Here is a 55,769-nt window from a genome sequence, read left to right on the forward strand (position 1 = left end):
GGCCGGGCGGGCGGTGTGGGGAACGAGCGCGTCCGACGAGACCGCCGCGCAGGCCCGCACCGACGGGTTCGACGTGGGCACCGACACCGATGCCGCGCTGCGCCGCGCCGCCGAGGCCGACGCGCTCGTCGTGCTCGCGGTGCCGCTGCCGGCGCTGCCGCCCGTGCTGCGCCGGGTGGACGCCGTGGCCCCGACCTGCCGGCTGACCGACGCCGTGAGCGTCAAGGTCGCCGTGGCCGATGCCGTCGCGCGCCTGGCCCCGCGCGCCCGCTACGTGGGCGGGCACCCGATGGCCGGCACCACCGAGTCGGGCTGGTCCGCGGGCAACGCCGACCTGTTCACCGACGCCGCGTGGGTGGTGGCCGCCGACGACGGCGCCGAGCCCGCCGTGTGGGCCGACGTCGCCGAGCTGGCCTGGGCGTGCGGGTCGCGGGTGGTGCCGGCCGCGACCGACGAGCACGACCTCGCCGTGGCGCGCGTGTCGCACCTGCCCCACCTGCTCGCCGCGGTGCTCGCGTCCGTCGGCGCCGCGGGCGACGACGACCTGCCGCTCGCGCTGGCCGCCTCCTCCTTCGCCGACGGCACGCGCGTGGCCGGCACCCGCCCCGAGCTCGTGCTCGCGATGTGCGAGGGCAACCGGGACGCGCTGCTCGCCGCCGTGGACGACGCGCTGGGCCGACTCGGGGCGATGCGGGGCGCGCTCGCCTCCACCGGCGGCCTCGCGGCCACCGTTCGGGCAGGGCACGAGGGGCGCCTGCGCTGGGCGGCGGCCCGTGACCCGCAGCTGTTGCGGGTCCGCCGCGGCACGGCGCCGGACGAGCTGCGCGCGATCGGCCGCCGTGGCGACGCCGTCGTCGGCTGGGCGGGATGAGCGGAAGCACCAGGGGCGAAATCACCGGCGGCGTCGCCGGCGCCTCTGCTAGCGTCGGCGACGTGCGGCACCACTACTTCCTCTGAGAGGCCGAACGCGGCGGCCCCGGCACCCGATCACGGGTTGCGGGCCGCTGTTGCGTGTTCGGCCCTGATCGCATATCTCACGGGTCCGCCCCGGCCGTCGTGCTCGCGGGTGCGGTCCGCTCTCGGAGGAACCGTGTCCACCGTCATCCATCTACCCGCGCGCGCCCGCTCCCACCTGCGCGCCACCGACCTGCACGTCGTCCGCGGCGGTCGCCCCGTGCTCACCGGGGTCGACCTCAGCGTGTCGGCGGGCGAGCGGCTCGGCGTCGTCGGCGAGAACGGCCGCGGCAAGACCACCCTGCTGCAGGCGCTCGCCGGCACCCTCGCCGCCGATTCCGGCTCCGTGCACCGCGTCGGCACGGTGGGCGTCGCCGACCAGGAGATCGCGGTCGGGGCGGACCGCTCCGCACCGGTGCTCGGGTCCGCGAGCGACCCTTCGGTCGGCGACCTCATCGACGTCGAGCTCGCCGGCGTGCGCGCCGTTCTGCAGCGGTTCGACGCCGCCGTCGCGGCGCTGAGCGAGGAGCGGCCGGGCGCCGAGCAGGAGTACACCGACGCGCTCACGGCCGCCGAGGCGATCGACGCCTGGGACGCCGACCGGCGCGTGGACCTCTCGCTCGCGGCGCTCGGCGCGGTCCACTACCGCGCACGACCGCTCCACACCCTGTCGATGGGTCAGCGCTACCGGATCCGGCTGGCCTGCCTGCTGGGTGCCCGCCACGACCTGCTGCTGCTCGACGAGCCGACCAACCACCTCGACGCGGGCGGCCTCGCCCACCTCACGGCGCGACTGCGCGAGCACCCGGGCGGGGTCGTCCTGGTGAGCCACGACCGGGCCCTGCTCGCCGAAGTCGCCACCGCGGTGCTCGACCTCGACCCGACCCACGACGGCCGCCCGCGCACCTACGCGGGCGGCTACGCCGGCTACCGGGAGGGGCACGCCGCCGAGCGGGAGCGCTGGGCGGCCGAGCACCGGGAGCAGCTGCGCGAGCGGCAACGCCTCTCCGACGACCTGTCGACGGCGCAGAACCGGCTCTCCACCGGGTGGCGCCCGGACAAGGGCACCGGCAAGCACACGCGCGCGACCCGGGCCCCCGGGCTGGTGCGGGCCGTGCACCGGCGGCGCGCCGACCTCGAGGCGCACGCCGTCTCGGCCCCGGAGCCCCCGCAGCGGTTCGCCGCGCCACCGCTGCCCGCGCTCCCGGGCGCGACCCTGCTGGACGCGGCCGACGTGACGGTCGCGGGGCGGCTGGACGTCCCGCAGTCGCTGTCGGTGCGGTCGGGCGACCGGCTCGTGGTGACCGGCCCGAACGGGTCCGGGAAGTCGAGCCTGCTCGCCGCGCTGGCCGGGAGGCTCGAGCCGAGCACCGGGTGGGTGCACCGGTCGCGGTCGGCCCGCACCGGGCTGCTCGCGCAGGAGTCACCGTCACCGGCGCGGCGGCGGGCGATCGACGTGTACGACGCGGCGATCGGGCGGCTCGTCAGCGCGGGCCGGGTCGCCGAGGACGACGTGGTCGGGCTGGGCGCGCTCGGCCTGCTCCCGTCCCGGGACGCGCGCCGGCCGGTCGCCGAGCTGTCGGTGGGCCAGCAGCGCCGCCTCGACCTCGCCGTGCTGCTGGCCGCCCGGCCACACGTCGTGCTGCTCGACGAGCCGACCAACCACCTCTCGATCGCCCTGGTGGACGAGCTCACCGAGGCGATGGCCGCCACCGCCGCGGCCGTCGTGATCGCCACCCACGACCGGCAGCTGCTCCGCGACACCGCCGGCTGGCCCCACCGGTCCCTGTGAGGACCGGGGGCGGCCGATCAGCCGCGGGTGGAACTCAACCGACGGCGGGTTCGAGGCGGCGGGCCAGGCCCGGGTAGCTCTCGACGACACCGTCGCCGTCCACCACGAGGTCGGCGGCGAAATCGCCCCAGCGGAAGCCGACCTCGGCGCGACCGGTGCCCTCGTCCAGCACGGACAGGGTGCGGTAGGTCTGCTCGACCACCCGGACCTCCAGCTCCGGCAGCGACACGAAGACCACCGGCAGCGTCTGCTCGCCCGCCTCCCGGTGCAGGCCGAGCCTGCGGATGGGCAGCGTGTTGAACATCGGACTGAAGGCGAGGTCGACGTCGGCGGCGCCCGCGCAGTCGTCGCGGGTGCCACCGGTGCCGGTGCCGGTGTCGAGCAGCCACACCCCGTCGTCGGTGCGGTTGATCGTCAGGTGCCGCTCGCGCTCGGCCGTGGCGCTGGTGACCGAGAGCCGCTCGAGCGTGCCGTCCTCACCGACCACCAGGCGGTAGGACGCGGTGAAGCCGCCGCTCGGCTCGACGCGGACCAGCCGCCCGAGTGCCCGGAACCCGCCGGTGCCCGGCAACATCCGCGTGCCCTCGAGCCCGTGGCCGTCCTCGGCCTGCCACGTCAGCATCGTCGTCACCGGGACCACCGTAGACGAGCCCGGCGCCGATGGTGACCCTGAGTCATGCGCACTGGCCGCAAGCCTGCCTCCCCCTCGCCGGACGTGTCCCGATCGTGATCCACACCATCGTGCACCCGGACCGGTGGAGGGCACTAGTGCTCGGGGTGCACGTGTTCGGGGTCCAGGTCGTCGCGCACGCCGCGGAACACGGGCTGGCGCAGCCGCCCGCCGTCGGTCCATCCGGAGTGGCCGACCTCGACGACCATGACCGGCTCGCACCAGCGGGCCCCGGCCGTCTCGGCCCGGGGCAACGGTCCGGCGAACGGCGGCCCGGCCGTCTCCACCAACCGTTCCCGCAGGACGCGCTGCACGAGCTCGCCGGCCAGGCCGGAGCCGACGCGGCCCGTGTAGCGCAGACCGCCGCCGTCCGGCACGCCCAGCAGCAGGGCACCGATGCGCCCCGCGCTGCTGCGTTCCGGGCGCCAGCCGCCCACGACGCACGTCTGGGTCTGCCGGTGCGTCACCTTCGTCCAGCTCGGGCTCCGCTGACCGGGCCGGTAGACGCCGTCGCGGCGCTTGGCGACGATCCCCTCCATCCCGCGCTCGCGCGTTGCCTCGAACAGGGCCCCACCGTCGGTATAGGTCGGGGACAGCGAGAGCACGGGTACGGCGGCGAGATCGAGCCGTTCCAGCGTGCCGCGCCGCTCGACGAGGGAGCGGCCCAGCAGCGGCACGCCGTAGAGGCGGAGCACGTCGAAGACCATGAACGTGACGGGCCGGGCCTGGGCGACGCGCGGCGCGACGGGCCCGTGCATCCGGTCGGCCAGCGCGGCGAAGCTCGGCACGCCGTTCTCGAGCAGCACCACCTCGCCGTCGAGCAGCACGTCGGGAGCGATGCGCGTCAGGTCCGCGAGCTCCGGGAAGTTCGCGGTGACGTCGCGCTCGCTGCGGCTGGACAGCCGCACCTGCCCGTCGGCGACGTCGGCGAGCAGCCGCATGCCGTCCCACTTCACCTCGAACAGCCATTCCGGACCGTCCGGAAGGGCTCCAGGGGTGGCGAGCATGGGCTGCACGCAGCCATGCTGACACCTGGGAGTCGCGATTCGCGGAAGGAACGGGGGCTCGCATGCGCGCGATGTGGAGCGGCGCGGTGTCGTTCGGACTGGTCAGCGTGCCGGTGAAGGCGTATTCGGCCACGACCAACCACGACATCCGCTTCCACCAGGTGCACGCGGCCGACGGTGGGCGGATCAAGTACAAGCGCACCTGCTCGATCGACGGCGAGGAGGTCCAGTACGCCGACATCGTCAAGGGCTACGAGACCGAGGACGGCGAGCTGATCACCCTCGACGAGGACGACCTCGACTCGCTGCCCACGAAGTCGGGGCACGAGATCGACGTCGTCGAGTTCGTGCCCGCGGACCAGATCGACCCGCTCCTGTTCGACAAGAGCTACTACCTCGAACCGGACGCCAAGGCCGCCAAGCCGTACGCGCTGCTGCGCGAGGCGCTCGTGCAGACCGACCGGATGGCGGTCGTCAAGGTCGCGTTGCGCCAGCGGGAGAGCATCGCGCTGCTGCGCGTGCGGGACAAGGCGATCGTGCTGCAGACGATGCTGTGGCCCGACGAGGTGCGTGAGCCCGAGTTCGACGTCCTCGACGCCGAGGTCGAGCTGCGGCCGCAGGAGCTGACGATGGCCGCGTCGCTCGTCGAGAGCCTGGGGGCCGAGTTCGACCCGTCGCAGTTCCACGACGAGTACCGCGACGCGGTCGTCGACCTCATCGAGCGCAAGCGCACCACCGGCGACACCCGGCCCGCCCCGGCCGCGGAGAAGCGCGACGAGGGCCCGGACAGCATGACCGACCTGCTCAGCGCCCTGCAGGCCAGCGTGGAGGCCGCGAGGGCGGGCGCCAAGCAGGAGGAACCGGCTCCGAAGAAGGCGCCGGCGCGCAAACAGGCGACGAAGAAGAAGGACGAGGCGGAGGAGCCCGCCCCCCGCAAGAGGACCCGCAAGCCCGCCTGAACCGCGGATCCGCAGAACCAACGGCACTTTCGTCGCTACCTGGCCGACGAAAGTGCCGTTCGTTGGGGGAATCAGGGGCCCAGCGCGTTCTCCGGTGGCTGCTCGTCCGCACCCAGGGCGTCGAACAGGGCGCTCGCGCGCTTCTTGTCCCAGTTCACCACGCCGTCGCGGACGGGGACCGTGGTCGAGATCCCGTCGGACAGGCCCCGCATCGCCAGGCCGAGCTGGGCGAGGTGCCAGACGTGGGTGCCCTCGTCCACCGCCACCGAGTTGGAGAGGCCGCTCGCGAGCGGCACGATCCGGAACGGGTTCAGCAGCGTGCCGGGGCTGGTGGCCTTGTCCAGCAACGCGGAGATGAAGGCGCGCTGGCGTTCCACGCGGCCGAAGTCGGAGCTGGCGGTGGCGCGGGTGCGCACGTAGCCCAGGGCGGTGGCCTCGTCCAGGGTCTGGCAGCCCTCCTCGATGTCCAGCGCCGCCTTGGGGTCCTCGATGGCCTCGGGGACGCACATCTCGACACCACCGACCGCGTCGACCACGGAGACGATGCCGAGGAAGCCGATCTCGATGTAGTGGTCGACGTGCAGGCCCGTGGCGCCCTCCACGGTGCTCACGAGCAGCTCGGGCCCGCCGCCGTCGGCGCCACCGCCCCGCCCGTAGGCTGAGTTGATCTTGTGGCGGCCGTGGCCGGGGATGTCGACCATCGAGTCGCGCGGGAGGCTCACCAGGGTGGTGGGCCCGCTGCCGGTGTGCAGCAGCATGATCGTGTCGGTGAGCTCGGACTCCGGTGCACCGGTGGCGTACTCGTCGCGCTGCTCCGGGGTGAGGTTGGCGCGGCTGTCCGACCCGACGATCAGCCAGTTCGTGCCCTCCGAGGACGTAGCGCTGTCAGAAGGCAGCGCGGCCACGCGCGCGAGCGTGGTGTCGACGTAGACCGCGAAGCCGAGCGCCAGCACCACCAGCAGCACCAGCACGTTGCGGATCCGGCGCCCCCAGCGCGGGCGGGGCCGGACCGGGCGCGGTCGGGGTGGCCGTCGCGTCGGCGGCGCGCCCGCCCCACCCTTCGGCCCCCGCTGCGCCGGCAACATCCGCGTGCGCTGCAGCGGACGCGGTCGGCGCGGGGGCACCTGCTGCGGAGGCGGGTACGGCGGCCGCTGTTGCGGCGGCGGGTAGGGCGGGGGCTGCGCGCCGGAACCGGGCGGGCGGGGGCGCTGCGGCTGCCCCCACCCGGGACCACCACCGCGACGCGGAGGCGGCCCGGGCGGCCGACCCGGCGGCGGTACGCCGCGGCCTCGGTACTCGTCCATGCTCACCACCATCCCCGTTGCCCCGGGCCGCCGTCACGACGTACCGGTCCTGCACCCAATAAGGACGCACGACCGGGTGGTCCGGTTCCACGGGTGCCCCGACCCGGCGCCTGGCGGGCGTCACGAGGAGAGCAGCGGCTCCCCCTCGAAGACCCCGAGCTCCTCGCAGTAGAACTCGATGCCGACGCCGTTGGGGTCGCGGATGTACAGGCTGTTCTCGATGCCGCGGTCCGGGCCGAGATAGGAGATGCCCGCGCCGTCCAGCCGCTTCCGCGCGGCGGCGAACTCCTCAGGAGACGTGGACAACGCCAGGTGCTGCACGGCGCCGATCGTCTCGCTGAAATCGGGGTGCTCGTGGCCCGGGAAGTCGAAGAACCCGAGCAGGTTGCGGTTGCCGATGTCGAAGAAGAAGTGGCTCGAGCCGGCGTAGTCGCGGTTCTCCACCAGCTCGACCAGCGGGAACCCGAGAAGCTCCTGGTAGAACCGGATCGTCTCCTCGACGTCACGGCAGATCAGCGCGAGGTGGTGGACCCCGCGCACCGTCGAACCCGGGCGGGCCGTGGCCTCGGCCAGGTAGCGCTGCTTGAGCTCGGCCCGGCGGGCCCGGACCGCCTCCAGCTCGGGTCCCTGCGGTTGCGGCATCGGATCGTCCTCTCGTCGTCGGTCCTGCCGGACCGGAGTACCACCGGCAACGGTAGTTGCACCTACAACATTCCGGGTCGCGACGGGTGCGGCCGCACCCCGGCGGGTATCCGGGCGCGTGATCGACCGCTTCGACGGCTGGATCGCCGGCCTCGGCACGGCGTCGGGGCTGCGCGCCGTCGTCGGGCACTGGCCACGCTCGCCGATCGGCGCCTTCACCGACGTGATGGTGGAGCGCGCGGACGGGCACCGGGTGCTGCTCGCCCCGTCCGCCGAGGTGGCGGAGTTCGTCAACGGCACGTACGCCTTCGACGAGGTGCGCGTCGGGCCGGTGCGTGCCCGCGTCGACGGCGACCGGTGGCAGGTCGACTCGGGTCCGCTCGTGCTCGCCTTCACGGTCGGACGGCGGACTCCCCTCGGGCGGCTGCTGCACGCCGTCCCGCGGCGGCTCGCGACCCATCCCCGGTGGATCGCCGCCATCGACGTGGCGGCCCGCGCCGTGCTGCCCGGCGTGCGCACCCGGGGCAGCGCCGGCGCCGGGCGCCAGGAGTTCTACGGCGCCCTCGACCTGCACGCCGTGTCCGCCGCGACCGTCGGCTGGGAGGGTGCCGACCAGGGCGACCTCGCCCCGGTGGCGCCGCCGGTCCGCTTCGGCTTCGGCTCGACCCCGCGCCGCCCGTCGCTCACCCGGATCGTGACGCTCGTGCGGGAGGTCTAGCCGGTGCAGACCTTCCTCCCCTACCCCGACTTCGCCGCCAGCGCCGCGGTGCTCGACGACCGCAGGCTCGGCAAGCAGCGCGTGGAGGCCCTGCAGGTGCTGCGGGCGCTGACCCGACCGACCTACGGCTGGAAGCACCACCCGGCCGTCCGGATGTGGGCGGGCTTCCCCGACGGCGTCGCCGCGTACGGCCTCGCCGTATGCGCGGAATGGACGGGTCGCGGCCGCGCCGACACCTGCGCGGCGACGATCGGCGCCGACCTCGCCGTCGCCGGGCGGCCGGCGCCGCGGACGCAGGTCGAGCTCGCGCGGGTCTGCGGTCTGCCGGACTGGCTCGGCGACGATCGCGTGCACCGCAGCCACCGCAGTGCCCTCGTGCGCAAGGACCCCGAGTTCTACGGCCCGCTGTTCCCCGACGCGGACCCCGAGCAGGACTACGTGTGGCCGGTCTGACCCGAGCCCGGCACGGCTGGGACGATCCGGCCGGGAGGTCCGACGCGCGCGCACCGCGTCGTCGACGAACATCGTCTGCTGCAGGGGGAACGGGTTTCCGAGCGCATGAGCAAGCCACGGTTGTTCGCCCTCGTCGGCGCGGTCTTCGGTCTCGTCGGGGTCGCATCCCTCATCGCCGGGCTCGTGCTCACCGCGTCCGCGGCGAGCTTCCTGGCGTCCGCCGAACGGACCAGGGGAACCGTCGTCGAGCTGAGCGGCGGGTCCGACCGCGACCACGTCCGGTACCCGAGGATCGAGTACACGGTCAGGGGGAAGCAGTACTCGATGACGAGCTCGACGGGCACCGCTCCACCGGCCTACCGGCGAGGCGAGACCGTACCGATCGCCGTCGACCCGGACGACCCCCACGACGCGCGGATCGCGGACTTCCTCTCGTCGTTCCTCCCGGCGACGATCCTCGGCGGGACGGGAATCCTCCTCAGCCCGATCGGCGCGGTACTGCTGCTCAAGGCGCGCAAGACGGCGCGGCAACGCGCGTGGCTCGAGCGGGAGGGCCGGGCGGAGTGGGCGCAGATCTCGGAGGTGGACCGCGACCACACGGTCAGGCTGCGCGGCCGGCACCCCTACGTCGTGCGCGCCACCTGGTACGACGCCCGCACCGGCCGGACCCACACGGCCACGAGCGACTACTTCCGCCACGACCCCGGCCCGAGCCTGCGGGGCCGGACCCACGTCCGCGTGCTCTACGACCCGAACGACCCGGACCGCAACCTGCTCGACCTGAACCCGGCGCGCTGAGATCAGAGCCAGCGCGGCGGCGCGGGGACCGGAGCCGGGGAGCCGTCGGGAGCACGCCCCTCGAGCCGCTCCGGGCCCGCCCGACCCACCAGCCAGCCGAGCACGTCCGCCGCGGCGCCGAGGACGACGGCCGGCGCGTCGCTGTGCGGCCCGAGCGACCAGGACTGCTCCCGGTCGCCCGGGGCGAGCCGGGCCGCGGGACAGCCCTCGGCGGTGGACAGCGTGCCCACGGCGTCGTCGAGCAGGGTGTCCACGACGTCGGGTGGGAAGTCGGCGACGGTGAGGCCCGCGTCCAGGTCCACGGCGTGCAGCCACACCTCCCGCACGCGCATCCACGGGATCTCGGCCGCGGGCACCGGCCGGCCGGCCGCGCTGCGCACCTGCGCCTCCCAGGCCTGCGGGCCGAGCGCAGCGAGCGCGGCGTCGAGTGCTTCCGCGGTGGCCACGAGCTCGTCGCGCAGCGCGTCGGCGGGCCGCTGCGCCGACGACTCGATCTCCGCGGCGCGGTGCTCGCGCGAGGGGTACATCGGTGTCTCGACACCGGTGCGGGCCCAGCGGGCGAGACGGGTGAGCGCTTCGGCGTTGCGGGCGACGTGCGCCACGACGTGGGCGCGGGACCAGCCCGGAAGCGCGCTCGGGACGCCGAGGGCGTCGTCGGGCAGCGCGTCGACCGCGCGCACGAGCAACTCGGTGCCCGCGCCCATCCAGGGCAGGGTCACCGCGACGTCCCGCCGGTCCACGCGTTCTCGCCTCCTCCGGGCCACAACGGTGCGGATCTTACGGCGCGCAGCGGTCAGCCACCGGCCAGCGGATCCGCGCCGTGCCGCGGGCGGCGCAGCTCGAAGAGGCCGTGGCGCCGCGCGGCGCGCCGCCCACGCGCGCCGGCGACCAGGCCGAGGCCTGCGCGCAGGGCGCTGGCCGCGTCGAGGGTGGCATCGCGCGCCGCCGCGGAGAGCGCCGTGAAGCTGGCATAGCCGTGCACGAGGCCGGGGAACCGGCGGGCCACCACCGGGACGCCCGCGTCGCGCAGCCGGGCGGCGAGCTCCTCGCCCTCGTCGCGGAGCGGGTCGAAGCCGGCCGTGGCGAGGTAGACCGGCGGCATCCCGCTCAGGTCCTCGGCGCGCAGGAGCGCTCCCCGCGTGTCGTGGGTGGGCACGCCGTCGGGCAGGTACATGCGCTCCAGCTCCTGCAGGAGCTGGGCGGTCAGGCCGAAGCCGTTGCCGAACAACTCGCGCGAGCCGCCGGTGCGCCCCACGTCGGTGACCGGGTAGAGCGCGAGGACGAACGCCGGCACCGGGCCGCCGAGCACCGCCTGCTGCTGCGCCACGACCAGCGCGAGGTTCGCGCCGGCGCTGTCCCCGCCGACCGCGATCAGCCCCGGGTCGGCGCCGAAGCCCGCGGCGTCGCGGTGCACCGCGCGGAACGCCGCGATCGCGTCCTCCAGCGCCGCCGGGTACGGGTCCTCGGGCGCGAGCCGGTAGTCGACCGACAGCACGCGCACCCCGGACTGGGCGGCGAGCAGCCGGCACAGCGGATCGGTGGAGGCGACGCTGCCCATCACGAAACCGCCGCCGTGGAAGAAGACGACCATCGACCGCGTCTCGGGCACGGCGGGCGGGGTGTACAGCCGCGCGGGCAGGTGCCCGATCTCGCCGGGCACCTGCAGGTCACGGGTCTCGATGTCGTCGAGGAGGCTGTCGGCCACCAGGTCGGCGGCAAGATCGGCCTGGCGGCGCTGCTCGGCGAGGGTGGCCCGGTCGATGGTGGCGCCGTCGCCGCTGCCCAGCCGGTCGATGCGGCCGAACAGCTGCAGGTCGAGATCGAGCTCCTGCCCGTCGACCCGGATGGTGCGGCCCGCGAGAACCCGCTTGAACGGCCGCGGCAGCCCGAACACGACGCGGAGGCCCCACCGCAGCGCCTGCACCCGCAGCTTCTCCCCCAGCACGTCCGCACGGTACGCCGTGTTGTCTGCCTCCGCTCCGCTCCGGCGGCTCGCGGGCCCTTCAGGCACCGCCCCGCTCGCTCCGGGGGGGTGGCTACTTCATGGCGCCCGCGTTCAGACCGTCCTGGATGCGGCGCTGGAACGCGATGTACACCGCGAGCACCGGGAGCAGGGCGATCACCAGGCCGGCGAACAGCGCGCTCCAGTCGCTGCGGTAGCCCTGGTTCGCGGCCAGCACCGCGAGGCCCTGGGACAGCACGTACCGGTCCTGGTCGGGCATGAGCACCAGCGGCAGCAGGAACTGGTTCCACAGGCCCAGGAAGTTCAGGATGCCGATGCTGATCATCCCGGGGCGGGCCAGCGGCAGCATGATCTTGAAGAACGCGCCGGCGTGCGAGCAGCCGTCCAGCATCGCCGCCTCGACGAGCGCCCTCGGCAGCGTCCGGAAGAAGCCGGTGAGGAAGAAGACGGTGAACGGCAGCGCGTACGCCGTGTAGACCAGGATCAGCCCGTGGTAGGTGCCGAGCATCCCCAGGTTCTGGACCACGAAGAACAGCGGCACCAGCGCCAGGAAGATCGGGAACGTCATCCCCGTGATGAACGTGTAGTAGATGACGTCCCGCCCGCGGAACTCGTACTGCGCGAGCACGTAGGCCACCATCGCGCCGAGCAGCATCACCAGCACCACGGCCGCGCAGACCACGATGGCGCTGTTGAGGAAGTAGCGGCCGATGTTGGCGGTGGTCCAGGCGCGGACGAAGTTCTCGAAATGCCACTCCGACGGCAGGGTCCACGGGCTGGTGAAGATCTCGCGGTCGGACTTGAAGGCCGTCAGCGCCGCCCACAGCAGCGGCACCATGGCCAGCACCGTCCACAGCACGAGGAACCCGTGCGAGAAGACGTTCAGCGTGCGCTCGGTGCCCGACGGGCCGTCGTGGGGGGTCCGGCGGTCGCGCCGCAGCGGCGGTCGCGACGGGGCCGGAGCCGATGCCGGTGTGTCGATGCTCATCTGTGCCGCCTCCTCAGTACTCGACCCGCTCGCGGCGGCCCATCCGCAGGAAGGGGACCGCCAGCACCAACGTCACCAGGCAGAGCGCGACCCCGATCGCCGACGCGTAGCCGAACCGGCCGTCGGTGAAGGCGGCGCGGTAGAGGTACTGCGCCACCACCTCGGTGGACCCGTCCGGCCCGCCGTCGGGAAGGATCACCTGCAGCAACGCGAAGCCGTCGAGCATCAGGATCCCGAGGTAGACGTACGAGGTCTTGAGCGTGTCGGTGATCATCGGCAGCGTGATGCTGCGGAACGTGCGGAACCGGCCGGCGCCGTCGAGCACCGCGGCCTCGAACACGTCGGTGGGCAGCGACTTCATCGCCGCGCTGAACACCACGTAGTAGAAACCGACGTAGATCCAGATCAGGACGGCCATCACGGCCGGCAGTGCGAACGTCGTGTCCCCGAGCCACGCGCGGGTCAGCCACTCGAAGCCGGCCACGCGCAGCAGCCCGTTGAGCAGCCCGGCCTGCGGGTTGTAGAAGAACCCGAACAGCACGCCCGCGATCACCAGCGGCACGACGTGCGGGAAGAAGAACACCACCTGGTAGAAGCGCGAGCCCCGGACGCCACCGCGTCCGGCACCGCGCCGTCCCCCCAGCGTGGTCATGCTGGCGAGGAACAGCGCGATGCCGAGCGTCACGAGCGGCACCACGATCAGCATCTGCAGGTTGTGCGACATCGCCCGCCAGAAGCGGCCGTCGCCCGCCAGCTCCGCGTAGTTCCCCAGACCGATGAAGTTGCGGTCGGAGGAGAAGCCGCTCCAGTCCGTCATCGAGATGGAGAACGCCTGCACGTACGGCGAGATCACGAAGACGATGTAGAGCAGCAACGGGACCGCGAGGAAGCTCGCGATGAACCGGTACTTGCCGTAGCGCATGGCGACCTCGGTGCTCTCGATCCGCTGTTCAGCGGCTGTACTTGGTGACGTTCGCGTCGGCGGCGAGGCGGTCGGTCTCCGCCTGCATCGCGGCGAGGAACCCGTCCGCCTTGCTGCGGCCGGCGAGCAGGTTGCCCAGCTCGGTCTTCAGCAGCTGGCTGTAGGGCGAGTACCAGGTCCGGAACTGCCAGGTGAAGACGTCCTCGCCGGCCGCGTCGAGACCGGCGGACAGCGACTCGAGCGCCGGGGTCTTCTGGATCCCGTCGGTGGCGCCGCGCACCCCGGGCACGGAGGCGGTGAGCTCGGCGAACCGGCCCGCGCCCTCCTTGGACAGCATCAGGCGCAGGTACTCCATCCCGCCGTTGACGTTCGCCGCGCGCGCCGGCACCAGGAACGCCTCCGCGGGCTGCGTGCGCAGGGCCGTGACGGGCATGGCCGCGCTCGCGTCGAGCGCCGGCACCGGCGCCATCGTCATCCCGAAGTCCGGCGGCGCGATGCCCTTCATCTCGTTCTCCAGCCAGGACCCGGAGACGTAGAAGGCCGCCTGGCCCTGCGTCCACGCGGTCTGCGCCTCGGTGTGCTTGAGGCCCTCGGAGCCGGGCATGAAGTAGCCCTTGGCCACCATCTCCTCGAGACCCTGCGTCGCCGCGAGCACCGTGTCCTGCGTCCACGAGCCCGGCTCGAGGTTGTCGATCTTGCGCACGACATCCATGCCGCCCTGCTTGATCGCCGCGCCGAGGTTGAGGTCGAGGACGTAGTCGGCGGCGTTGGTGCCCCCGTAGGCGAACGGGGAGATCCCCGCGGCCTTGACCTGCTCGCACAGCGCGGTCATCTCGTCCCACGTGGTGGGGACCGCCCAGCCGTTCTGCTCGAACAGCGGCTTCGAGTACCACATCGCGTAGGTCTCGTAGACGTAGTTGAGGATCAGGAACTGGTCGCCGAACGTGCCCTGCTCGATCACGCCGGGCAGCAGCGTGTCGCGCACCTTCACGTTCGGGTCGTCCCACGAGGGGGCGTCGAGCAGCAGTCCGAGGTCGGCGAGCTGCCCCTCGGACACGAGCGTGGCGTACTCGATCTTCTGAGCGCCCGAGTCGTCCAGCACGTCCGGCGGGCTGCCGGCCACGAAGCGCGGCTGCATCTCCTGCGCGATCTGCGTGGTGGCCGTGTGCGTGACCTCGGCCTCCGGGTAGCGCTTGGTGTACAGCTCCTGGTGGAACTTCGCGTACTCCTCGCCGTACCCGCCGTTGAAGATGACGACGTCGAGACCGGCATCGGCCGCCACACCCAGCGGGTTCTCCGCGCTCACGTCCCCTTGGACGGCGGTCGAGCCGCCGCCCCCGCTCGTCGCACACGACGAGAGCACCCCGGCTCCCGGCACGGCGAGCAGCCCTGCGGCCGCGAGCCGCTGCAGGAACCTCCTGCGGTCCAGTCCGGCGGAACGGGCCCTGTTCATGACTGCCTCCTCATCGAGATCAGTGGGATCGACGGCCGCGGCGGGCCGGACGTGCGTCAGGCGGGACGGCGGATGCGGCCTGCGTAGCGCGCTTCGAGCGCGTCGTTGTGGGCGTCACCCTCCGGGACGTTGGCCGAGAGGTAGACGGGAGGAGCCTCACCTGCGTCGAGCATCGTGCGCACCACCTCGGCCACGACCATCTGCGCCAGCAACGCGGCGGTGATCGACGAGACGGCGCAGACCGCGACCTCGCCCGCCTGCAGCGCGGCGTCGCCGTACGGGGCACCGTTGTCGAGGACGACGTCGGCCAGCTCGAACAGGCGCAGGCCGGACGGGTGCCGCGAGACGACCCGGCTCGTGTGCGCCATGGACGTGATGACGATCAGCGGGTGACCGTGCTCCTTCACGGCGTGCGCGAGCTCGACCACGGAGCCGTTGCCGCCGGAGTTGGAGGCCATGACGAACACGTCGGACGGCGAGACGCCCGCGAGGTCGTAGAGCCTGCGCCCGACCGCCGGATCGCGCTCGAGGTGCTCGGTGAACAGCAGCTCCGGCGGTTCGCCCCCGAGCAGCACCAGGTCCCGCAGGGCGATCATGTTCGTCGGGACGAGGCCCCCGGCGCGCCCGCTGATCTCCATCGCCAGAGCCTGGGAGTGCCCGGTGCCGAAGGCCTGCACGACCCCGCCCGCGCGCAGCCCTTCGACCACCAGGCCCGCCGCCGCCACCACGCCGTCCGCCTGCTCCCGCGCGACCCGGGCGACCGCCTCCTCGGCGGCGGCGGCGAACGCCGCGGCCGAGATGTGGGCCGTACTCGTGTCGGCGGTCATCACGCTCCTCCGGATGTGGTGTCGGCGGGGGTTTCGGTGCCACGGCCACGGGACCGCGGCTCGTACGGGGAGCGGTGCGGGACCACGGCGTCTGCCGTGCGCACCCAGGTGTGGGTGGCGCGCTCGTGGGTGCGCTGCGCGACGGCGAGGTAGAGCAGGTCCAGCACGAGGAACTGCGAGTGCCGGGCCGACATCTCCCCCGAGCTGTACGAGATCTCCCGCACCGAGGTGCACAGCAGGTGGTCGGCGACCTCGGCGATCGGCGAGGTCGAGAAGTTCGTGATCGCCACGGTCGTCGCGCCGCTGGTCCTGGCCTGCGCCAGCATCTCCACCGTCTCCGTGGAGCGTCCGCTGTGCGAGAGTGCGATGGCGACGTCGTCGGGTCCGAGGAGGGCGGCACTGGCGAGCCCGTTGTGCACGTCCGACCAGGTCCAGGACGCGAAGCCGATGCGGTGCATCCGCATCTGCGTGTCCTTCAGGACGGCGGCGCTGCCACCCACGCCGTAGAGGTCGACGCGGTGTGCGGCGACGACCGCGTCGACCACGGTCTCGACCGCGCGCAGGTCGAGACCGGCGGCCGTCTCGTGCATGGCCTGCAGGTCCACCGCGAGCAGCGTGCGCAGCACGCGGTCGATCGGGTCGGTGGGCAGCACGTCGGCGGCGAGGCCGACCTCCCACCCGGCCTGGTCGGCCCGGCCGATGTCGGTGGCGATGCCGACCCGCAGCTCCGTGTAACCGGTGAGGCCGAGGCTGCGGCAGAAGCGGGTGACCGTGGCAGGTGACGTGCCGCTGCGTTCGCCGAGCTCGACGATCGTGGCCCGCGACGCCCACCCGGGGTCCTCCAGGATCGCGTTCCCCACCTGGCGCAGGGCACCTGCGAGGCCGGGGAGCACGCTGCGCAGGTGCACCAGCAGCTGGCCGGTCCCCGCCTCGAGGGGCGGTTCCGATCCGGCTGTCACGGCCATCGAGAAACCTTTCACACGCGGACGGGGTGGGTGAAAATTTCCCCCAGAGCGGGTGAACTGTCAAGACTTCGGTAAGACGTTCCTACAACGAAGAGGTCACGGCTGCGGGCCCGGAGCCGGGCGGAGGCGATCAGACGCCGTGGACCGGCGGGGGCGCGCTCCGGCCCCCGCCGACGTCCTGACCGGCGGGCTCAGGTCCGCGCGCCCGCCTCGGTGGCGCCGCGGTTGCGCGCCGCCGCCCAACCGCCCAGCAGCAGCACGCCCACCAGGACCACCGTGTTGTGCGCGTACTTCGCCGCCGGCGCGACATCGCCCAGCGGCTCGGCGAGGAACCCGGTCAGGGCACCCGCCACGAGCGCGCCGGTCACGAGCGCGACGACGTGGCGCCCGGCCCACCGGTCCGACCGGGCGAGGTGTCCGACCCCGAGCGCAGACGCGGTGAGCACCGCGACGGTGGCCGCGACGCCCGTCCACGTTCCGGGCAGGAACTGGACGGCGAGCGCCGCGACCAGCGCCGGCAGGCCGACGACGGGCGGCGCCGGCACCCGGGCCCGCGTGGGCGAGGGCCGGCGGCGGCCCAGCACGACCGCCCCGGCGGTCAGCAGCGCGGCAACGGTTGCGGCCCCGGCGATCTGCCCGGCCGAGGCGTGGTCGGACTCGGTGGCGAGATGGTCGGCGAGCACGAGCGCGGCCGCCGCCAGGTACAGCACGGCCACCACGACAAGGCCCGGAACGCGCAGCCACGGCCGTCGCGACGACGCCGGGCGCAGGGACTCCACGAGCGCGATCGGGATACCGAAGCTCCAGATCGCGTGCCCGGCGACGAACGTCAACGCCGGGTAGACACCCATCCCGAGCGGCGCGACGAACGTGGGCAGCAACATCTCGTCCCAGTACTCGATGTCGCGGTACGAGCCGCTGAACATCGACTGGTCCACGATTCCGGCCTGGACCACCCCGAACGCCGTCGCGAGCGCGAGGATCCCCGGCCACCGCACGCCCAGCCGGCGGGCCGCCTCCCGGATCAGGAGGGCCGGGCCGCCGTAGAGCGGCGCGAGGATCAGCAGGCCGCCGAGCAGCACGAGCGGGTCACCCGTGCTGCTGTCGTACCCCACGAGGTACTCCGCGCAGAGCGGCGCGAGCAGCAGCAGCCCGACGGCGAGCGGCAGGCGGACGCGGCGCGGGTCGACCGGGCGGGTCACTGCGGAGCCAGCCGCGCGGCGGCGGCGACCGCCACCCCGAGTGCCGCGACGGCGAGGTTCGCGTACAGCTCGTAGCCGTGCAGCGCGTCGACGCCGGGGATCACGAGCCGGTTGACGACGTTGAGGAACCCGAGGATCGGCTGGTGGCCGAGCAGCCGGTCGATCGTCCCGCTGGCACCCACGGCCACCAGTACGACCCCGACGAACTGCAGGACGCTGCGCATGGCCGCCGACGCTACGACCGGCCGGCGGGGCCGCGGATCGGTCGCCGGGCGCGACTGCCGGGGCGGCGGGACCACGGGTGGCGGGGCACGCTCCGACCGAAGTATCGACCCCGTCGTCCTCGGTATCCGGCCGTGCCGCTGCGGGCCTCCCCGGCCACGGGCGACCGTAGGCTCGCAGCCACGATGGACCACTCCGGCGCGACACCCCGACCCCGGCGCAGCGTGCGCGACTGGGCCGTGGACATCGCGATCTTCCTGCTCGCGGTGGTGTTCGGGCTGTTCCTGGCCGAGCAGCGGCTCGCGGCCCTCCCGGAGCCCGCCTGGTTGTACGACGTCGACCAGGTCGTCGGCGTGCTCGGCTGCGCGGCGCTGTGGCTGCGCCGCAGGTGGCCGGTCCACCTCGCCGTGGCGCTGCTGGCGGTCTCGACGTTCTCCGAGCTGGTGGCGGGCGCGATGCTGGCGAGCCTGTTCACCGTGGCGGTGCACCGGGCTCCGCGCACATCCGGCTGCGTCTTCGGGCTGAGCGTGGTCAGCGCGACCTGCTACCTGGTGCTGCGCCCCGAGGAGCCCCCGCTCCTGCTCCTCGCGCTGGGCGTCGCGATGCAGGGCGCGGCCGTGGGGTGGGGCCTCGCCGTCCGGCGCCAGCGCCAGCTGGTGGTCCGGGCGCAGGAGGAGGCCCGGCTGCGGGCCGAGCAGGCGCAGATGGAGGCCCGCGAGACCGTCGCCCGCGAGATGCACGACGTGCTGGGCCACCGGCTGTCGCTGCTCAGCGTGCACGCCGGGGCGCTGGAGTTCCGTCCCGACGCGCCCGCCGAGGACGTCGCCCGCACGGCCCGGGTGATCCGCGAGAGCGCCCACCAGGCGCTGCAGGACCTGCGCGAGGTCATCGGCGTGCTGCGCGCCCCGGTGGGCGAGCTGCCCCAGCCCACCGTGGCCGACGTACCCGACCTGGTGGCGGAGTCGCGCCGCGCGGGCATGCGGGTGGACCTGCGCCACGAGATCGACGTCGCGGTCCCGGAGACAGCGGGGCGCACGGCCTACCGCGTGGTGCAGGAGGCGCTGACCAACGCCCGCAAGCACGCGCACGGAGCGCAGGTGCGGGTCGCGGTGACCGGCGCCGCGGGCACCGGCCTGGCCGTCGAGGTCGTCAACGACTCACCTGCCGGGCCGCGCCCTGCCGGGGAGCCGGGGCAGGGGATCACCGGGCTGACCGAGCGCGTCGCGCTGGCGGGCGGACGGCTGGAGCACGGGCCGACGGGGACGGGCGGCTGGCGCCTCGCCGCCTGGCTACCGTGGCCGGCGTGACCACCGTGGAACCGGTCGGCGTGCTGATCGTCGACGACGACCCGCTGGTGCGGGCGGGCCTCGCGATGATGCTCGGCGGGGTGCCGGAGATCCTCGTGGTCGGCGAGGCGGGTGACGGCGCGGAGGTGCCCGCGCTCGTCGACCGGCTGGCCCCGGACGTGGTGCTGATGGACATCCGGATGCCCGGCGTCGACGGCCTCACGGCCACCGAGCACCTCCGCGCCCGCCCCTGCGCTCCCGAGGTGATCGTGCTGACCACGTTCGACGCCGACCGGCACGTCCTGCGCGCGCTGCGGGCCGGTGCCGCCGGGTTCCTGCTGAAGGACACCCCGCCCGGGGAGATCGTCACCGCGGTGCGGCACGTGGCCCAGGGCAGGCCGGTGCTCTCCCCCGCCGTGACGCGGCGGCTGATCACCCGCGTCGCCGACAGCGACCACGACCGGCGCCGGGCCCGCGCCCGGGTGCTCCTCGCGCAGCTCAACGACCGGGAACGCGACGTGGCCGTCGCGGTCGGCGAGGGCCGATCGAACGCCGAGATCGGGGCCGCGCTGCACCTCGCGCTGCCCACGGTGAAGACGCACGTCTCGAACGTCCTCTCCAAGCTCGATCTCAACAACCGCGTCCAGATCGCGCTGCTCGCCCACGACGCCGGCCTCCTCGACCGGCCGTGAGTCAGCGGGGGGTGACCGCCCGGCCGACCGCGCCGATGTCGTGGACGTGGTGGCGGGCCTCGTGCAGGGCGTGGCGCACCAGCCAGCGGGCGGTGCGTTCCTCGTCGGGGCGCCTGCGGCCCACCCGCTCCCAGTCGGTGGTGGCCGCGATCTCGTCGAGGAACCCCGCGAGGTGGGCGTCCAGCTCGGCGAGCACCGCGTCGAGGTCGGCCTCGTTGTGCCGGAACCGCACGGTGCGCAGGTCGTTCAGCATCGGCTCGTGCACGGGCGTGTCCTCGGTGCGCGTGCGGTGCAGCCGGATCGTGGACGTCGCGAACACGTCGCGCACGTGGCAGGCGTACTCGACCACCGACCACGTCCGCGGCGCGGGGCGCACGCGCCGCAGCGCAGGCGCCACGGCGGACACGGCGGCGCGCACCTCCTCGGGCACCCCGCGCAGGGCGGCGGTGGCGGACTCCACCGAGGTGTCGGCGTAGGACATCGGGCAGTCGGCGCAGACGTGGTCCTCGCCCGCGAGCGGGGGCACCCGGGCCGGGTCCATCCGATCCTCCTCGACTCCGTCGGCTGATCGTCTGCGCGCGTAAGCTACGCCCCCGTGACGGTCGGCACCTCGCAACTGGGCATCGGCCTCGCCGCCGTCGCCCGTCCCGCCTACATCACGTCCGGCCGCGCGGCCGACCTCGGCTCGCACCGGGACGTCGACGAGCTGCGCGGCCGCACCGACGCGGTCCTCGACGCGGCGTACGCCGCCGGGATCCGCTACGTCGACGTGGCCCGCTCCTACGGGCGCGCCGAGGAGTTCCTGGCCGGCTGGCTGCAGCGCCGTCCCGAGATCGACGACGTCGAGATCGGGTCGAAGTGGGGCTACCGGTACGTGGGCGGGTGGCAGGTCGAGGCGTCGGTGCACGAGGTGAAGGACCACTCGCTCGAGGCCTTCACCGAGCAGCTCGCCGAGACCGCGGCGCTGCTCGGCCCGCGCCTGGCGATCTACCACGTGCACTCGGCCACTCCCGACACCGGCGTCCTCGACGACGCCGCGCTGCACAGGGCGCTCGCCGGGCTGCGCGACCGCGGCGTGCGGGTGGGTGTCTCCACCTCCGGGCCGGCGCAGGCGGAGACGGTCCGGCGCGCCCTGGAGATCCGGGTCGGCGGGGCGCCGCTGTTCACCTCGATCCAGTCCACCTGGAACGTGTTGGAGACCTCGGTCGGGCCGGCGCTGGCCGAGGCGGCCGACGCGGGCGCGCGTGTGATCATCAAGGAGGCGGTGGCGAACGGGCGGCTCACCCCGGGTGCCCCCGACTCCCCACCCGCCGTGGTGGCGCTCGCCGCCGAGCTCGGGGTGCCGCTGGACCAGCTGGCGATCGCGGCCGCCCTCGCCCAGCCGTGGGCCTGGCGCGTGCTCTCCGGGGCGGTCGACCCGCTGCAGGTCACGAGCAACGCGGCGGCGACCGCTGTCGCGCTCTCACCCACCGTGCTGTCGACGCTCGGCGAGCTCGCCGAGGAGCCCGGCACGTACTGGTCGTCCCGCTCCGCCCGCCCCTGGAGCTGACCCGCGGCCGTCGAGCACCGCGAGACGTACACCGCTCACGTACAGCTCGTAACGATCATTGCCGTCGCGTGGACAACGTCGGTGGCGTGTGCGATGTTGCGCTCACCCGTAGGAGTGATCGCGCTCGCCGCCGAGCGCCGCTCCCCAGCAGGAGGTGCCATGGCCGTCACCACCAGGAGCCGGACCACGCCGGCACGCCGCCGTCTCCGGACCGTCGTCGCGGCGGCCGGGGTGCTCGCCCTCGCCGCGTGCGGCAGCAGCGAGCCCGAGGTCCCCGGAGCCGACGGGTCGCTGTCCATCGCGACCGGCGGCACCGGCGGCGTCTACTACCCCTACGGGGGTGGCATGGGCACGGTCCTCTCGGAGAACCTCGAGGGCGTCACCGCCACCGTGCAGGAGACCAACGCCTCGGTCGACAACATCCTGCTGGTGCAGGACGGCGGCGCGGACATCGCCTTCGCCCTGGGCGACACCACGGCCGACGCCGTGGCCGGGGTCGCGCAGTTCGAGGGCCGCGAGGTCACGATCTGCACGCTCGGCAAGCTCTACGACAACTTCACGCAGGCCGTCACCACGAGCGGCACCGGGATCCGCTCGGTCGCGGACATGCGCGGGAAGCGGGTGTCGGTCGGCTCGCCGGGCTCGGGCACCGAGGTGATCGCGCTGCGGCTGCTGGAGGCGGCAGGCCTGAACCCCGACACCGACATCCAACGCAGCCAGCTGGGCGTCGGCGAGACGGCGCAGGCGCTGCGCGACGGCACCATCGACGCCGGATTCTGGTCGGGCGGGCTGCCCACCGGGGCGCTGGTCGACCTCGCGAGCACCGGGCAGATGGTGCTGATCCCCACCGCCGAGTACACCGAGGCCCTGGCGCAGCAGTTCGGCCCGTACTACCAGACCGCGGAGATCCCGGCGGGCACCTACCAGGGCCAGACCGAGCCGAGCCCGCAGGTCGTGGTGCCCAACGTGCTGGTCGTGCGTTCGGACATGCCCGAGCAGCTCCAGCAGGACATCACGCGCACGATCTTCGAGAACGAGGACCGGCTCACCACCGTGCACCCGGCCGCCGCGGACCTCGACGCCACCACGGCGGGCGACGTGGGCTTCGTCGACGTGTGCCCCGGCGCCCGGGCCTACTTCGACCAGGCGACGGGCTGACCGGGCACCTGCCGTGCGAGCACTGGCCGTCGCCGTATTCGCTGCGGGCCTGCTCACCGCGGGCTGCGCGGCGTCGGGCCCGGCCGTCACCGTGCGCGACGCCGGCGGTGCGCTGCTCACGCGCGTGCCGGCGCCCGGCGGCGCGTTCGCGGTGAGCTACCGCAACTCGCTCTACGGCACGCTCGCCGAGGAGCGCTACCGGGTGCAGGACGACGGCGGGTTCCGGCTCGTCCAGCTGGCCGCCGACCAGCTCGCGGTGCTCGAGGAGTACTACGCCGTGCCGGGCCCGGTGGATGCGGCGCCGGACGGCGACCGGCGCAACTGGGTCGCCCAGCCGGCGCAGCACCCGGTGTTCGGCGACCTCTCCATCGCCGCCACCGCGCTCGGCGAGCGCACCCTGCACGTCCCCGGTCACCCGCCGGTGCCCCTGCCGCCGCTGACCGGCGCGTCGGGGGTCACCGTCGTTCTCGACGTCGAGGAGAGCCGATGACCGCACGACCCGACGGCGACGAGGCCCGCGCCGACCCTCCCGGCGATGCGACGTTCGACGAGGAGGCGCTGCTCGCCGAGTACGAGACGGAGAAGCCGGCACGCCGACTCTCCGGGATCCCGCTGCGGGTCGTGCACGTGCTCGGGGCGGTGCTGTCGCTGTACGGGCTGTACTGGGTGTTCAACCCGATGCCCGCGCAGCAGTACCTGCCCTCGTTCCTGGGGCTCGGGCTGGCACTGACGTTCATGGTCTACCGCGGCTGGGGCCGCTCGCAGCCGGCCCGCACCGACGGGCGCGCGGACAACCCGCACGTGCTCGACTGGGCGCTGGCGGTGGCGTCGATCGTCCCGTTCGCCTACATCGTGGCCGACTGGGACTCGTTCTTCCGCCGGGCCGTCGTGCCCACCGACCTCGACCTCGTGATGGGCACCCTCGCCATCGTGCTGACGCTCGAGGCCGCGCGGCGCACCGTGGGCCTGCTGGTGCCGCTGGTGGTGGTCGCCTTCCTCGGCTACGCCGCCTTCGGGTCGTACGTCCCGGGGATGTTCGCCACGTCGAGCTACGACTGGGAGCGGCTGGTCGGGCACAACGTCATGGGCACCCAGGGCCTGTTCGGCGTGCCGATGGACGTCGCGGCCACCTACATCATCCTGTTCACGGTCTACGGCGCGGTGCTGACGGCGTCGGGGGCCACACGGTTCTTCATCGACCTGGCGTTCGCCGCGTTCGGGCAGTCCGGCGCCGGCCCGGGCCGGACCGTCACGCTGGCCGGGTTCCTGCTCGGCACGGTGTCCGGATCCGGCGTGGCCACCACGGTGACGCTCGGCGGGGTGACCTGGCCGCTGCTGCGCAAGGCCGGCTACCCGAAGGAGAACGGCGGCGCGGTGCTGGCGGCCGCGGGCATCGGCGCGATCCTGTCCCCGCCCACGCTCGGCGCGGCGGCGTTCATCATCGCGGAGCTGCTGAGCGTCTCCTACCTGCAGGTGCTGATCTGGGCGACGATCCCCACGCTGCTCTACTACCTCGGGATCATCCTGGCCGTCGAGATGGACGCCCGGCGCTACCGCACCCACGCGATCGACCTGGACGTCCGGCCCGCGGGCGCGCTGCTGCTGCGCTTCGGCTACCACTTCAGCTCGCTGGCCGCGATCGTCGTGTTCATGACGCTGGGGCTGACGCCGTTCCGCGCCGTCGTCTACGCCACCGTGCTCGCGTTCGTGCTGAGCTTCCTCGACCGCAGTTGCCGGATGACCCCGCGCCGCGTCTTCGACGCGCTCGCGGCGGGCGCGAGCGGCGCGCTCTCGATCATCCCGGTGATGGCGGCGGCCGGGATCATCGTCGGCGTCATGACGCTCACCGGCCTCGGGCTCAAGCTCGCCGGGATCATCGTGACGCTGGCGGGCGGCAACCTGGCACTGACGGCGGTGTTCTCCGCGATCGCGGTGACCCTGCTCGGGCTCGCGGTGCCGGTGACGGCGAGCTTCATCATCTCGTGGGTGATCATCGGGCCCGCCCTGCAGGACGTCGGGGTGCCCGCATTCGCCGCCGCGATGTTCATCTTCTACTACGCGGTGCTGTCGGAGGTGTCCCCGCCGACGGCGCTCTCCCCGTTCGCCGCCTCGGCGATCACCGGCGGCAAGCCCGTGCGCACCATGTGGCTCACCTGGAAGTACACGCTCCCGGCGTTCCTCGTGCCGTTCGTCGTGGTGCTCTCCCCGCAGGGCGTGGGCCTGCTGCTCTCGGGCGGCGTCGGCACGGTCGTGGTCGCGACGCTCACGGCGGCCGCCGCCGTCGCCTCGCTGGCGGTGGTCACCGGCGCCTGGCTGGTGGGCCCGGCGGGCGTGCCGGAACGCGTGCTGTTCGGCGTCGCCGCCATCGCCCTGCTGGTGATGGCCCCGATCGCGATCGGGATCGGGATCGGGGCCGCCGTGGCCGGCGTGCTGGTCCACCTGCTGCGCCGCCGCAGGGCGCGGGCCGCCACCGCAGGCGGCTGACCCGGCGAAGGAAAGCGAAGCGCTACCGAGCGAAAGTCGAACGACGGCGCTTTCGTAGTCGCTCGTTGACGGTTCAGGCCCTGTTTCCTAAGGTCATCGCCGGGGTGACTGCGGTCACCCGGTGGAGAGGTGGGGCCGGGTGGCGGGCATCGCGGAGCACGAGCGCCAGCAGCAGGTGCTGCGCCTGCTCGACGTCGACGGCCGGGTGAGCGTGGCCGACCTCGTGCACCGCTTCGGCGTCACCGCCGTGACCATCCGCAAGGACCTCGAGGTGCTCGAGCGCCGGCAACTGCTCGCCCGCGTGCGCGGGGGCGCCGTGTCGGCCGACGGGGCCGACGAAGGCGCCTTCGAGATGCGGCTGCGCCACGGCACCCAGGCGAAGGCGGCCATCGCGCGCGCCGCCGCCGCGCTCGTGCCCGACGGTGCCGCGATCGCCCTGGACTGCAGCACCACCTGCTACCACCTCGCTCAGGAGTTGCGCGGCCGGCGCAACCTCATCGTCGTCACCAACGGCCTGCGCGCGGCCGAACTGCTCAGCGACTCCGGCGTCACCGTCGTGCTGCCCGGCGGCACGCTGCGGCGCTCGTCGTGGTCGGTGGTGGGCGATTTCGGCGACTTCGTCGGGAGCCGGGGCCGGCTCGCGATGGGGTTCTTCGGCGTCCGCGGGCTCTCGCGCGAGCACGGGCTCATGGAGCTCACGGTCGAGGAGACCACCGTCAAGCGCCGGCTGGCCGCGGCCTGCAACGAGGTGTACGCGCTCTTCGACTCCTCCAAGGTCGGCCGCTTCGCCCTGCACAGCTTCGCGCCGTCCCAGCGGATCACCGCTCTCTACACGGACGAGGGCGCCGATCCCGACGCGCTCGCGGGCTTCGCCGAGGTGGGCGTGGCCGTCCACCGGGTGCCCGTCGCCCACGCGCACACCACGACCGGAACGTCCGCCTGACCACAGGCGCAGAGGAAGGAGCGACGATGCTCAACAGGCGCATCACCGCGGCGCTCGCCGTGGCCGCGGCGGGAGTACTGGCCCTCGCGGGCTGCACGCAGCAGAACCCCGGCGGAGGGGGCGGGGAGGGAGGCGGCGAGGACCAGGTCAGCGTCGCGTTCGTGCCCAAGCTGCAGGGCATCCCCTACTTCGAGGCGATGAACACGGGCGGGCAGAAGGCCGCTCAGGAGCTGGGCATCGAGTGGATCTACCGGGGCGCCTCGACGGCGGACCCGGGCGCGCAGACCGAGATCGTCAACTCCCTGATCCAGCAGCGGGTGGACGTCCTCGTGGTCGCGCCGAACGACCCCGACTCGATGGCCCCGGTGCTGCAGGAGGCCGCCGACGCCGGCATCAAGGTGATGACCGCCGACACCGACGCCCCGAACTCGGTGCGCGAGGCGTTCGTGAACCAGGCCTCGCCGGAAGGCGTCGGGACGGCGCTCACCGACTCGCTGCTCGAGGCGATGGGCGGATCGGGCAAGTACGCGATCGTGTCCTGCGGCCAGACCGCCGCGAACCTCAACTCCTGGATCGAGGTCCAGCGCCAGGTGACCGCGGAGAAGTACCCGGGCGCGGAGATCGTCGACGTCGTGTACGCGGGCGAGGACGAGGCGCAGGGCGTCGCGATGGCGAAGGACCTGATGAACGCCCACCCGGACCTGACGGGGCTCGTCGGCGAGTGCACCGCGTCGGCGCCTGCGGTGGCCAAGGCCGTCACCGAGGCCGGGAAGATCGGGCAGGTCTTCACCGTCGGGCTGGGCACGCCGCAGTCGATGAAGCAGTACCTGGAGAACGGCTCGTCGTCCGCGGCGATCCTGTGGGACGTCGAGCAGCTGGGCTACCTGACCGCGTGGGCGGGCCTGCAGCTGGCCTCCGGCACCCCGTTCCAGCCGACGAACGAGGTGAACGCGGAGCTGCCCGCCGTCGCGTGGGACGAGGCGAGCAAGGAGCTGCTGCTCGGCGACCCGCTGCGGATCACCACGGACAACGTCGACCAGTACCAGTACTGATGGCTCGCGCACTGCTTTCGCTGCGGGGCGTGCAGAAGCGCTACGGCGGGGTGCGTGCGCTGCGCGGCGTGGACCTCGACGTTCTCGCCGGCGAGGTGCACGCCCTCGTCGGCGAGAACGGCGCGGGCAAGTCGACCCTGATCAAGATCGTCTCCGGCGCCGAGGTCGCGGACGAGGGCACGGTGGAGATCGACGGCACCCCGCTGTCCGGCGGCAGCACGCAGGCGGCCATGGAGTCGGGGATCGCCACCGTCTACCAGGAGCCGCACCTGTTCGGCGAGCTCACGGTGGCCGAGAACGTGTTCCTCGGCCGGGAGCTGCGGGCGCGGGGGCGGGTGGACTGGGCGGCCCAGCGCACCCGGGTCGGCGAGCTGTTGGCGCAGATCGGCCTGGACCCGGGCATGGGCGACGTCCGCATCGCCGACCTGCCCGTGGCCGAGCAGCAGCTCGTCTCCATCGCCAAGTCGTTCGCGCACTCGGCGAAGATCCTGATCCTCGACGAGCCGTCGGCGATCCTCACCGATCGGGAGATCGACGTGCTGTTCGGCGTCGTGCGCAACCTGCGCGACGCCGGCGTCGGCATCGTCTACATCTCCCACCGGCTCGACGAGCTGGCGCAGATCAGCGACCGCGTCACCGTGCTGCGCGACGGCGAGGTCGTGGCCACCGAGCCGACCGGGGCACTGTCCGTGCGGCAGGTGGCGGAGCTGATGGTCGGTCACGAGCTGGGCGCCGCCACCGCCGACCGGCCGGCGCCGGCGGGTGACCCGGTGCTGGCCGTGGCCGGGCTCGGGCGCGGCGGCGCGTTCGCCGGCCTGGACCTGGCGGTGCGCCCGGCCGAGGTCGTCGCGCTCTACGGGCTGGTGGGCTCGGGCACCGGTGCGATCGCCCGCGCGCTCTACGGCGTGGATCCCGCCGACGAGGGCAGCGTGCACGTCGACGGGCGGCGCGTCCGGCTGCAGTCGCCGGGCGACGCCGCGGCGGCCGGCGTCGCGATGCTGCCCGGCAACCGCAAGCAGCAGGGCGTGTTCGCGAACAAGTCGATCGCCTTCAACATCTCCAGCGCCCACCTGAAGCACCTCGCGAAGCTCGGGTTCTGGTTCGACCGCGGGCGTGAGAAGTCCATCGCGCAGGATTTCCTGCGCCGGATCTCGATCAAGGCTCCCGACGTGGGCACCGCGGTCGGCGCGCTGTCCGGGGGCAACCAGCAGAAGGTCGTGCTCGCCCGCCAGCTCGTGCGCGCCCCCCGGGTGCTGGTCCTGGAGGAGCCCACCCAGGGCGTCGACGTGGGCGCGAAGGAGGAGATCCACCGGCTGGTGCTGGAGCTCGCCGACGGCGGCAGCGCCGTTCTCGTCATCTCGACCGATCTCGCGGAGGTGCTGCAGCTCGCCGACCGCGTGCTGGTGGTCCGCAAGGGCAGCGTGGTGCGGGAGTTCCCGCGCGGCGCGGGCCAGGCCGAGGTGCTCGCGGCGGCGGCGGGCGACGACGGCGGGCAACCGGTGGAGCCCGACGTGCAGGAGGTGCACCGGTGACCACCACGACCGCGGCCCCGCCCGCGGCCCGCCGCAGGCTGCGGGTGCGCGCGATCGAAGGTCAGGAGCTCGCGCTCATCGGCGTGACAGGGCTGCTGTGGATCGTGCTCTCGCTCGCCACGGACACGTTCCTCACCACGGGCAACGTGGCGAACGTCCTGTTCACGGTGGCGCCGATCGCGCTGGTCGGGATCGGCATGACGGCCGTGATCGTCACCGCCGGGATCGACGTCTCGGTGGGCAGCCAGGCGGCCGTGGTGATGGTGGTGGTCGCGCTGCTCCTGCGCGACGCCGGGCTCGCCTTCCTGCCCGCAGTGGCCGTCGCCGTCGTCACCGGGCTGGTGCTGGGCCTCGTCAACGGGCTGATCGTGGCCTACGGCGGCATCCACCCGATCATCGTCACGTTCGGCACGCTCAACATCTACCGGTTCGTCGCGCTGCAGATCTTCGGCAGCGAGCAGGTGGCAGGCGTGCCCGACACGCTGGGCGTGCTCGGCGGCGGCACGGAGGCCAGGCTGCTGGGCGTGCCCACCGCCTGGTGGCTCACGCTGGTCCTGGCCGCCGCCATGTGGTGCTACATGCGGCTCTGGGCCACCGGCCGGCACCTCTACGCGGTGGGTGGTGACGCGTTCGCCGCGCGCCTGGCCGGCGTGCGGGTGCGGCGGCGCCAGATCAGCGCGTACGTCCTCACCGGCGCGTGCGTCGGGCTCGCGGCGTGCGTGCTGATCGGCAGCGGCGGGCTGGTGCAGCAGAACGTGGGTACCGGCCTGGAGCTGGAGGTGATCGCCGCCGTCGTGATCGGGGGCACGAGCATCATCGGCGGCCGCGGCACCGTGCTGGGCACCCTGCTCGGCGCGCTGCTGGTCGGCACCGTCTCCAACGCCGTCACGCTGCTGAGCTGGCCCACCGAGCTCGCGCAGCTGTTCATCGGCGTGTTCATCCTCGTGGCGGTCGGCGTCGACCTGCTGCGCGAGCGGCGGAGGAGCGCGCGATGACCGAGACACAGACAGCCCCTGCTCCCGCCGCGGATCGCGGTGAGAGCCTCGCCGCGCGGGTACTGCGGATCGCGTTGACCGAGCGGGTGGTGCTGCTCGCGGTGCTGCTCGTCGTCGTGGTCGTGTGGTTCCGCGTGCTCGGCGCGGGCGGCTACCTCGTCGCCCCCTACGACGTGGGCTACCTCGGCAACGCGCTCGAGTCGATGGTGCCGTTCGCGCTGTTGGCGATCGCGGAGCTGTTCGTCATCGTGTCCGGTCGCGGCGGCATCGACCTCTCGGTCGGGGCCATCGTGTCGCTGGCCGGGATGGCGTTCGGGTTGATGGTCGGGGTCTGGGGGTGGCCGCTGCTGCCCGCGATCGTCGGCTGCGTCGCCGTGGGCGGCCTGCTCGGCGCCGTCAACGGGGCGCTGGTGGCCTACCTGCGGTTCCCGGCGCTGATCGCGACGCTCGCGACGTACTACGCGTACAGCTCGCTGGCGCTGGTCAGCAACGCGAACGCACCCATCTCCACACCGCCGGTCGTCGACCTGCACTCGCTCACCAGCAACGTCCGGCTCCCGCTGCTCCCCCCGGTCCCGCTGCACGTGTTCACGATCCTGCTGCCCTGCGCGGTGCTGGCCTGGGTGGTGGTCTCGCGCTCGACCTACGGTCGGTCGCTGTACGCGGTGGGCACCAACGACGTCGCCGCCGCGTACGCGACGCAGCCGGTGGCACGCACCCGGTTCACCGCGTTCGTGGTGTCCGGGCTGCTCTCGGGCGTGGTCGCCGTGGTGACGGTGGCCCAGTTCGCGTCCGCCCGGCCCGACGCCGGCATCGTCGGCAACGGGATGGCACTGCCCGCGATCACGGTGGCGGTGCTGGGCGGGGTCGCCATCCAGGGCGGCATCGGGCGCGTCGGCGGGGTGCTCGTGGCGGCGCTGCTGGTCACGTGGCTCAACGCCGGGATGCTGCTGGCGTTCCCCGAGGGCTCCGCGGGCAGCCGCTACCAGCTGCTCGCGCTCGGGCTGGTGCTCGTACTGTCCGCGCTGCTCAACACGCTCGCGTTGCGTCGGTACGGGAGGTTGTCGTGACGTTCACGCACCAGCCGGCCGACGTGCCGGCGGAGCTGGTGGCGCTCACCCGCCGCCTCGGCGACCCGGCGGCCGACCTCGTGGTCCTCGCCGAGGGCAACACCTCGGTCCGGCTGCCCGGCGACCGGTTCGCGGTGAAGGCCAGCGGGTCGCGGATGGACCTCGCCGAGGCGGGCGACTTCGTCGTCGGAGACCTGCCGGAGCTGGTCGAGGTGCTGGAGCGCGGCGGCACCGACCAGGAGACGCTGTCGCGGCTGCTGTCGGCCGTTCCCGTGCGTGAGCGGACGGAGGCAATCAGACACAGGGCGTCGATCGAGACGCTCGTGCACGTCGTCGCCCTGGCCGCCGGCGCCGACTGGGTGGCGCACACGCACCCGACGGCGATCGTCGGGCTGCTGGCCGTGTCGGAGGCACGGGAGCTGTGGGAGGCGCCGCTCTTCCCGGACGAGGCCGTGGTGCTCGGCGAGCCGGTGTGGGTGCCCTACGCCGCGCCGGGCATCGCGCTCGGCGCGGGTGTGCACGCCGCCGTGCGCGAGCGGCTCGACCGCGACGGCGCCCCACCGCGCCTGGTCCTGCTCGGCAACCACGGCATCGTCGCGCTCGGCGCCAGCGCGGCCGAGGTCGAGACGATCACGACGATGGCGGTGAAGGCCGCGCGGGTCCGCGCGGTGGCGCTCGGCGCCGGCACACCCGCCCCGCTGGGGATCGATCACGCCCGCGAGCTCGCCGGACGTCCCGACGAGGCAGCTCGCCGCACGCTACTGGGAGGCACCCGCACATGAACCCGCTCGGCATCCACGCGCTCGTCTGGGCCGGTGGCTGGTCGCACGAGGAGTGCGAGCACGCCGTGCGCAGCACCCGCGAGGCCGGCTACGACATCCTCGAGATCCCGGCGCTGGACCCCGCCTCGATCGACATCCCGCACACGAAGGCGGTGCTCGCCGGGCACGGCGTCCGCGGGGTCTGCTCGCTGGGCCTCGACCTGGACGCCGACATCTCCTCCCCCGACCCGGACGTGGTCGCCCGGGGGCAGGCCCGGCTCGCGGACGCCCTGGCCGTCGTCACCGGGATCGGCGGTGACTACCTGGGCGGCGCCGTCTTCTCCGCCCTGGCCAAGTACGACCGCCCGCTCGATCCGCGCGGGCGCGAGAACATGATCGCCGGCCTGCGCACCCTCGCCCGCGAAGCCGCCGGCCACGGCGTCACCGTGGGGCTGGAGCCGGTGAACCGCTACGAGTCGAACGCGATCAACACCGTGGCCGACGCCCTGGCCGTGATCGACGAGGTCGGCGAGCCGAACGTCGTGGTCCACCTGGACGTCTACCACGCCAACATCGAGGAGACCGACTTCGTCTCCCCCGTCCGCGAGGCCGGCTCACGGTTGGGCTACGTGCACATCGGCGAGTCCCACCGCGGCTACCTGGGCACCGGCACGATCGACTTCCCCGCGTTCTTCGGGGCACTGCGCGACACGGGCTACTCCGGACCCGTGACGTTCGAGTCGTTCTCACGGGCGGTGGTGTCGGCGGACCTGTCGGACCGGTTGGCGGTCTGGCGCGACCTGTGGAGCGACGGGATGGACCTGGCGACGCACGCCCGTCGCTTCATCACGGACGCGCTCACCGGCTGAAGATCCCGAGTATCGGTTGCTCATTGTTGTGATCACAGCAATGGACAACCGATAGTCGAGATCATGGAACCGTAGGCAGCCCGGCATCGTCAGTGCCGGGCATGTCCATCGATCTCGCCCGGCCGTTCCGCGGGTCCACTGCCGTCGCTGCCGGGTTGTTGACCTGGGGTGAGCTGCGCGGGCCACGGTTCCAGAAACTCTTCCCCGACGTCTACGCTCCCGCGCACCTCGAACCGACCCTCGTGCTGCGTTCCGTGGCCGCGGCCGTCCTGGTCGAGGGGCGCGGAGTGCTCGCCGGCTACTCGGCCGCCGAACTGCTCGACGCGTCCTGCGGCCCGGCGGACGCCCCGGCCGAGGTGTTGATGCTGCGTCCCGGTGGGCAGAGCTACCGGTACCCCAGCCTGCGCGTGCACCGTGATCTCGTCGACCCGACGGAAACGACCGACGTCGACGGCTGCGCGGTCACGAACGCCGCCCGCACCGCGTTCGACCTCGCCCGCTGGGTGTCGTCCCTCGTCGAGAAGGTCGTGGCGGTGGACGTGCTGGCGTACAAGCGCGGCATTGCGCTCGACGACCTCGTCCGGCTGCGGCTGACGCACCCCGGCGCATGGGGTGCGCGACACCTGACCGCCGTCCTTCGCCACGCCACCGACCTCGCGGAATCGCCGATGGAGACGCGCATCCGGATGGCGTTGTTGGCCGCCGGGCTGCCGCTGCCGACCCTCCAGTTCGAGGTTCAGGCGGGTGGCAAGGTGCGCCGGCTCGATCTGGCCTACCCCGAGGTGAAGCTCGCGATCGAGTACGACGGCGAGGACCACCGCCGGAAGGACCGCGCACGCCGCGACCTCGAGCGCGAGGCCGCCCTCGTCGCACTCGGCTGGCTGATCCTCCGCTCGACGCGGGCATCGTTCACCGGCGTCCGGACCTGGTAGCCCGCGCGGTGGAGTCCGAGCTGCGCCGCCGCGGCCTCCACGTCTCATGATCCGATACTTGAGATCTTCCCTCGCCGGTGGGGTGGAGATCCCCCGCGCGCGGGAGGGCCGCCGGGCCGGGGGCCGTGAGGCTGGTCGGATGACACTGCCAGCCGTGGTTCCCGCTCACCACCGGGACGGGCGGCCCGTTCCGCGGTGGGCTGTCGTGGCCGCGCACCTCGTCCCGCTCACCACCCTGCCGTCCGCGCTGTGGCGGATCCCGCTCTCGTTCGGCTTCCCGATGGGGGTGGTCGGCGTGCACCTGCAGTGGTGGGAGCCGTACTACTTCGTGGCGCTCAGCCTGGTGACCGAAGGCGTGGCACTGCTGACGCTCGGGCTCGTCCAGCCGTGGGGTGAGCGGGTGCCCGGCTGGGTCCCGCTGCTGGGTGGCCGCCGGGTGCCGCCGCTCGCCGCCGTGGTGCCCGCGGCGCTGGGGGCCGTGGCGCTGCAGCTGATCTGGGCGTTCGCCTTCCGCGACTTCCCACACCTGGGCGACTTCCACTTCGCCCACGAGGGCTGGAGGCTGCTCATGGTCGCCTGCTACGCGCCGCTGCTGCTGTGGGCGCCGCTCCTCGCCGCGGTCACCGTGGCCTACTACCGGCGCCGGTGCCGGGGCTGAGCTGCGGGAAGGTATCGGCCGCCACCGCGAGGAAGCCGGCCAGCACCGGGGACTCGTTCCCGGGCCGCCAGCACAGCGCCACCGGCACCTGCAGGTCCGCACCGGTCACCGGGCGGAAGGCGACGCCCTCGAAGTGCAGCCACTCGGCCGAGGCCGGCAGCAGGGCAACGCCCACGGCGGCGGCAACGAGGGCCACCACGGTGTAGGTGTCCTGGGCCTCCTGCACCACCCGCGGCCAGAACCCGACGGACGCGCAGCCGCGCACCGCGGTGTCGCGCAGGTGGGAGCCCTGCCGGTCGGGGTAGCTGACGAAGTTCTCCTCGGCCAGCTCGACCAGCGGCACCGATGTCCGGGCGGCGAGCGGGTGCTCGTCCGGGAGCACGGCCACCAGGTCCTCGTCGAGCAGGGCGCGGCTCTCGAGCGACGCGGGCACGGGCGCCCGCAGCAACCCGACGTCGATGCCGCCGTCGAGCAACGCGCTGATCTGCGCGCCGCTGAACACCGAGGGGTGCAGCTCGAGGCGGACCAGCGGGTAGCGCGCGCGGTAGGCCCGGGTCATCCGCGGCAGCAATCGCCAGGTCGTCGCGCCGGTGAGGCCCACGCGGATCTCGCCGCGCTCGCCCTGCTCGGTGAGCAGCACCGACTCACGGGCCCGGTCGGCCTCGGTGAGGACCCGGCGGGCGTGCTCGAGGAAGACCGCACCGGCGTTGGTGAGCCGGACCTGACGGGTGGTGCGTTCCAGCAGCTGGACGCCCAGATCGCGCTCCAGGTGCTTGATCTGCTGGCTGAACGGGGGTTGCGCGATGTGCAGCCGAGCCGCGGCCCGCCCGAAGTGCAGCTCCTCCGCCACCGCGACGAAGGCGCGCAGGTGCCGCAGCTCCATGATCAGCTCCGATCCGGGATAGAGACGCGTCTCGTCTCAGTCGTGCCGCCATCTTGTATTGGACCGGAAGAGCCCGCACTGCCTACTGTCCGTGCACACGTTCGGCCTCAAGGGAGAGGTGCCGATGGCGCAGTCGCGCACAGTTCGAGGGCAGTTGCACCGGATCGGGCCGCTGCTCGTGCTCGCCGTCGGGGTGGGCGCGATCGTCGGCGCGGTCGGGCTCTCGCTGGGCGAGCTCACCGCTCCGGGCCCCGGGTTGTGGCCCTTCGTCGTCGCGCTGCTGCTCACCGGCACGGCGCTGGTCCTGGTGGTGATCGACGACCCCGAGGACTACGAGCCCTGGACGGGCGGCACCGCACGCATCGCGGGCGGGATCGCCGGGCTGGCGGTCTTCGTGGTGGCGTTCGAGGCGATCGGCTTCCTGCTCCCGGCGTTCCTGATGCTGCTGCTCTGGCTGCGGGTCTTCGGCCGCGAGTCGTGGCGCTGGGCGCTCGGGCTGGCCCTCGCCGGGTCGCTGGGCCTGTACCTGCTGTTCGACCAGGCGCTGGGCGTCCCGTTCCCGGACGACGTCGTCGCCGGTCTGGTGGGTGGCTGACGTGGGCATCCTGGACGGGATCGCGCAGGGGTTCGCCGTCGCACTGGACCCCGTCAACATCCTCTACGTCTTCGTCGGCGTGCTCATCGGCACGATCATCGGCGTGCTGCCGGGGCTCGGACCGACGGCGACGATCGCGCTGCTGCTGCCACTGACCTACGAGATCGAGCCGCACACGGCCGTGATCCTGCTGGCCGGCATCTACTACGGCTCGATGTACGGCGGCACGATCACCTCGGTGCTGCTGCGGCTGCCCGGCGAGGCGGCGTCGGTCGTCACCACGTTCGACGGCTACGAGATGGCCAAGCAGGGCCGCGCCGGGCCCGCGCTGGGGATCGCCGCGATCGGGTCGTTCGTCGGCGGCGTGCTCGCGGTCGTCGGGCTCGCGCTGCTCGCGCCCCCGCTGGCCGCGCTGGCCGTGTCGTTCGGGCCGCCGGAGTACGTGGCGCTGACCGCGCTGGGCATCCTGCTGGTGACCTACCTCGGCACGGGCTCCGCGCTGAAGAGCCTGAGCATGGCGGCGCTCGGCCTGCTGCTGGCCACCGTCGGGCAGGACCCGATCGCCGGGACGACCCGTTACACGTTCGGGCAGGTGGCGCTGTTCGACGGGTTCGACTTCGTGGCCGTCGCGATGGGGCTGTTCGGGGTCGGCGAGATCCTGCACAGCCTCGAGCGCACGGAGAAGGTCCAGGCCGTCACGCAGAAGATCAAGCACATCTGGCCGAGCCGGAAGGACGTGCGCGAGTCGGCCGGGGCGATCGGGCGCGGCAGCGTGCTCGGCTTCCTGATCGGGGTGCTGCCGGGCGGTGGCGGGGTGGTCTCCTCGCTCGCCTCCTACGCGCTGGAGAAGCGGCGCGCGAAGGACCCGAGCCGGTTCGGCCGCGGCGCCATCCAGGGCGTGGCGGGCCCGGAGACGGCCAACAACGCCTCGTCGACCTCGGCGTTCATCCCGCTGCTCACCCTCGGCATCCCCGCCAACGTCGTGCTCGCGCTGATCTTCGGGGCGCTGCTGGTGCAGGGCATCACCCCGGGGCCGCAGCTCATCGACCAGCACCCGGAGATCTTCTGGGGCGTGATCGCGTCGATGTTCGTCGGCAACCTCATGCTGCTGGTGCTCAACATCCCGCTGGTCGGGGTGTTCGTGCAGATCCTGCGCGTGCGCGCCGGGATCCTCGCCGCGTTCGCCCTGCTCGTGACGATGGCCGGCGTCTTCTCGATCAACAACGACGCCACCGACATGTGGGTCGTCCTCGCGTTCGGCCTGCTGGGCTGGCTGATGAAGAAGACGGGGTTCGAACCCGGGCCGCTCGTGCTGGCGTTCGTGCTCGGGCCGATCCTCGAGCGGGCGTTCCGGCAGTCGATGCTGATCTCCGGCGGCAGCCTGGACGTGTTCGTCACGCGTCCGATCTCGGGCGGGCTGCTCGCCCTCATGGCGTTGATCGTCGTGGTCAGCATCGTGACCGCCCGCCGCCGCGCTCGCGTGCTGCACCGGCACGACGCCCCCACCACCCCCACCGACGACGAACTCGCGCCCGCCGAGGGAGACCGATGAACCGCCTACGCCTGCTCGCCGCCACGCTCGCCGCGGCCCTACTGCTCGCCGCCTGCGGCGGGCAGGGTTCCGAGGAACCGGAGGCGTTCCCGTCCGAGCAGATCCGGCTGATCGTCCCGTACACCGCGGGCGGGCCCACCGACATCGCCGCCCGCTCGCTCGGCCGCTTCATGGAGGGCTCACTGGGCCAGACGGTCGTGGTGGAGAACCTGCCCGGCGCCTCCGGCTCGACGGCCTACCAGGAGCTGCTCTCCGCCGACCCCGACGGCTACACGATCTCGATGACGGCGCTGCCGACGGCGGTGCTCAACTACCTCACCAACGACGTCGGCTACACGCGTGAGGACTTCGCACCGGTCGGTGTGATCACGCAGGTGCCGTCGGCGATCGTGGTCCCGGCCGCGTCCCCCTACGCCGACCTCGAGTCGCTGTTCGCGGCAGCGCGCACCGATCCCACGCTCGTCAGCGTGGGCACGCCGGGCGCCACCAACACCCACGCCGCGGAGACGCGCCGCATCACCCAGGTCCACGGGGTGCCGCTCACCGTCGTGCCGTTCAACGGCAACCAGGAGGTGCTCGGAGCGCTGCTGGGCGGCAACGTCGTGGCCGGGTTCGTGAACGTCTCGCAGGACATGCTCCCCGCGATCGAGTCGGGGCAGCTGCGCGTGCTCGCGGTGGGCACCGAGAACCGGCTGCCGTACCTGGACGGCCCGACGTTCGTGGAGCAGGGCTACGCGGAGATCACCCAGAGCACCACCACGTTCGGCGTGATCGCCCCGGCCGGCACGCCGCAGCCGGTGATCGCCCGGCTCGAGGAGGCGATGCGCGCCGCCTCGGCCGACCCGGAGACCCGGCAAGGGCTCGACGAGCGCTACGTGCCCGAGCAGTTCCTCGGCGCGGCCGACCTCGCGGCGCTGTTCACCGAGACCGAAGAGACCTTCAAGGGAGTGGCGAGTGGCTGACAACATGCCGGCGAACGGAGCCAACGCGCTGGTCGACGCGCTGCGCGAGCTGGGTGTCGAGCTGGCGTTCGGGCTGCCCGGCGTGCACAACCTCCCCGTGTGGGAGGCGTGCGCCCACGCCGGCATCCGGCTCGTCGGCGTGCGGCACGAGCAGGCCGCGGCCTACGCCGCCGACGGGTACGCGCGCGCGACGGGGCGGCTCGGCGTGGCCGTCGTGACCACCGGCCCGGGTGCGGCCAACACGCTCGGCGCCACCGGCGAGGCCATGACCTCCGGCGCGCCGGTCCTGGTGATCGCCACCGACATCCCGTCGACGCTGCGGCGGCCCGGCGTCTACCGCGGCGTGCTGCACGAGACGCGCGACCAGGCCGCCATGTTCGCGCCGGTGACGAAAGCGGCCACGACCACCGCGTCCGCCGACGACCTGCACGCCGACGTCCTGCGTGCCGGGCGGGAGGCGTTGCGGGCGCCCACCGGGCCGGTCTACCTGGGGATCCCGACCGACCTGCTCTCCGCACCGGTCACCGAGCGCACTCCCGCGCCGGACGGCCCGCCGGAGCTCCCGGACGCGGACCTCGACGCCGCGCTCGCGCTGGTCGAGCGCGCGGAGCGGCCGCTGCTCTGGGTCGGTGGCGGGGCCTTGCGCGCCGGTGCCGGCGACGCGGTCGGCCGGCTGGCGCAGCGGCTCGCCGCGCCCGTCGTCACGACCTACAACGGCCGCGGCGTGCTGCCGCCCGACCACCCGTGCCTGGCACCGGCCACCACCCACGTCCCCGCCGTCGGGGCGCTGTGGGACGAGGCCGATCTCGTGATCGCGATCGGCAGCGACCTCGACGGGATGACCACCCAGAACTGGCGGATGCCGCAGCCGCCCGCCCTGCTGGCGATCAACGTCGACGCCGCGGACGCCGCGAAGAACTACCGACCCGACCACGTCCTCGTGGGCGACGCGCGCAGCGTCACCGAGCGGCTGGCCGACGCGGTGCCGGCCCGGGACGGGCTGGACGTGCTGTCGGTGCAGACCGCGTCGCTGCGCGCGCACGTGCAGACCCTGGTCCGCGAGGAGGAACCGCAGGCCGCGCTGCTGCTCGACGCGTTCGACCGGCTGCTGCCGCGCGACGCCACGGTGCTCGCGGACATGTGCATCGCCGGCTACTGGGTGGCCGGCTTCCACCGCGTGCCCGGGCCGCGACGCCTGGCGTACCCGATGGGCTGGGGCACGCTCGGGTTCGCGTTCCCCGCCGCACTCGGGGCGGCGGCCACCGGCACCGGCCGGGCGGTCGCCATCGTCGGCGACGGCGGGTTCCTCTTCGCGTGCGGCGAGCTGGCCACCGCGGTGCAGGAGCGGCTGCCGCTGACCGTCGTGCTCGTCGACGACGGCGGCTACGGGATGCTGCGCTTCGACCAGGTGCAGGACGGGGTGCCGACCCGCGGCGTCGACCTCGTCACCCCCGACTTCACCGCGCTGGCCGCGGCGTTCGGCGTGCCGGCTGTGGGCGTGAACGGGTTCGGCGAGGAGTTCGACGTCGCGCTGACCAAGAGCCTGGAGGTCGACGGCCCGTCGCTCGTCGCGGTGCGGGCCGCGCTCACGCCGCCACCGTCGACGTCGCCGCGCTGGTACCGGGCGGCCCGATGATCGACAAGCGGGTGGGCTCGCCGGCCGAGGCCGTCGCCGGGGTGCGCGACGGCGACACCGTGCTCGTGGGCGGCTTCGGCAACTCCGGGGTGCCGGTCGAGCTCGTGCACGCGGTGCTGGAGCTGGGTCCCAGGGAGCTCACGATCGTCACCAACAACGCGGGCACCGGCGAGACCGACATCGCCGCGCTGATCCGGGAAGGCCGCGTTCGCAAGATCATCTGCTCCTACCCTCGGTCGGCGGGCTCGATCTGGTTCGAGAAGTTCTGGCGGGCCGGCGAGATCGAGCTGGAGCTGGTGCCCCAGGGCACGCTCAGCGAGCGGATGCGGGCCGCAGGCGCCGGCCTCGGTGGCTTCTTCACCCCGGCCGGGGCGGACTCGCCGCTCGCCCAGGGCAAGGAGGTCCGCGTGATCGACGGACGCAGGCACGTGTTCGAGGAGCCCCTGAAGGCCGACGTCGCACTGATCAAGGCGGCCCGCGCGGACCGCTGGGGCAACCTCGTCTACCACTCGGTTGCCCGCAACTTCGGCCCGGTGATGGCCACCGCCGCGACGTTGACGGCGGTGCAGGTGCGCGAGTTCGTCGAGCTCGGGGACCTGGACCCGGAGGCCGTCGTGACACCGGGGATCTTCGTGGACCGGGTGGTGATCGCGTGAAGCTCAGCCCGCAGCAGATGGCCGCCCGGGTGGCACGCGACATCCCGGACGGGAGCTACGTCAACCTCGGGATCGGGATGCCGACGCTCGTGGCCGACGTGGCGCCGCCGGACCGCGAGATCGTCTACCACAGCGAGAACGGGGTGCTCGGGATGGGACCGGCGCCGGAGCCCGGCACCGGCGACCCGGAGCTGATCAACGCGGGCAAGCAGCTGGTGACGCTGCTGCCCGGCGGCGCCTACTTCCACCACACCGACGCGTTCGTGATGATGCGCGGCGGCCACCTCGACATCACGGTGCTCGGCGCCTTCCAGGTGGGGGCGAACGGCGACCTCGCCAACTGGGCCACCGACGAGGCCACGATGCCCCCCGCGGTCGGCGGGGCGATGGACCTCGCCGTCGGCGCCCGCCGCGTGCTGGTGATGACCGCGCACACGACCAAGGACGGGAGGCCGAAGCTGCTGCCGGCCTGCACCTACCCGCTCACCGCCGCCGGGGTCGTCGACCGCGTCTACACCGACCTGGCCGTGCTCGACGTGACGCCCGAGGGGTTCGTCGTCCGCGAGCTGGTCGAGGGCGTCTCCCGCGACGAGCTGCAGGCGAAGACCGCCGCGCCGCTACAGTTCGCGCCCGACCTCATCCTTCTCGGGGAGCAACCATGAGAGCCTTCGCCCTCCTGGCCGGGCTGGTGTTGCTGGCCGGGTGCGCCGGTCAGCAGCCGGATCAGCCTGCCGAGTTCCCCGCCGAGGAGATCCGGCTGCTCGTGCCCTACGCCGCCGGCGGGCCCACCGACCTCACCGCGCGGGCGTACGGGGAGTTCCTGGAACGCGACCTGGGCCAGCCGGTGGTCGTGGAGAACCTCCCGGGCGGCTCGGGCGCGCTCGCCACCCAGGAGCTGATCCAGGCCGAGCCGGACGGGTACACGCTCTCGCTGATCACCGCGGGCACCACGGTGCTGACGCCGCTGGTCAACGAGGTGGGCTACACCGCTGAGGACGTCACGCCGGTCGGCGTGCTCTCCGAGGTGCCCTCGGTGCTCGCGGTTGCCGCGGACTCGCCGTACCCGGACCTCGCGGCGTTCGTGGCCGACGCCCGCGCCCGCCCGGGTGCGCTCACCGTCGGCACCCCCGGCGCGACGACCCCGCAGGGCATCGAGCTGCAGCGGCTGCGCGACGAGCACGGCGTGGAGGTCACGGTGGTGCCGTTCAACGGCAACGCCGAGATGACCACCGCGCTGCTCGGCCGCAACGTCGACGCGGTCCTGATCAACGCGTCGCAGGACGTCACCGAGAACATCGACGCGGGCGAGTTCCGCCCGCTCGCGGTCTCCACCGCCGAGCCGCTCGACTGGCTGGCCGGCACGCCGACGCTGGTGGACGCCGGGTTCGCCGGCCTCACGCTCTCCGGCTCGACGTTCGGGCTGGCCGGCCCCGCGGGGCTGCCGGAGCCCGTCGTCACGCGGCTCGAGGACGCCCTGCGCCGCGGCCACGCCGACCCGGACGTCGTGGCCACCGTCGGCGAGCGCTACCTGGGCCCCGAGTTCCGGGGGGCCGCCGAGATGCGGGCGGTCCTCGACGAGACGCGCGCGGTCTACGAACCGATCCTGGGAGGGTCCTGATGAGACGAGCGTGGGCCGGCTTCGCCGCGGCAGCCGCCCTGACGTTGTCCTGCTCCGGGCAGGCGGCGGACACCCCGGAGGAGTACCCCACCGACGAGATCACGGTGATCGTCCCCTACACCGCGGGCGGGCCGACCGACCTCGCCGCCCGCACGATGGGCGCGCACCTGGAGAAGGCGCTGGGCCAGCCGGTCATCGTGGAGAACGTCCCCGGCGCGGCCGGGTCCGTCGCGATGAACGAGCTCGTGGCCAGCGAGCCCGACGGGCACACGCTGACGCTCGTGGCCGCGCCGTCCACGGTCGTGACGCCGATGATCCAGGACGTGCCCTACGACGCCCGGTCGTTCGTGACGATCGGCGTGATCACCGAGGTGCCGTCGGTGCTCGCGGTGCCCGGCGGCTCGGAGTTCGCCGACGCCGCCGCGTTCTTCGACGCGGCCCGGCAGCGCCCGGGCGAGCTGACCGTCGGCACCCCGGGGGCGACCACCTCGCAGGCCATCGAGCTGCGGCGGCTGGCGGGCGAGTACGGCGTGCAGGTCACGGTCGTGCCGTTCAACGGCAACGCCGAGCTGATCCAGGCCGTGCTGGGCGGCGCCGTCGACGCGGTGCTGGTGAACGTCTCGCAGGACATCCGCGCGCAGGTCGACGCCGGTGACTTCCGCGCGCTCGCGATCAGCCCCGCCCAGCGCGTCGACTACCTGCCCGACGTCCCGACGCTCGCCGAGCTGGGCTTCCCCGGGCTCACCTACAGCACGTCGCTGTTCGGGCTCGGCGCCCCGGTCGGCACCCCGCCGGAGATCGTGACGCGGCTGGAGCAGGCGATGCGGGAGGGCCTGGAGGACCCGGCGGTCCGCGCGCAGCTCGACGAGGCCTACGTGCCCGACGAGTTCGTCGGCGCCGCCGCGTTCCGCCAGCGGCTCGACGAGATCGTGACCGTGTACGGGCCGGTGGCCCAGGAACTCCGGGGTGGTTGACTCCTGACATGGACACCGGACTGAGTGGACGCACCGCCGTCGTACCCGGCGCGAGCTCCGGCCTCGGCCTCGCCGTGGCCCGCTCGCTCGCCGCGGAGGGGGCCAACGTCGTGCTGGGCGGGCGGCGCGGCGAGCTCGTGCGCGCCGAGGCCGAGAAGCTGCCCTCCGCTGTGGGCGTGGAGGTCGACCTCACCGACCCGGCCGCTACGGACGCCCTGGTCGGCGCCGCGCAGGAGCGCTTCGGCCCGGTCGACGTGCTCGTGCTCAACGGCGGCGGCCCGCCGCCCGGCGTGGCCGTCGACTTCACCGCCGACAAGCTCGCCGAGGCCGTCGCGCTGCTGGTACAGCCGCACCAGCGGCTCGTCGGGGCGGTGCTGGCGGGGATGCGCGGGCGCGGCTTCGGCCGGATCGTCGCGATCGGCTCCAGCGGTGTGCAGCAGCCGATCGACCGGCTCGTCGCCTCCAACGCCGGCCGCGCCGCGCTGGCCGGCTACCTCAAGACGCTCGCGAGCGAGGTCGCCGCCGACGGCGTCACCGTCAACATGGTCCTGCCCGGCCGGATCGCCACCGACCGCGTCGGCGTGCTCGACCGCGCCAACGCCGAGCGCTCCGGCGCCAGCGAGGAGCAGGTGCGCGAGCGCGCCGAGGCCACGATCCCGGTGGGCCGCTACGGCACGCCGGAGGAGTTCGCCGCCGTGGTGACGTTCCTGGCGAGCGCGGCCGCCTCCTACGTCACCGGCGAGCAGATCCGCTGCGACGGCGGGCTGGTCCGGGCGCACTGAGCAGGGCCTCGTGCAGATCGCTCCGAGCCGCACCTGAGAGCGGCCGTCGCCGCGCCGGTGTGCGACTCGGGGCGATCACTGCCCGACGGCCGGCCCCAGCCGTACCGGACCGCTGCCGTCGCAACAGTGGTGCGCGACTCGACACGATCATGGCCGGTGATCGGTCCGAGCCGTACCGGACGGCCCACCGTCCCACGACTGTGATCGATCCGAGCCGCACCAGAGGGTCACGGCGGTAGCGGCACGCGGCTCGCGTCCTGCGGCCCGATGATCGTTCCGAGCCGCACCAGACGGCTCCGACCGCCGCGCTGGTGTGCGACTCGCCCCGATCAGCGGCGGGTGATCGGTCTGAGCCGCACAAGGCAGTTGCCGATGCCGCCGTGGTGTGCGACTCACAACGACCACCGACGGGTGATCGGCGCGAGTCGTACCTGCGCGTCGTCGGCGGGCCGTGGTGTGCGGCTCGCCGCGATCACCGCTACCGGCGACCGGGGCGGGCTGTCGGGGCCGGTTCGTAGAGTGCGGGTCGTGGCTCCCCGAGGCGGCAGGTCCCGAGCGGTGAAGCGGCGGCCGGAGCCGCCCGGCCTCCCCGACACTCGCGATCCGGCGCCCGGCGTCGTCGAAGGCGGCGCCGTCTGGGACTGCGTCGAGGCGGGGGCGCAGGTGCAGGTGCCGGAGCACGTCGCCGACCTGCGGGTGCAGGAGAGCCGGTGGGTCGGCGGGCGGTTGGCCGGCGTCCGGTTCACCGGGCTCGAGTGCCGAGACACCGAGTTCGTGCAGTGCGACCTGTCCGGCGCGGTGCTCGACAGCGCCGTGCTCAGCCGCGTGGTCTTCACCGACTGCCGGCTCACCGGCACCGTCCTCGACGGCGCGCAGCTCACCGATGTCCGCATCACCGACAGCGCCGCCGACCTGCTGAGCCTGCGGATGGCACGGGCACGGTTCCTGCTGGTCGAGAACTCGGGCCTGCACGCCGCCGACCTCTACGAGTTCGGCGGGGAGCACTGCGCGTTCCTCGGCTGCGACCTGGGCGAGGCGAGCGTCGAGGCGGCCCGGCTGCGGGAAACCGACCTGCACGGCTGCACGGTCGACGAGCTCCGCGGCGCGCTGTCCCTGCGCGGCGCGCGGATCAGCCCCGACCAGATCGTCCCGCTCGCCGCCGTCCTGCTCGACGAGCTGGGCATCCAGGTGACGGAACAGCCGCCGATCTCCGGTTGATCGTCGGACGGGCGCAGCGGCGGCGGTATGTCGCCGCATGCGCGCCGGTCCGGCGATCATGAGGTGGCCGCGGGTCAGCCCCGGCCGAGGAACGGCATGTTCGTGGCCATGATCGTCATGAACGGCACGTTCGCATCCAGCGGCAGCCGCGCCATCATCAGTACCGCGTCGGCCACGTGCGCCGGGTCGAACCTCGGCTCCGGGCGGATGCTGCCGTCGGCCTGCGGGACACCCCCGGCCATGCCGGCGGTCATGTCGCTGGCGGCGTTGCCGATGTCGATCTGGCCGCACGCGATGCCGTAGGGCCGCCCGTCCAGCGCGAGCGTCTTCGTCAGGCCGGTGATCGCGTGCTTCGTGGAGGTGTAGGCCGCGCTCCCGGGGCGGGGGACGTGGGCCGAGAGCGAGCCGTTGTTGATGATCCGCCCGCCCTGCGGCTCCTGGGCGCGCATCGCCGCGAACGCCTCGCGGGCGCAGAGGAACGAGCCGGTGAGGTTGGTGGTGACGGTGGCCGTCCAGTCCTCGACCGCGATCTCGTCGACGGTGCCCGAGGGGCCGAACATCCCGGCGTTGTTGACCAGCAGGTCGACCCGGCCCCATCGCTGCAGCACCGCGGCGAAGAGCCCCGCCACGGAATCGGCGTCACCGACGTCGGTGGGCACCACCAGCGCGTCGGCGTGGCCACCCGCCGTCTCCTCGAGCGCCGCGCCCCGCCGTCCGGCGAGCGCGACCCGGTACCCCGCGCCGAGCAGGGCGGTGGCCACCACCCTCCCGATCCCCGAGCCGGCACCCGTCACCACTGCCACATCGCCATCCACCCGTGCATGATCCCCGGCCACGGCTACGGCGCCAACAGGTCGCGGTGCACTGCCGCGGCGACCGGTCCGGGGGATGCGCCGAGGTCGTCACGCAGCACGCGCTGCAGCTCGGCGAACACGTCGAGGGCACCGCCCCGGTCCCCGCGTTGTGACAGCGCCCGCATCAGCAGGCAGTACCCGGTCTCGGAGTGCGGGTCGAGCACCGTGAGCTCCCGGGCGGCTCGTTCGGCCGCGGGCAGCTCGCCGCCGCCGAGCTGCAGGCACGCCTCCGCGTAGCAGCGCAGCGCCCGGCGGTGGGCATGCCCGAGGGTGGCGCGCCGGTCGTCGGCCCAGGGGTCCTCGATGTCGGGCAGGAACGGGCGCTGGGTGACGAACAGCGTGCTCAGCGCCTGCGTCCAGGCCCGATGCCAGTCCCGGCGGGCCGCGGCGGCCTCGGCGGAATGCAGCGCCGACTCCGCGACCGCCGTGTCGACGATCGATCCCGGTGGCAGCACGAGCTGCAGGCTGCCTCGGCCGCGGATCTCGGCAGGCGCCAGCACCGCACGCACCTTCGACAGGAGCGCGGCGAACGTGGCCGCGGCACCCGGTCCCGGGACGGCCGGGTACCACAGCAGCGCGAGCAACGCGGCCCGGTCCACGACCGGACGCCGGGGGTCGGCGAGCAGGGCAACGAGCACCCTCCCGCGCCGGCCGGGCAGCTCCTGCTCCACCGGCCGCCCGTCCACCACCACCGCGAAGCGGCCGTGCAGCTGGATGCGGACCACGATGGGGAATTGCAGGCTTCCGGCAAGGTCGGTGTCAATACTTGCCGCACCCGTCGAGGAGGACGCCATGAACCAGGTGATGTGCGAGTGCGGCTTCGCGGCCCGGGCCACGCAGGAGGACCAGGTGGTGACCGACGTTCTCGCGCACGTCCGTGCCGATCATCCGGACCTCGCCGGGGACGTCACACCCGACGTCGTCCGCGGCTGGATCGAGGTCGTGCCGGACTGAGCGGGGAGGGGGACGGGCCGGGCGCCGTACGGTGCCCGGCCCGTCGGCTACTCCTCCAGCGACAGCGCGCCCGAGGGGCAGTTGGCCACCGCGCTGCGGGCGTCCCCCGCGTCGGACGGGTGCTCGTCGAGCACCACCACGATGCCGTCGTCGTCCTGGTCGAACACGTCACCCGCGGTCAGCACGCACATCCCGGCCCCGATGCAGACGTCCCGGTCCGCGTGCACCTGCACACCCATCACGTCCCCCTTCACCACGTCACCTGCAACGACGCCAGACCGTAGATGATGTGGAAGGTGCGGAACTCCGCCTCGTCGCCCACGGCGCGCAGGCCGGGGAAACGGCGGAACAGGGCCGGGAAGGCGACCCGCATCTCCATCCGCGCCAGCGGCGCGCCCAGGCAGTGGTGGATCCCGTGGCCGAACGCGACGTGCCCCACCGCGCCACGCGTGACGTCGAGGCGGTCGGGGTCGTCGCGCAGGGCGGGATCCCGGTTGGCCGCCGGAAGCGCGAGCATGACGAACTCGCCCGCGTCGATCCGCTGCCCGGCGATCTCCACCTCGGTGGTGGTGATCTTCGCGGTGCCCGTGTGGACGATGCTCAACCAGCGCAGCAACTCCTCGACCGCGGCGTCCACGCGCTCCGGCTCGTCGCGGACGATCGCCAGCTGGTCGGGGTGGCGCAGCAGCGCGAGCGTGCCGAGCCCGAGCATGTTGGCCGTGGTCTCGTGCCCGGCGATCAGCAGCAGGGACGCGATCCCGATCAGTTCGTCGGTGGACAGGTCGTCGCCGTGCTCGCGCACGAGCATCCCCAGCATGTCCTCGCCCGGCCGGGCCTGCGCCCGGCCGACGAGCTCGGCCATGTACGCGCGCGACTCCGCCGCCAGCCGGAACCGCTCCTCCGCCGGAAGGCCCAGGTCGAGCTGCCGGCTGGTGCGCGCCTGGAACTCCGCCCGGTCCGCGTAGGGCACGCCGAGCAGCTCGCAGATCACCAGCGACGGCACCGGCAGGGCGAAGTCCGCCACGAGGTCGCTCGGCGGGCCGGTGCGCTGCATCGCGTCGAGGTGCTCGTCGACGATCTCGTGGATCCGCGGCTCCAGGCGCCGCATCCGGCGCATCGTGAACTCGGGGGTGAGCATCCGGCGCAGCCGGCCGTGCTCGGGCGGGTCGAGCGCGAGCAGGTTGCCCGCCCGCATCCGGGCCACCTCCTCCTCGCTCATCGGCGGCATGCTCGCCCGCCGTCGCTCGTCGACGGACATGCGGGCGTTGCTGAAGCGTGCCGGGTCGCTCAGCACCTCGCGGACGTCGGCGAACCGGGTGACGAGCCAGGCGTCCAGGCCGAACGGTGTGCGGACCTGCCGGACGCCCTGGCCGTCACGCAGCTCGGCCATCTCCGGTGCCGGATCGAATCCGTCTCGCTGCATGTGGATGGGCAGCGCTGGTGCTCGGGTCACTGGGGCCTCCCCCGACGACGACGCGCGCCCGGTCGGCGCGCTGCGCCCGGGGAACGAAGGGCGCCCGCCGGCTGGTTCCGGCGAGCACTCCGACCACCTCAGCGGCCCCTCAGCCTCCCCACCTCCGCGTACGCACCGTGTTCGACCGGCCCTCCGGGGCCACCCGGTCGCGTCGCCCACCAGTACCCTGAGAACCGAGAGAGATGTCTTGCAGTTATCCCCTGGAGGGCGTTCAGCGACCCGCACCATGCGAGAGTGAGGATCCGATTTGACGGAAAGGGCACGTGTGGGCGACGAGCACGAGGGCAGGCTGCGGGCGGACGCGCGCCGCAACCGCAACCGCCTCCTCGCCGCCGCCAAGGCGTGGTTCGCCACGCACGGGCCGGAGGCTCCCGCGGAGGAGATCGCGCGCGCGGCCGGGGTCGCCCCGGGCACGCTGTACCGCCACTTCGCCGACCGCGAAGCCCTGATCCACGCCGTCGCCCTGGACAACCTCAACAACGCGCTCACCGAGACGCGTGCCGCGCTGGCCGAGGAGTCGAGCGCCTGGAAGGCACTCGTCCGCATCCTGCACCAGTCGCACGAGCTGCGGCTGATCATCCGGCTCCTGATGGCCTACCCGGCGGTGGGCGAGATCGTGAAGAAGGAACGCGACGCCGCCCAGCTCCGCCACGCGATGATCGACGTGTTCGACGAGGTCGTCCGGCGGGCGCAGGCGGAGGGCACGCTGCGCACGGACGTCGGCACCGGCGACCTCGCGGTGATGTTCTCGCTGCTGGCGCACCCCCTGCCGATCATGCACACGGACACCGCACAGCACGCCTCGGCCCGCTGCACGGCGCTGCTCCTGGAGAGCCTGCGCGCAGGCTCGGAGGCCTGCTTGCCGGGCTCTCCCTTGACCCCCGCCGACGTCGGAACCTGAGCGCGCGGGAACAGCTGCAGACGGGTCAGGGGCGGGGGCGTTCGGCGTCCGTGATCTCCGGGTGGTCCACGGCCGCATCCCAGCCCATGTCCGCCTTCGCCCGCCCCGTCGCGTAGAAGCCGGCGCCTCCGTGCAGGGGCGCGCGCAGCGGCACCCCGGGGTAGAAGCGGGCCGCCAGCTCGGCGCTCGGGGTGCGGGTGGTCGTCCGGTCCGACACCACGTGGTAGACGGCGTGTCCGGGGGTCGGGCGCGCCAGGGCCAGCAGGCAGGCCGACGCGGCCGCGTCGAGGCTCACCCATCCCCACAGGTCCTTGCGGGTCCGCTCGTCGTCACTCGTCGACGCCGACGCGGCGTCCTCGCGCAGGCCGTGCAACCGCAGGGCGGAGAACGCCGCGTCCGGGCGCCGGCGGGCGAACGCCGCGGACTGCTGCTCGATGAGCCATTTCGACAGGCTGTACGCGTCCTCGGCGTAGGTGGGGTGTTCCTGCTCGTCGATCGGGAAGTGGTCGTAGCGCGGCTGCGCGCTGTAGACCCCGCCGATGGCGTTGATGCTCGACGCGAGGCAGACCGCCCCCAGCCCGTGCTCCTCCGCCGCCACCAGCACGTGGTGGGTGCCGCCCACGTTGATCCGGTGCACGTCCGGTTCCGGGTGGCGGGGGTTCGTGAGCCCGCCGAGGTGGATCACCCCGTGTGTGCCGGCGAGTACGGACCGCACGGCGTCCAGGTCGGTGAGGTCCGCCGCCCGCCACTCCACCGACCCGCCGGACGCCTCCGGGGCGCCCGGCAGGTCGGTGGCGACGACCTGGTGGCCGGCGCGGACGGCACGGGCGACGACGTGCCTGCCGAGCAGGCCCGCCGCCCCCGTGACCGCGATGGGCACTGATCAGCTCCAGAGGCGGTCGTGGCTGGTCTCGGCGTCCCAGTGAGCCGACTCGGCGAAGAACACCGGGTCGCGGGGGTCGAGCTGCGCGCGGAACAGGTCCTCGTTGATGTCGCCGAAGCCGAGGCCCAGGGTCTCCGGCACCGCGATCTGGCCGTCCTGGATCAGGGGACGGGGCAGGTCCGTGACCAGCTCGCTCCAGAACGGGACGTCGGCGGCGTGGTGCTCGAGCGCCAGGAAGTTCTCCGTGGCGGCGGCGAGGTGCACGCAGGCCATCGTGGCGATCGGCGACGCGGCGAGGTGCAGGGCCATCGCGACGCCCCGCTCCTGCGCGTAGTCGCCCAGCCGCTTGGTCTCGGCGATGCCACCGGAGGTGGCCGGGTCGGGGTGCACCACGCGGATGGCACCCGCGTCGAGCAGCGGCTTGAAGTTCTCCGCGAGGTAGATGTCCTCACCGGTGCACGTCGGCACGGCGACGGCCTCGGTGAGCTGGCGCCACTGGTCGGTGAACTGCCACGGGATCAGGTCCTCGATCCACGCGAGCGTGAACGGTTCCAGGGCCCGCCCGATCCGGATGCAGGAGTCGAGCGCGATGTGCCCGAAGTGGTCGGCGGCCAGCGCCACGTCGTAGCCGACGATCGAACGGATCGTGTCGACGTAGCTCGCCAGGTGCTCCACGCCCTTCGGCGTGACCTGGATGCCGGTGAACGGGTGCATCGTGGTGACGTCCTCGCGGGCGCCGGCCGGCACGATGAGCGCGCCCGGCACGTCCCACAGCAGCGAGATGCCCACGTCCATCTTGAGCATCGTGAAGCCGCGGCGCTTGCGCTCCAGCAGCTTCTCCCCCATCTCGTGCGGGTCCTGCAGCGAGGGCGTGTCGGCGTAGCACCGGACGGTGTCGCGGAACCGGCCGCCCACCAGCGCGTACGCCGGCACGCCGTACGCCTTGCCCGCCAGGTCCATCAGCGCCATCTCGATGCCGGACACGCCGCCGCCCTGGCGGCCGTGGTGTCCGAACTGCTTGATCTTGCGGAAGACCTTGTCGAGGTTGCAGGGGTTCTCGCCGACGATGCGGCTCTTGAGGATCAGCGCGTACGTGGCGCTGGCCTGGTCGCGCACCTCGCCGTAGCCGACGAGCCCCTGGTTGGTGTCGATCCGGATGATCGACGACCGGAACGGCACGCCGTGCAGGTTCGCCACCCGCACGTCGGTGATGCGCAGCGCGCTCGGGCGCGACGCGGTGCTGACGTACTCCTCGGTGATGGTGCTGGTACTCAAGAGTTCTGCTCCTCGCGCCACTGCTGGAAGTCGGTCTCGATGTCGTCGGCCCAGGTCTGGACGTCGATCTGGGCGCTGGTGTAGCGCCGTTCGGACAGCCGCTGCTTGCCGAACACGTCGCGCACGCGGGTGTCCTCGCTGGTCGCGGCGACCGCGGCCGCCAGGTGTGCCGGGATCACCGCCACGCCGGTGGGCGTGCCGAGGACGACGTCACCGGGCAACACGGTGACGCCGCCGATCCGGATCGGGATGTTGATCCCGGCGAGCGTGACGCCGCGGATCGGCGTGGGGTCGACGTCGCGGTGGAAGATGTTGACCCCGCCCGGCAGCTCGGACAGGCCCTGCAGGTCACGGATGCCACCGTCGATCACCGCGCCCACCCCCGTGCGGGAGGCCACGGCCGTGCCGAGGTTGTCCCCGACCACGGTGCCCTCGACGATCTTGCCGAAGATGTCGACGACCATGATGTCGCCGTTCTCCAGCGTCTCGATCACCCAGGAGTTCTGCTTGTCGGCATCGTGGTGCCCCTCGCGCGCTCCTGCCGCCACCACCACGTCGTCGAGGTCGGGCCGGTGCGGCAGGAACTGGGCCGTGACGGCCCGCCCGACGACCACGGTGCCCGGGTGCGTCTCGCGCCAGCCGCCCGCGAACTGGCGCACGTAGCCGGCCTGGAAAAGGTGACCCCACGCCTCCTCCGTGGTGGCCTGCCGCAAGCTCGCCAGCACGTCGTCGGGTACGCGGGGACGGCCCGAACCGAAGCGCTCACCGGTCCATGCCGCGGTGAGCTCCTCGAGGTCGTCCTTGCCGGGATGGATGCGCACGTCCGGTTCGCCTTCTCTCTCTCGTGTGGATCACCAGGTGGGCTGGAGCAGGTCGGTCATGCCGGCCACGGCCGCCTGCAGCGCAGGGGCGTAGCCGAGCAGCTCGGAGCGCTCGACGGCGAACGTGACGGTCGAGATGCTCACGCCCCCGCGCGGGCGGCCGCTCCGGTCGAGGATCGCGGCGCCGATGCATCGCACGGTCTCCTCGTTCTCCTCGTCGTCGACCGAGTAGCCGCGTTCGCGCACCGCGGCGAGCTCGGCGTGCAACGCCGGGAGGTCCGTGATCGTCGCCGGGGTCCGGGGCGGCATCCCGGCGGAGGCGACGACGGATTCGACCTCGTCGCGGGGCAGGTGCGCGAGCACCGCCTTGCCGATCGCCGTGCAGTGCAGCCACAGCTGGTTGCCCACCCGCGACCGCATCTCGTAGGGCTTGTCGCTGTCGATCTTGTGCAGGTAGACGGCGTGATCGCCGACGCGGACCGCAAGGTGCACGGTGTTGCCACCGGCCTCCTGCTGCAGCCGGCGCAGCGCGGGACCGACCCCGGCCGACACCACCGAGACGATCTGCGCGCCGAGCCCGCTGAGGCGCCCGCCGATGCCGTAGCGCCCGTCGCCACAGTTCTCGGCGTAGCCCTCGGCGGCCAGCATCGCGAGCACCCGGTAGGCCGTGGACCGAGGCACGGCAGCGCGCGCGGCCACGTCCATCAACCGGTGCGGACCGGCGGACGTGGCCAGCGCCTCGATGATCCTCATGGCCTTCTCGACGGACGTGCCCGCCGCGCTCGCGCGCCCCCGACGGGCCGGCAGTGCTGATGTCATCCCTTCACAGCACCTGCTGTCAGCCCCTCGGTCAAGAACCGCTGACCGAACGCGTACATGAGCACGACCGGGATGCTGATGAGCAGCGACGCCGCCGCCAGCTGGCCGTGCGGCACCACGTCACCGAAGATCATCGACTGCATGCCGACCGGCAGGGTCCTGTACTCGTTGCGGGTGATGAACACGAACGCGAAGAGGAACTCGTTCCACGCGTTCGTCAGCGTGAACAGGGCGACCGCCAGCAGGCCCGGCTTGGCCAGCGGCAGCACGATCCGCACGAACGCGCCGAGCCGCGTGCAGCCGTCGACCAGCGCCGACTCCTCCAGTTCGGCCGGGATCGACTTGAAGTAGCCCACCAGCAGCCACGTCGCGAACGGCAGCGTGAACGTGGGGTAGGTGACCACCAGCGACCACAGGGAGTCGTTCAGGCCGATCCCGCTCATCATCTGGTAGAGCGGGATGAACAGCAGCGCGCCCGGCATCACGTAGGTGAGCAGGATCGTCACCGTGAAGCTCTCCGAGCCGCGGAACTTCAGCCGCGCCAGCGCGTAGCCCGCGAGCGCGGCGCAGATCAGGGCGATCAGCGTGGACGCCCCGGCCACCAGGATGGTGTTGAGGTACCAGGTGCCGAACGCCCGGCCCGAGAAGAGATTCGTGAACTGCTCGGTGCTCCACGGGGTGGGCCACAGCTCGTTGGTGCGCATGACGATCTGGGAGTCCGACTTGAACGCCGTGACCGTCATCCAGTACAGCGGGGCGAGCACGAACAGCAGCAACCCCGTGAGCGCGAGCCCCGAGCTGACCCCGTTCACCCACCGGGCCGCCCGCTGGTTGCCGCGCGCGGCCAAGGTGGACACGGTGCGTCCGACGACGGCGGAGATCAGCACGAACACGCCCAGTACGAGGGCGGCCTTCCAGACGATGTGCGGCGACGACCACACCAGCAGCAGCGTGGAGACGGCGACGACGACCCACGGCATCGCCTTGCGCTGCGCCGGGGTGAGCCGGCTGCGCCCGGTGTCGCCGGTACCGGGCCCGTCGCTGCGGCGCATCAGCCGCACGAGGAACAGCACGAGGATGCCGACGATCGGCAGCATCACCAGCGTCACCGCCGCACCCGCGCCCAGCTGCAACTGCTGGATGGCCTTGGAGTAGGCCACCATCACGTACGGGGCCGTGGCGTTGCCGGGCCCGCCCTGGGTCATCAGCCAGATCAGGTCGAAGTTGTTGAACGTCCAGATGGACGACAGCAGCACCGTCACGATCATGACGTGGCGCAGGCCGGGCAGGGTGACGTGCCGGAAGCGCTGCCACGGCGACGCGCCGTCCACCATGGCGGCCTCGTAGAGGCCGCTGTCGATGGCCTTGAGCCCCGCGAGGAAGGTCACCGTGAAGAACGGGATGCCCTTCCAGACGTTGACCAGGATGACCGCGGGCATCGCGAGCTCGGGGTTGGACAACCACTCGGCGGGCCAGCTGTCGACGAGCCCGATCGCGGCGAGCGCGGGCCCGATCCCCGTGGCGGTGAACACGGTGTTGACGCTGCCGAAGATCGGGTCGAACAGCGCCCGCCAGGTGAAGGCCGTGACCACCGTGGGCACCACCCACGGCAGCAGGATGATCCCGGCGAGGACCGCCCGGCCACGGCGCATGTGGTGCAGCATCAGCGCCGCGATGAGCCCGAGGGTCACCTTGAAGATCTCGGCGTACGCGGTGAAGACGAACGAGTTGAGCACACCGGTGTGGAACACCGGGTCGTCGATCAGGGCGGTGAAGTTGTCCAGCCCGACGAAGACCGTCTCCGCCCCGTGCCGCTCCGTGGTGCTGGTGATCATCGAGCTGACGATCGGGAACAGGATCAGCGCCGCGATGAGGAGACCGGTGGGTGCGAGGAACGCCGCGGCGAGCCGCCAGTCGCGCCCGAACCGCCGCTGGCTGTCGCTGAGCGCGGGCGATGTCGCCGACGCCGGCCGAGCGGCCGGCTTCGGCCGCAGGATGGTCACTGCCGGTACCCCTGCTGCTCGAAGATCTGGACGATGCGGTCGTGGGTGGTGGCCACGGCCTGCGCCGCCGGGGTGCCCTGGATGACCGCCTGCATCATGTCGGTCAGCAGGTAGGCGGCCACGGCGGCCTGCTCGCCGGGGCTCGGGGGCTGGGGGAACGAGTAGCCGGTCTTGGTGGTCAGCGGGATCGGCGTCCTGGTCTGTTCGCGGATCGCCGCGTAGGCGGGGTCACCGCTGGTGTAGTACGGGTCGGAGTCCCACACCTTGTCCCACGACGGGTTGACCAGGCAGGGCGCCTCCTTCGCGACGCCGAGCAGGGCGGACCCGCTGACCATGAACTTCGCCACCTGCTTGGCCAGGTCGGGGTTCTTCGCGCCCTTGAACACGACGAACGAGTTCGACGAGCCGAACGCGATCGGGATGTCGGTGGCCGGACCGATGGCCCCGTTGAACGGGTGCGTGTTCTCGTAGACCGGGTTGCCCTTGGTCTTCGAGTCGGCGTAGATGCTGTACTGGTTGTTGGTGAGGCCGATGATGCCCGCGAGGTAGTTCTCGTTGTTCCCGGTGTCGGTCCAGGCCTCGATCCCGGGCGGCAGCATGGGCTCGTACTTCGGGTTCGTGTAGATGTCGCCGATGAACGAGACGGCCTCGACGGTCTCGGGCGAGTTGAAGACCACCTTCTGCCCGGTGTTGTCCGCGATCGCCCCGCCGTAGGCGTTGATGACGGACTCGATGAACCCGTTGGCGTCGCCGGAACGGTTGATCGTGATGCCCCACCCGAAACGCCGCTGGGCCGCGTCGGAGACCGCCAGCGCGTTGTCGCGCAGCTCTTCCCAGGTGTAGGTGGGCTTGAGCGGGATCCCCTTCTCGGTGTACCAGTCCTTGCGCAGGAACATCCCGGCGGCGATGAAGTGGTAGGGGATCGCGTACCAGCGCCCGTCGAACACGCAGAAGTTGGAGGCCTCTGTCGCCGGCTCGCCGTAGAGCGCCTTCATCTCCTCGACCACGTCGGTGAGGTCGGTGAGGTCGCCGAGGTTCTGCAGCTGACCGACGAACCGCTCGTCGTTCATGAACGCCAGGTCGCGGGCG

58 protein-coding genes (2 of these 58 running past the window's edge) are annotated in these 55,769 nt (G+C 73.1%); 33 read left to right on the forward strand and 25 right to left on the reverse strand.

The annotated features are described in order from the left end of the window. A protein-coding gene (locus CFP66_RS10315; protein WP_094922573.1) for a prephenate dehydrogenase crosses the window boundary here: on the forward strand, window positions 1-871 show its 3' portion. Its footprint begins 71 nt before the window's first position; the window shows 871 of its 942 coding nt (coding positions 72-942); its start codon lies beyond the left edge, outside the window; the stop codon is at window positions 869-871. A gap of 219 nt (window positions 872-1,090) precedes the next feature. Next, complete coding sequence (locus CFP66_RS10320) at window positions 1,091-2,746, forward strand: ABC-F family ATP-binding cassette domain-containing protein (protein ID WP_094922574.1); 1,656 nt, start codon at window positions 1,091-1,093, stop codon at window positions 2,744-2,746. Window positions 2,747-2,780: 34 nt separating this feature from the next. Here the strand turns inward: CFP66_RS10320 and CFP66_RS10325 are convergent, their stop codons facing one another. Further along, a complete protein-coding gene (locus CFP66_RS10325) occupies window positions 2,781-3,368 on the reverse strand; it encodes a putative glycolipid-binding domain-containing protein (protein ID WP_233159353.1) in 588 nt (195 codons plus the stop codon). A gap of 143 nt (window positions 3,369-3,511) precedes the next feature. Next, window positions 3,512-4,423, reverse strand: a complete 912-nt coding sequence (ligD, locus tag CFP66_RS10330) for a non-homologous end-joining DNA ligase (RefSeq protein WP_094922576.1) — start codon at window positions 4,421-4,423, stop codon at window positions 3,512-3,514. A gap of 62 nt (window positions 4,424-4,485) precedes the next feature. Here ligD and CFP66_RS10335 point away from each other — a divergent pair, with 62 nt between their 5' ends. Continuing rightward, window positions 4,486-5,382, forward strand: a complete 897-nt coding sequence (locus CFP66_RS10335; protein ID WP_094922578.1) for a Ku protein — start codon at window positions 4,486-4,488, stop codon at window positions 5,380-5,382. Between the two features lie 71 nt (window positions 5,383-5,453). On the opposite strand, the gene CFP66_RS10340 is transcribed toward CFP66_RS10335, so the two are convergent. Together CFP66_RS10340 and CFP66_RS10345 are read right to left on the reverse strand one after the other, a co-directional pair. Continuing rightward, window positions 5,454-6,353: an LCP family protein gene (locus CFP66_RS10340; RefSeq protein ID WP_369805005.1), complete on the reverse strand. Its 900-nt coding sequence runs from the start codon at window positions 6,351-6,353 to the stop codon at window positions 5,454-5,456. A gap of 453 nt (window positions 6,354-6,806) precedes the next feature. Next, window positions 6,807-7,328: a VOC family protein gene (locus CFP66_RS10345; RefSeq protein WP_094922581.1), complete on the reverse strand. Its 522-nt coding sequence runs from the start codon at window positions 7,326-7,328 to the stop codon at window positions 6,807-6,809. A 118-nt stretch (window positions 7,329-7,446) separates the two neighbouring features. Between CFP66_RS10345 and CFP66_RS10350 the strand changes: the two genes are divergently transcribed. From CFP66_RS10350 to CFP66_RS10360, 3 genes are all read left to right on the forward strand, one after another. Continuing rightward, complete coding sequence (locus tag CFP66_RS10350) at window positions 7,447-8,046, forward strand: hypothetical protein (RefSeq protein ID WP_094922582.1); 600 nt, start codon at window positions 7,447-7,449, stop codon at window positions 8,044-8,046. Between the two features lie 3 nt (window positions 8,047-8,049). Then, entirely contained in the window at window positions 8,050-8,499 is a 450-nt protein-coding gene (locus tag CFP66_RS10355) for an MSMEG_6728 family protein (RefSeq protein WP_094922584.1), read from the forward strand. A 105-nt stretch (window positions 8,500-8,604) separates the two neighbouring features. After that, window positions 8,605-9,297: a DUF3592 domain-containing protein gene (locus tag CFP66_RS10360; RefSeq protein WP_094922585.1), complete on the forward strand. Its 693-nt coding sequence runs from the start codon at window positions 8,605-8,607 to the stop codon at window positions 9,295-9,297. Between the two features lie 2 nt (window positions 9,298-9,299). Here CFP66_RS10360 and CFP66_RS10365 read toward each other — a convergent pair whose 3' ends face one another. The 9 genes from CFP66_RS10365 to CFP66_RS10405 all read right to left on the reverse strand — a co-directional run bounded on the left by CFP66_RS10365 (window position 9,300) and on the right by CFP66_RS10405 (window position 17,841). Continuing rightward, window positions 9,300-10,037: a maleylpyruvate isomerase family mycothiol-dependent enzyme gene (locus tag CFP66_RS10365; protein ID WP_233159300.1), complete on the reverse strand. Its 738-nt coding sequence runs from the start codon at window positions 10,035-10,037 to the stop codon at window positions 9,300-9,302. Window positions 10,038-10,090: 53 nt separating this feature from the next. After that, window positions 10,091-11,242 carry an alpha/beta hydrolase gene (locus CFP66_RS10370; protein WP_094922587.1) on the reverse strand — a complete coding sequence of 384 codons (1,152 nt, stop codon included), beginning with the start codon at window positions 11,240-11,242 and terminating at the stop codon, window positions 10,091-10,093. A gap of 91 nt (window positions 11,243-11,333) precedes the next feature. After that, entirely contained in the window at window positions 11,334-12,248 is a 915-nt protein-coding gene (locus CFP66_RS10375; RefSeq protein ID WP_094922589.1) for a carbohydrate ABC transporter permease, read from the reverse strand. Between the two features lie 13 nt (window positions 12,249-12,261). Next, on the reverse strand, window positions 12,262-13,170 hold the full coding sequence (locus tag CFP66_RS10380; protein WP_094922591.1) for a carbohydrate ABC transporter permease: 909 nt from the start codon (window positions 13,168-13,170) through the stop codon (window positions 12,262-12,264). Between the two features lie 28 nt (window positions 13,171-13,198). Then, window positions 13,199-14,623: an N-acetylglucosamine/diacetylchitobiose ABC transporter substrate-binding protein gene (ngcE, locus tag CFP66_RS10385; RefSeq protein WP_094922592.1), complete on the reverse strand. Its 1,425-nt coding sequence runs from the start codon at window positions 14,621-14,623 to the stop codon at window positions 13,199-13,201. 56 nt (window positions 14,624-14,679) lie between these two features. Beyond that, a complete protein-coding gene (locus tag CFP66_RS10390) occupies window positions 14,680-15,450 on the reverse strand; it encodes a sugar isomerase domain-containing protein (protein ID WP_094922594.1) in 771 nt (256 codons plus the stop codon). Continuing rightward, window positions 15,450-16,415, reverse strand: a complete 966-nt coding sequence (locus CFP66_RS10395) for a MurR/RpiR family transcriptional regulator (RefSeq protein WP_094922595.1) — start codon at window positions 16,413-16,415, stop codon at window positions 15,450-15,452. Before CFP66_RS10395 ends, CFP66_RS10390 begins: the two co-directional genes overlap by 1 nt. Before the next feature lie 191 nt (window positions 16,416-16,606). Beyond that, the gene (locus CFP66_RS10400) at window positions 16,607-17,617 is read right to left on the reverse strand and encodes a hypothetical protein (protein ID WP_094922597.1); all 1,011 of its coding nucleotides are present in this window, start codon (window positions 17,615-17,617) and stop codon (window positions 16,607-16,609) included. Then, window positions 17,614-17,841, reverse strand: coding sequence for a hypothetical protein (locus CFP66_RS10405; protein WP_094923072.1), 228 nt, complete (start codon window positions 17,839-17,841; stop codon window positions 17,614-17,616). Before CFP66_RS10405 ends, CFP66_RS10400 begins: the two co-directional genes overlap by 4 nt. A 183-nt stretch (window positions 17,842-18,024) precedes the next feature. Between CFP66_RS10405 and CFP66_RS10410 the strand changes: the two genes are divergently transcribed. Further along, window positions 18,025-19,146 carry a sensor histidine kinase gene (locus CFP66_RS10410; RefSeq protein ID WP_094923073.1) on the forward strand — a complete coding sequence of 374 codons (1,122 nt, stop codon included), beginning with the start codon at window positions 18,025-18,027 and terminating at the stop codon, window positions 19,144-19,146. Next, complete coding sequence (locus CFP66_RS10415; protein WP_094922598.1) at window positions 19,134-19,817, forward strand: response regulator transcription factor; 684 nt, start codon at window positions 19,134-19,136, stop codon at window positions 19,815-19,817. The genes CFP66_RS10410 and CFP66_RS10415 overlap by 13 nt, the downstream gene beginning before the upstream one ends. A 1-nt stretch (window position 19,818) precedes the next feature. Here CFP66_RS10415 and CFP66_RS10420 read toward each other — a convergent pair whose 3' ends face one another. After that, window positions 19,819-20,358, reverse strand: a complete 540-nt coding sequence (locus tag CFP66_RS10420) for a DinB family protein (protein ID WP_094922600.1) — start codon at window positions 20,356-20,358, stop codon at window positions 19,819-19,821. A 54-nt stretch (window positions 20,359-20,412) separates the two neighbouring features. On the opposite strand from CFP66_RS10420, the gene CFP66_RS10425 reads away from it, so the two are divergent. The 13 genes from CFP66_RS10425 to CFP66_RS10485 all read left to right on the forward strand — a co-directional run bounded on the left by CFP66_RS10425 (window position 20,413) and on the right by CFP66_RS10485 (window position 33,820). Further along, window positions 20,413-21,366: an aldo/keto reductase gene (locus CFP66_RS10425; protein ID WP_094922601.1), complete on the forward strand. Its 954-nt coding sequence runs from the start codon at window positions 20,413-20,415 to the stop codon at window positions 21,364-21,366. Window positions 21,367-21,525: 159 nt separating this feature from the next. Further along, window positions 21,526-22,524, forward strand: a complete 999-nt coding sequence (locus tag CFP66_RS10430; RefSeq protein ID WP_094922603.1) for a TAXI family TRAP transporter solute-binding subunit — start codon at window positions 21,526-21,528, stop codon at window positions 22,522-22,524. A 13-nt stretch (window positions 22,525-22,537) separates the two neighbouring features. Next, window positions 22,538-23,014: a hypothetical protein gene (locus CFP66_RS10435; protein ID WP_094922605.1), complete on the forward strand. Its 477-nt coding sequence runs from the start codon at window positions 22,538-22,540 to the stop codon at window positions 23,012-23,014. Next, on the forward strand, window positions 23,011-25,008 hold the full coding sequence (locus tag CFP66_RS10440) for a TRAP transporter fused permease subunit (protein WP_094922606.1): 1,998 nt from the start codon (window positions 23,011-23,013) through the stop codon (window positions 25,006-25,008). Before CFP66_RS10435 ends, CFP66_RS10440 begins: the two co-directional genes overlap by 4 nt. Before the next feature lie 139 nt (window positions 25,009-25,147). Beyond that, on the forward strand, window positions 25,148-25,951 hold the full coding sequence (locus tag CFP66_RS10445; protein ID WP_158228060.1) for a DeoR/GlpR family DNA-binding transcription regulator: 804 nt from the start codon (window positions 25,148-25,150) through the stop codon (window positions 25,949-25,951). 26 nt (window positions 25,952-25,977) lie between these two features. Beyond that, window positions 25,978-27,003, forward strand: a complete 1,026-nt coding sequence (locus tag CFP66_RS10450) for an autoinducer 2 ABC transporter substrate-binding protein (protein ID WP_094922609.1) — start codon at window positions 25,978-25,980, stop codon at window positions 27,001-27,003. A gap of 29 nt (window positions 27,004-27,032) precedes the next feature. Then, on the forward strand, window positions 27,033-28,535 hold the full coding sequence (locus tag CFP66_RS10455) for a sugar ABC transporter ATP-binding protein (protein WP_198961362.1): 1,503 nt from the start codon (window positions 27,033-27,035) through the stop codon (window positions 28,533-28,535). Continuing rightward, on the forward strand, window positions 28,532-29,530 hold the full coding sequence (locus CFP66_RS10460) for an ABC transporter permease (protein ID WP_198961363.1): 999 nt from the start codon (window positions 28,532-28,534) through the stop codon (window positions 29,528-29,530). Before CFP66_RS10455 ends, CFP66_RS10460 begins: the two co-directional genes overlap by 4 nt. Continuing rightward, window positions 29,527-30,600, forward strand: coding sequence for an ABC transporter permease (locus CFP66_RS10465; protein WP_094922612.1), 1,074 nt, complete (start codon window positions 29,527-29,529; stop codon window positions 30,598-30,600). The genes CFP66_RS10460 and CFP66_RS10465 overlap by 4 nt, the downstream gene beginning before the upstream one ends. After that, window positions 30,597-31,382 carry a class II aldolase/adducin family protein gene (locus tag CFP66_RS10470; protein ID WP_094922614.1) on the forward strand — a complete coding sequence of 262 codons (786 nt, stop codon included), beginning with the start codon at window positions 30,597-30,599 and terminating at the stop codon, window positions 31,380-31,382. Before CFP66_RS10465 ends, CFP66_RS10470 begins: the two co-directional genes overlap by 4 nt. Next, on the forward strand, window positions 31,379-32,230 hold the full coding sequence (locus tag CFP66_RS10475; RefSeq protein ID WP_094922615.1) for a sugar phosphate isomerase/epimerase: 852 nt from the start codon (window positions 31,379-31,381) through the stop codon (window positions 32,228-32,230). Before CFP66_RS10470 ends, CFP66_RS10475 begins: the two co-directional genes overlap by 4 nt. A 101-nt stretch (window positions 32,231-32,331) precedes the next feature. Further along, window positions 32,332-33,162, forward strand: coding sequence for a DUF559 domain-containing protein (locus CFP66_RS10480; RefSeq protein ID WP_094922617.1), 831 nt, complete (start codon window positions 32,332-32,334; stop codon window positions 33,160-33,162). Between the two features lie 139 nt (window positions 33,163-33,301). Then, window positions 33,302-33,820 (forward strand): hypothetical protein, encoded by a 519-nt coding sequence (locus CFP66_RS10485; protein ID WP_094922618.1) that lies wholly within the window; start codon window positions 33,302-33,304, stop codon window positions 33,818-33,820. Here the strand turns inward: CFP66_RS10485 and CFP66_RS10490 are convergent. Then, the gene (locus CFP66_RS10490; protein WP_094922620.1) at window positions 33,783-34,703 is read right to left on the reverse strand and encodes a LysR substrate-binding domain-containing protein; all 921 of its coding nucleotides are present in this window, start codon (window positions 34,701-34,703) and stop codon (window positions 33,783-33,785) included. The genes CFP66_RS10485 and CFP66_RS10490 overlap by 38 nt on opposite strands. 91 nt (window positions 34,704-34,794) lie before the next feature. Here CFP66_RS10490 and CFP66_RS10495 point away from each other — a divergent pair, with 91 nt between their 5' ends. The 10 genes from CFP66_RS10495 (at window position 34,795) to CFP66_RS10540 (ending at window position 44,696) form a co-directional block, all read left to right on the forward strand. Next, entirely contained in the window at window positions 34,795-35,298 is a 504-nt protein-coding gene (locus CFP66_RS10495) for a tripartite tricarboxylate transporter TctB family protein (RefSeq protein ID WP_198961364.1), read from the forward strand. Beyond that, entirely contained in the window at window positions 35,291-36,850 is a 1,560-nt protein-coding gene (locus tag CFP66_RS10500; protein WP_198961365.1) for a tripartite tricarboxylate transporter permease, read from the forward strand. The genes CFP66_RS10495 and CFP66_RS10500 overlap by 8 nt, the downstream gene beginning before the upstream one ends. Continuing rightward, window positions 36,847-37,812: a tripartite tricarboxylate transporter substrate binding protein gene (locus CFP66_RS10505; RefSeq protein WP_094922623.1), complete on the forward strand. Its 966-nt coding sequence runs from the start codon at window positions 36,847-36,849 to the stop codon at window positions 37,810-37,812. The genes CFP66_RS10500 and CFP66_RS10505 overlap by 4 nt, the downstream gene beginning before the upstream one ends. Window positions 37,813-37,816: 4 nt before the next feature. After that, complete coding sequence (locus CFP66_RS10510) at window positions 37,817-39,448, forward strand: thiamine pyrophosphate-binding protein (RefSeq protein ID WP_094923078.1); 1,632 nt, start codon at window positions 37,817-37,819, stop codon at window positions 39,446-39,448. Next, complete coding sequence (locus CFP66_RS10515) at window positions 39,445-40,104, forward strand: 3-oxoacid CoA-transferase subunit A (RefSeq protein ID WP_094922625.1); 660 nt, start codon at window positions 39,445-39,447, stop codon at window positions 40,102-40,104. The genes CFP66_RS10510 and CFP66_RS10515 overlap by 4 nt, the downstream gene beginning before the upstream one ends. 17 nt (window positions 40,105-40,121) lie before the next feature. Further along, on the forward strand, window positions 40,122-40,766 hold the full coding sequence (locus CFP66_RS10520; protein ID WP_094923080.1) for a 3-oxoacid CoA-transferase subunit B: 645 nt from the start codon (window positions 40,122-40,124) through the stop codon (window positions 40,764-40,766). Beyond that, on the forward strand, window positions 40,763-41,722 hold the full coding sequence (locus CFP66_RS10525) for a tripartite tricarboxylate transporter substrate binding protein (RefSeq protein ID WP_094922627.1): 960 nt from the start codon (window positions 40,763-40,765) through the stop codon (window positions 41,720-41,722). The genes CFP66_RS10520 and CFP66_RS10525 overlap by 4 nt, the downstream gene beginning before the upstream one ends. Further along, the gene (locus CFP66_RS10530) at window positions 41,722-42,696 is read left to right on the forward strand and encodes a tripartite tricarboxylate transporter substrate binding protein (protein ID WP_094922628.1); all 975 of its coding nucleotides are present in this window, start codon (window positions 41,722-41,724) and stop codon (window positions 42,694-42,696) included. Before CFP66_RS10525 ends, CFP66_RS10530 begins: the two co-directional genes overlap by 1 nt. Window positions 42,697-42,704: 8 nt before the next feature. Further along, a complete protein-coding gene (locus CFP66_RS10535; protein WP_094922630.1) occupies window positions 42,705-43,478 on the forward strand; it encodes an SDR family oxidoreductase in 774 nt (257 codons plus the stop codon). Window positions 43,479-44,036: 558 nt separating this feature from the next. Beyond that, complete coding sequence (locus tag CFP66_RS10540) at window positions 44,037-44,696, forward strand: pentapeptide repeat-containing protein (protein WP_143517204.1); 660 nt, start codon at window positions 44,037-44,039, stop codon at window positions 44,694-44,696. A 74-nt stretch (window positions 44,697-44,770) separates the two neighbouring features. On the opposite strand, the gene CFP66_RS10545 is transcribed toward CFP66_RS10540, so the two are convergent. Together CFP66_RS10545 and CFP66_RS10550 are read right to left on the reverse strand one after the other, a co-directional pair. Beyond that, window positions 44,771-45,511: an SDR family oxidoreductase gene (locus CFP66_RS10545; protein WP_233159301.1), complete on the reverse strand. Its 741-nt coding sequence runs from the start codon at window positions 45,509-45,511 to the stop codon at window positions 44,771-44,773. A gap of 23 nt (window positions 45,512-45,534) precedes the next feature. After that, the gene (locus CFP66_RS10550) at window positions 45,535-46,275 is read right to left on the reverse strand and encodes a BTAD domain-containing putative transcriptional regulator (RefSeq protein ID WP_094922635.1); all 741 of its coding nucleotides are present in this window, start codon (window positions 46,273-46,275) and stop codon (window positions 45,535-45,537) included. 67 nt (window positions 46,276-46,342) lie between these two features. On the opposite strand from CFP66_RS10550, the gene CFP66_RS10555 reads away from it, so the two are divergent. Beyond that, window positions 46,343-46,504: a DUF1059 domain-containing protein gene (locus CFP66_RS10555; protein ID WP_094922636.1), complete on the forward strand. Its 162-nt coding sequence runs from the start codon at window positions 46,343-46,345 to the stop codon at window positions 46,502-46,504. 47 nt (window positions 46,505-46,551) lie between these two features. On the opposite strand, the gene CFP66_RS10560 is transcribed toward CFP66_RS10555, so the two are convergent. Together CFP66_RS10560 and CFP66_RS10565 are read right to left on the reverse strand one after the other, a co-directional pair. Further along, a complete protein-coding gene (locus CFP66_RS10560; RefSeq protein WP_198961394.1) occupies window positions 46,552-46,743 on the reverse strand; it encodes a ferredoxin in 192 nt (63 codons plus the stop codon). 11 nt (window positions 46,744-46,754) lie between these two features. After that, window positions 46,755-47,957: a cytochrome P450 gene (locus CFP66_RS10565; protein ID WP_233159302.1), complete on the reverse strand. Its 1,203-nt coding sequence runs from the start codon at window positions 47,955-47,957 to the stop codon at window positions 46,755-46,757. Between the two features lie 268 nt (window positions 47,958-48,225). Here CFP66_RS10565 and CFP66_RS10570 point away from each other — a divergent pair, with 268 nt between their 5' ends. Then, window positions 48,226-48,879, forward strand: coding sequence for a TetR/AcrR family transcriptional regulator (locus CFP66_RS10570; protein ID WP_233159303.1), 654 nt, complete (start codon window positions 48,226-48,228; stop codon window positions 48,877-48,879). A 25-nt stretch (window positions 48,880-48,904) separates the two neighbouring features. On the opposite strand, the gene CFP66_RS10575 is transcribed toward CFP66_RS10570, so the two are convergent. The 6 genes in view from CFP66_RS10575 to CFP66_RS10600 are tightly spaced (at most 30 nt apart) and all read right to left on the reverse strand, a layout consistent with a single transcriptional unit that may run on beyond the window. Continuing rightward, a complete protein-coding gene (locus CFP66_RS10575; protein ID WP_094922641.1) occupies window positions 48,905-49,759 on the reverse strand; it encodes an NAD(P)-dependent oxidoreductase in 855 nt (284 codons plus the stop codon). Between the two features lie 3 nt (window positions 49,760-49,762). Further along, entirely contained in the window at window positions 49,763-51,037 is a 1,275-nt protein-coding gene (locus CFP66_RS10580; protein ID WP_094922642.1) for a mandelate racemase/muconate lactonizing enzyme family protein, read from the reverse strand. Further along, entirely contained in the window at window positions 51,034-51,858 is an 825-nt protein-coding gene (locus CFP66_RS10585) for an RraA family protein (protein ID WP_094922644.1), read from the reverse strand. The genes CFP66_RS10580 and CFP66_RS10585 overlap by 4 nt, the downstream gene beginning before the upstream one ends. Window positions 51,859-51,888: 30 nt before the next feature. After that, on the reverse strand, window positions 51,889-52,677 hold the full coding sequence (locus tag CFP66_RS10590; protein ID WP_094922645.1) for an IclR family transcriptional regulator: 789 nt from the start codon (window positions 52,675-52,677) through the stop codon (window positions 51,889-51,891). After that, the gene (locus CFP66_RS10595) at window positions 52,674-54,680 is read right to left on the reverse strand and encodes an ABC transporter permease subunit (protein ID WP_094922647.1); all 2,007 of its coding nucleotides are present in this window, start codon (window positions 54,678-54,680) and stop codon (window positions 52,674-52,676) included. The genes CFP66_RS10590 and CFP66_RS10595 overlap by 4 nt, the downstream gene beginning before the upstream one ends. Next, window positions 54,677-55,769 carry the 3' portion of an extracellular solute-binding protein gene (locus tag CFP66_RS10600; RefSeq protein WP_094922649.1) on the reverse strand. The gene runs 338 nt beyond the window's last position, so only the last 1,093 of its 1,431 coding nucleotides appear in the window; its start codon lies off the right edge, out of view — the gene reads right to left on this strand; its stop codon occupies window positions 54,677-54,679. The genes CFP66_RS10595 and CFP66_RS10600 overlap by 4 nt, the downstream gene beginning before the upstream one ends.

The sequence above is a fragment of the Pseudonocardia sp. MH-G8 genome (genome assembly GCF_002262885.1).
In the GTDB taxonomy this organism is placed as follows: Bacteria; Actinomycetota; Actinomycetes; order Mycobacteriales; family Pseudonocardiaceae; genus Pseudonocardia.

What these genes read in the sequence shown, in the direction of transcription:
- CFP66_RS10325 (WP_233159353.1), bottom strand. Translation starts at nt 3,368, where the DNA reads ATGCTGACGTGGCAGGCCGAGGACGGCCACGGGCTCGAGGGCACGCGG.
- ligD (WP_094922576.1), bottom strand. Translation starts at nt 4,423, where the DNA reads ATGCTCGCCACCCCTGGAGCCCTTCCGGACGGTCCGGAATGGCTGTTC.
- CFP66_RS10335 (WP_094922578.1), top strand. Translation starts at nt 4,486, where the DNA reads ATGCGCGCGATGTGGAGCGGCGCGGTGTCGTTCGGACTGGTCAGCGTG.
- CFP66_RS10345 (WP_094922581.1), bottom strand. Translation starts at nt 7,328, where the DNA reads ATGCCGCAACCGCAGGGACCCGAGCTGGAGGCGGTCCGGGCCCGCCGG.
- CFP66_RS10360 (WP_094922585.1), top strand. Translation starts at nt 8,605, where the DNA reads ATGAGCAAGCCACGGTTGTTCGCCCTCGTCGGCGCGGTCTTCGGTCTC.
- CFP66_RS10375 (WP_094922589.1), bottom strand. Translation starts at nt 12,248, where the DNA reads ATGAGCATCGACACACCGGCATCGGCTCCGGCCCCGTCGCGACCGCCG.
- CFP66_RS10380 (WP_094922591.1), bottom strand. Translation starts at nt 13,170, where the DNA reads ATGCGCTACGGCAAGTACCGGTTCATCGCGAGCTTCCTCGCGGTCCCG.
- ngcE (WP_094922592.1), bottom strand. Translation starts at nt 14,623, where the DNA reads ATGAACAGGGCCCGTTCCGCCGGACTGGACCGCAGGAGGTTCCTGCAG.
- CFP66_RS10390 (WP_094922594.1), bottom strand. Translation starts at nt 15,450, where the DNA reads ATGACCGCCGACACGAGTACGGCCCACATCTCGGCCGCGGCGTTCGCC.
- CFP66_RS10395 (WP_094922595.1), bottom strand. Translation starts at nt 16,415, where the DNA reads ATGGCCGTGACAGCCGGATCGGAACCGCCCCTCGAGGCGGGGACCGGC.
- CFP66_RS10405 (WP_094923072.1), bottom strand. Translation starts at nt 17,841, where the DNA reads ATGCGCAGCGTCCTGCAGTTCGTCGGGGTCGTACTGGTGGCCGTGGGT.
- CFP66_RS10410 (WP_094923073.1), top strand. Translation starts at nt 18,025, where the DNA reads ATGGACCACTCCGGCGCGACACCCCGACCCCGGCGCAGCGTGCGCGAC.
- CFP66_RS10420 (WP_094922600.1), bottom strand. Translation starts at nt 20,358, where the DNA reads ATGGACCCGGCCCGGGTGCCCCCGCTCGCGGGCGAGGACCACGTCTGC.
- CFP66_RS10430 (WP_094922603.1), top strand. Translation starts at nt 21,526, where the DNA reads ATGGCCGTCACCACCAGGAGCCGGACCACGCCGGCACGCCGCCGTCTC.
- CFP66_RS10440 (WP_094922606.1), top strand. Translation starts at nt 23,011, where the DNA reads ATGACCGCACGACCCGACGGCGACGAGGCCCGCGCCGACCCTCCCGGC.
- CFP66_RS10450 (WP_094922609.1), top strand. Translation starts at nt 25,978, where the DNA reads ATGCTCAACAGGCGCATCACCGCGGCGCTCGCCGTGGCCGCGGCGGGA.
- CFP66_RS10465 (WP_094922612.1), top strand. Translation starts at nt 29,527, where the DNA reads ATGACCGAGACACAGACAGCCCCTGCTCCCGCCGCGGATCGCGGTGAG.
- CFP66_RS10475 (WP_094922615.1), top strand. Translation starts at nt 31,379, where the DNA reads ATGAACCCGCTCGGCATCCACGCGCTCGTCTGGGCCGGTGGCTGGTCG.
- CFP66_RS10480 (WP_094922617.1), top strand. Translation starts at nt 32,332, where the DNA reads ATGTCCATCGATCTCGCCCGGCCGTTCCGCGGGTCCACTGCCGTCGCT.
- CFP66_RS10485 (WP_094922618.1), top strand. Translation starts at nt 33,302, where the DNA reads ATGACACTGCCAGCCGTGGTTCCCGCTCACCACCGGGACGGGCGGCCC.
- CFP66_RS10490 (WP_094922620.1), bottom strand. Translation starts at nt 34,703, where the DNA reads ATGGAGCTGCGGCACCTGCGCGCCTTCGTCGCGGTGGCGGAGGAGCTG.
- CFP66_RS10505 (WP_094922623.1), top strand. Translation starts at nt 36,847, where the DNA reads ATGAACCGCCTACGCCTGCTCGCCGCCACGCTCGCCGCGGCCCTACTG.
- CFP66_RS10510 (WP_094923078.1), top strand. Translation starts at nt 37,817, where the DNA reads ATGCCGGCGAACGGAGCCAACGCGCTGGTCGACGCGCTGCGCGAGCTG.
- CFP66_RS10515 (WP_094922625.1), top strand. Translation starts at nt 39,445, where the DNA reads ATGATCGACAAGCGGGTGGGCTCGCCGGCCGAGGCCGTCGCCGGGGTG.
- CFP66_RS10520 (WP_094923080.1), top strand. Translation starts at nt 40,122, where the DNA reads ATGGCCGCCCGGGTGGCACGCGACATCCCGGACGGGAGCTACGTCAAC.
- CFP66_RS10525 (WP_094922627.1), top strand. Translation starts at nt 40,763, where the DNA reads ATGAGAGCCTTCGCCCTCCTGGCCGGGCTGGTGTTGCTGGCCGGGTGC.
- CFP66_RS10530 (WP_094922628.1), top strand. Translation starts at nt 41,722, where the DNA reads ATGAGACGAGCGTGGGCCGGCTTCGCCGCGGCAGCCGCCCTGACGTTG.
- CFP66_RS10535 (WP_094922630.1), top strand. Translation starts at nt 42,705, where the DNA reads ATGGACACCGGACTGAGTGGACGCACCGCCGTCGTACCCGGCGCGAGC.
- CFP66_RS10555 (WP_094922636.1), top strand. Translation starts at nt 46,343, where the DNA reads ATGAACCAGGTGATGTGCGAGTGCGGCTTCGCGGCCCGGGCCACGCAG.
- CFP66_RS10560 (WP_198961394.1), bottom strand. Translation starts at nt 46,743, where the DNA reads ATGGGTGTGCAGGTGCACGCGGACCGGGACGTCTGCATCGGGGCCGGG.
- CFP66_RS10590 (WP_094922645.1), bottom strand. Translation starts at nt 52,677, where the DNA reads ATGACATCAGCACTGCCGGCCCGTCGGGGGCGCGCGAGCGCGGCGGGC.